54 protein-coding genes (2 of these 54 running past the window's edge) are annotated in these 55,116 nt (G+C 69.3%); 24 read left to right on the forward strand and 30 right to left on the reverse strand.

The window, feature by feature from the left end:
* Positions 1 to 337, reverse strand: the beginning of a protein-coding gene (locus H587_RS0107090) for a nucleotide sugar dehydrogenase (RefSeq protein ID WP_034608765.1). The gene continues 977 nt to the left of window position 1, outside the view; the window shows 337 of its 1,314 coding nt (coding positions 1–337); the start codon lies at positions 335 to 337; the stop codon falls past the left edge of the window.
* Positions 338 to 406: 69 nt separating this feature from the next.
* On the opposite strand from H587_RS0107090, the gene H587_RS0107095 reads away from it, so the two are divergent.
* A complete protein-coding gene (locus H587_RS0107095) occupies positions 407 to 607 on the forward strand; it encodes a DUF2065 domain-containing protein (protein WP_027175679.1) in 201 nt (66 codons plus the stop codon).
* On the opposite strand, the gene H587_RS0107100 is transcribed toward H587_RS0107095, so the two are convergent.
* The 8 genes from H587_RS0107100 to ahbB form a co-directional block, all read right to left on the reverse strand.
* Positions 604 to 1,323: a ubiquinone/menaquinone biosynthesis methyltransferase gene (locus H587_RS0107100; RefSeq protein ID WP_027175680.1), complete on the reverse strand. Its 720-nt coding sequence runs from the start codon at positions 1,321 to 1,323 to the stop codon at positions 604 to 606. The genes H587_RS0107095 and H587_RS0107100 overlap by 4 nt on opposite strands.
* Positions 1,320 to 1,496 carry a hypothetical protein gene (locus tag H587_RS20815; RefSeq protein ID WP_169432755.1) on the reverse strand — a complete coding sequence of 59 codons (177 nt, stop codon included), beginning with the start codon at positions 1,494 to 1,496 and terminating at the stop codon, positions 1,320 to 1,322. The genes H587_RS0107100 and H587_RS20815 overlap by 4 nt, the downstream gene beginning before the upstream one ends.
* A 290-nt stretch (positions 1,497 to 1,786) precedes the next feature.
* Positions 1,787 to 3,367, reverse strand: a complete 1,581-nt coding sequence (locus H587_RS0107110; RefSeq protein WP_027175681.1) for a hypothetical protein — start codon at positions 3,365 to 3,367, stop codon at positions 1,787 to 1,789.
* A 65-nt stretch (positions 3,368 to 3,432) separates the two neighbouring features.
* Positions 3,433 to 3,810 (reverse strand): cytochrome c3 family protein, encoded by a 378-nt coding sequence (locus H587_RS0107115; protein WP_027175682.1) that lies wholly within the window; start codon positions 3,808 to 3,810, stop codon positions 3,433 to 3,435.
* A 115-nt stretch (positions 3,811 to 3,925) separates the two neighbouring features.
* Positions 3,926 to 4,717, reverse strand: coding sequence for a precorrin-3B C(17)-methyltransferase (cobJ, locus tag H587_RS17645; RefSeq protein WP_051202515.1), 792 nt, complete (start codon positions 4,715 to 4,717; stop codon positions 3,926 to 3,928).
* Between the two features lie 2 nt (positions 4,718 to 4,719).
* Positions 4,720 to 5,715, reverse strand: coding sequence for a cobalt-precorrin 5A hydrolase (locus H587_RS0107125; protein ID WP_027175683.1), 996 nt, complete (start codon positions 5,713 to 5,715; stop codon positions 4,720 to 4,722).
* A 28-nt stretch (positions 5,716 to 5,743) separates the two neighbouring features.
* Entirely contained in the window at positions 5,744 to 7,012 is a 1,269-nt protein-coding gene (hemL, locus tag H587_RS0107130) for a glutamate-1-semialdehyde 2,1-aminomutase (protein ID WP_027175684.1), read from the reverse strand.
* Positions 7,009 to 7,506 (reverse strand): siroheme decarboxylase subunit beta, encoded by a 498-nt coding sequence (ahbB, locus tag H587_RS0107135; protein WP_027175685.1) that lies wholly within the window; start codon positions 7,504 to 7,506, stop codon positions 7,009 to 7,011. The genes hemL and ahbB overlap by 4 nt, the downstream gene beginning before the upstream one ends.
* 155 nt (positions 7,507 to 7,661) lie before the next feature.
* Between ahbB and H587_RS0107140 the strand changes: the two genes are divergently transcribed.
* The 5 genes from H587_RS0107140 to cbiD are packed head-to-tail and all read left to right on the forward strand — an operon-like array spanning position 7,662 to position 12,992.
* Entirely contained in the window at positions 7,662 to 8,669 is a 1,008-nt protein-coding gene (locus H587_RS0107140; protein WP_027175686.1) for an NAD(P)H-dependent glycerol-3-phosphate dehydrogenase, read from the forward strand.
* Complete coding sequence (locus H587_RS0107145) at positions 8,666 to 8,890, forward strand: hypothetical protein (protein WP_027175687.1); 225 nt, start codon at positions 8,666 to 8,668, stop codon at positions 8,888 to 8,890. Before H587_RS0107140 ends, H587_RS0107145 begins: the two co-directional genes overlap by 4 nt.
* 1 nt (position 8,891) lies before the next feature.
* Entirely contained in the window at positions 8,892 to 10,385 is a 1,494-nt protein-coding gene (locus tag H587_RS17650; RefSeq protein ID WP_245560836.1) for an SDR family oxidoreductase, read from the forward strand.
* A 22-nt stretch (positions 10,386 to 10,407) separates the two neighbouring features.
* Positions 10,408 to 11,904 carry an SDR family oxidoreductase gene (locus tag H587_RS0107155; protein ID WP_027175688.1) on the forward strand — a complete coding sequence of 499 codons (1,497 nt, stop codon included), beginning with the start codon at positions 10,408 to 10,410 and terminating at the stop codon, positions 11,902 to 11,904.
* Positions 11,901 to 12,992: a cobalt-precorrin-5B (C(1))-methyltransferase CbiD gene (cbiD, locus tag H587_RS0107160; protein WP_027175689.1), complete on the forward strand. Its 1,092-nt coding sequence runs from the start codon at positions 11,901 to 11,903 to the stop codon at positions 12,990 to 12,992. Before H587_RS0107155 ends, cbiD begins: the two co-directional genes overlap by 4 nt.
* On the opposite strand, the gene H587_RS0107165 is transcribed toward cbiD, so the two are convergent.
* The gene (locus H587_RS0107165; RefSeq protein ID WP_169432756.1) at positions 12,989 to 13,996 is read right to left on the reverse strand and encodes a polysaccharide deacetylase family protein; all 1,008 of its coding nucleotides are present in this window, start codon (positions 13,994 to 13,996) and stop codon (positions 12,989 to 12,991) included. The two genes, cbiD and H587_RS0107165, sit on opposite strands and share 4 nt — an antisense overlap.
* A gap of 111 nt (positions 13,997 to 14,107) precedes the next feature.
* On the opposite strand from H587_RS0107165, the gene H587_RS0107170 reads away from it, so the two are divergent.
* Complete coding sequence (locus H587_RS0107170) at positions 14,108 to 15,340, forward strand: bifunctional cobalt-precorrin-7 (C(5))-methyltransferase/cobalt-precorrin-6B (C(15))-methyltransferase (RefSeq protein ID WP_034608771.1); 1,233 nt, start codon at positions 14,108 to 14,110, stop codon at positions 15,338 to 15,340.
* Positions 15,341 to 15,347: 7 nt separating this feature from the next.
* Here the strand turns inward: H587_RS0107170 and H587_RS0107175 are convergent, their stop codons facing one another.
* The 3 genes from H587_RS0107175 to H587_RS0107185 are packed head-to-tail and all read right to left on the reverse strand — an operon-like array spanning position 15,348 to position 17,864.
* On the reverse strand, positions 15,348 to 16,097 hold the full coding sequence (locus H587_RS0107175) for a methyltransferase domain-containing protein (RefSeq protein ID WP_027175692.1): 750 nt from the start codon (positions 16,095 to 16,097) through the stop codon (positions 15,348 to 15,350).
* Positions 16,090 to 16,689, reverse strand: a complete 600-nt coding sequence (locus tag H587_RS20820; protein WP_027175693.1) for a hypothetical protein — start codon at positions 16,687 to 16,689, stop codon at positions 16,090 to 16,092. The genes H587_RS0107175 and H587_RS20820 overlap by 8 nt, the downstream gene beginning before the upstream one ends.
* On the reverse strand, positions 16,680 to 17,864 hold the full coding sequence (locus H587_RS0107185; RefSeq protein WP_027175694.1) for an aminotransferase class I/II-fold pyridoxal phosphate-dependent enzyme: 1,185 nt from the start codon (positions 17,862 to 17,864) through the stop codon (positions 16,680 to 16,682). Before H587_RS0107185 ends, H587_RS20820 begins: the two co-directional genes overlap by 10 nt.
* Before the next feature lie 70 nt (positions 17,865 to 17,934).
* Here H587_RS0107185 and bioA point away from each other — a divergent pair, with 70 nt between their 5' ends.
* The 4 genes from bioA to H587_RS0107205 are packed head-to-tail and all read left to right on the forward strand — an operon-like array spanning position 17,935 to position 21,101.
* Positions 17,935 to 19,284, forward strand: a complete 1,350-nt coding sequence (gene bioA, locus H587_RS17655; protein ID WP_034608774.1) for an adenosylmethionine--8-amino-7-oxononanoate transaminase — start codon at positions 17,935 to 17,937, stop codon at positions 19,282 to 19,284.
* Positions 19,281 to 19,895: a dethiobiotin synthase gene (bioD, locus tag H587_RS0107195; protein WP_027175695.1), complete on the forward strand. Its 615-nt coding sequence runs from the start codon at positions 19,281 to 19,283 to the stop codon at positions 19,893 to 19,895. Before bioA ends, bioD begins: the two co-directional genes overlap by 4 nt.
* A gap of 52 nt (positions 19,896 to 19,947) precedes the next feature.
* A complete protein-coding gene (cobM, locus tag H587_RS0107200; RefSeq protein WP_027175696.1) occupies positions 19,948 to 20,700 on the forward strand; it encodes a precorrin-4 C(11)-methyltransferase in 753 nt (250 codons plus the stop codon).
* A gap of 2 nt (positions 20,701 to 20,702) precedes the next feature.
* A complete protein-coding gene (locus H587_RS0107205) occupies positions 20,703 to 21,101 on the forward strand; it encodes a secondary thiamine-phosphate synthase enzyme YjbQ (RefSeq protein ID WP_027175697.1) in 399 nt (132 codons plus the stop codon).
* On the opposite strand, the gene H587_RS0107210 is transcribed toward H587_RS0107205, so the two are convergent.
* Entirely contained in the window at positions 21,102 to 21,359 is a 258-nt protein-coding gene (locus H587_RS0107210) for a hypothetical protein (protein ID WP_027175698.1), read from the reverse strand.
* A gap of 102 nt (positions 21,360 to 21,461) precedes the next feature.
* Between H587_RS0107210 and H587_RS0107215 the strand changes: the two genes are divergently transcribed.
* Positions 21,462 to 21,719: a cysteine-rich small domain-containing protein gene (locus H587_RS0107215; RefSeq protein ID WP_027175699.1), complete on the forward strand. Its 258-nt coding sequence runs from the start codon at positions 21,462 to 21,464 to the stop codon at positions 21,717 to 21,719.
* Positions 21,720 to 21,722: 3 nt separating this feature from the next.
* Here H587_RS0107215 and H587_RS0107220 read toward each other — a convergent pair whose 3' ends face one another.
* From H587_RS0107220 to purN, 4 genes are read right to left on the reverse strand one after another with little or no spacing between them, the layout of a single operon-like run.
* Complete coding sequence (locus tag H587_RS0107220; RefSeq protein WP_027175700.1) at positions 21,723 to 22,079, reverse strand: PilZ domain-containing protein; 357 nt, start codon at positions 22,077 to 22,079, stop codon at positions 21,723 to 21,725.
* A gap of 34 nt (positions 22,080 to 22,113) precedes the next feature.
* On the reverse strand, positions 22,114 to 22,674 hold the full coding sequence (gene amrA / locus H587_RS0107225) for an AmmeMemoRadiSam system protein A (RefSeq protein ID WP_027175701.1): 561 nt from the start codon (positions 22,672 to 22,674) through the stop codon (positions 22,114 to 22,116).
* A 29-nt stretch (positions 22,675 to 22,703) separates the two neighbouring features.
* Positions 22,704 to 24,005 carry an MFS transporter gene (locus tag H587_RS17660; protein ID WP_051202516.1) on the reverse strand — a complete coding sequence of 434 codons (1,302 nt, stop codon included), beginning with the start codon at positions 24,003 to 24,005 and terminating at the stop codon, positions 22,704 to 22,706.
* 9 nt (positions 24,006 to 24,014) lie between these two features.
* Positions 24,015 to 24,695, reverse strand: coding sequence for a phosphoribosylglycinamide formyltransferase (gene purN, locus H587_RS0107235; protein WP_027175702.1), 681 nt, complete (start codon positions 24,693 to 24,695; stop codon positions 24,015 to 24,017).
* A 138-nt stretch (positions 24,696 to 24,833) separates the two neighbouring features.
* Between purN and H587_RS17665 the strand changes: the two genes are divergently transcribed.
* Positions 24,834 to 26,327: an MltF family protein gene (locus tag H587_RS17665; protein WP_051202517.1), complete on the forward strand. Its 1,494-nt coding sequence runs from the start codon at positions 24,834 to 24,836 to the stop codon at positions 26,325 to 26,327.
* Here the strand turns inward: H587_RS17665 and H587_RS0107245 are convergent.
* The 3 genes from H587_RS0107245 to H587_RS0107255 form a co-directional block, all read right to left on the reverse strand.
* Entirely contained in the window at positions 26,324 to 27,319 is a 996-nt protein-coding gene (locus H587_RS0107245) for a methyltransferase (protein ID WP_034608777.1), read from the reverse strand. The two genes, H587_RS17665 and H587_RS0107245, sit on opposite strands and share 4 nt — an antisense overlap.
* Before the next feature lie 15 nt (positions 27,320 to 27,334).
* Positions 27,335 to 28,846 (reverse strand): uroporphyrinogen-III C-methyltransferase, encoded by a 1,512-nt coding sequence (cobA, locus tag H587_RS0107250; protein ID WP_027175704.1) that lies wholly within the window; start codon positions 28,844 to 28,846, stop codon positions 27,335 to 27,337.
* A gap of 149 nt (positions 28,847 to 28,995) precedes the next feature.
* Positions 28,996 to 31,653, reverse strand: coding sequence for a valine--tRNA ligase (locus H587_RS0107255; protein WP_027175705.1), 2,658 nt, complete (start codon positions 31,651 to 31,653; stop codon positions 28,996 to 28,998).
* 364 nt (positions 31,654 to 32,017) lie between these two features.
* Between H587_RS0107255 and H587_RS0107260 the strand changes: the two genes are divergently transcribed.
* The 3 genes from H587_RS0107260 (at position 32,018) to H587_RS0107270 (ending at position 37,154) form a co-directional block, all read left to right on the forward strand.
* A complete protein-coding gene (locus H587_RS0107260) occupies positions 32,018 to 33,751 on the forward strand; it encodes a dipeptidase (RefSeq protein WP_027175706.1) in 1,734 nt (577 codons plus the stop codon).
* 82 nt (positions 33,752 to 33,833) lie between these two features.
* On the forward strand, positions 33,834 to 35,078 hold the full coding sequence (locus tag H587_RS0107265; RefSeq protein ID WP_027175707.1) for a BPL-N domain-containing protein: 1,245 nt from the start codon (positions 33,834 to 33,836) through the stop codon (positions 35,076 to 35,078).
* A 120-nt stretch (positions 35,079 to 35,198) separates the two neighbouring features.
* Positions 35,199 to 37,154: a FapA family protein gene (locus H587_RS0107270; RefSeq protein ID WP_051202518.1), complete on the forward strand. Its 1,956-nt coding sequence runs from the start codon at positions 35,199 to 35,201 to the stop codon at positions 37,152 to 37,154.
* On the opposite strand, the gene H587_RS20550 is transcribed toward H587_RS0107270, so the two are convergent.
* The 9 genes from H587_RS20550 to H587_RS0107315 form a co-directional block, all read right to left on the reverse strand.
* Positions 37,151 to 37,321 (reverse strand): alpha-crystallin domain-containing protein, encoded by a 171-nt coding sequence (locus H587_RS20550; RefSeq protein ID WP_156904477.1) that lies wholly within the window; start codon positions 37,319 to 37,321, stop codon positions 37,151 to 37,153. The genes H587_RS0107270 and H587_RS20550 overlap by 4 nt on opposite strands.
* Before the next feature lie 78 nt (positions 37,322 to 37,399).
* The gene (locus H587_RS0107280; protein WP_027175709.1) at positions 37,400 to 38,716 is read right to left on the reverse strand and encodes a malic enzyme-like NAD(P)-binding protein; all 1,317 of its coding nucleotides are present in this window, start codon (positions 38,714 to 38,716) and stop codon (positions 37,400 to 37,402) included.
* Positions 38,717 to 38,780: 64 nt separating this feature from the next.
* Positions 38,781 to 39,893: an ATP-binding protein gene (locus H587_RS0107285; protein ID WP_027175710.1), complete on the reverse strand. Its 1,113-nt coding sequence runs from the start codon at positions 39,891 to 39,893 to the stop codon at positions 38,781 to 38,783.
* A 114-nt stretch (positions 39,894 to 40,007) separates the two neighbouring features.
* Positions 40,008 to 40,655: a CBS and ACT domain-containing protein gene (locus H587_RS0107290; protein WP_027175711.1), complete on the reverse strand. Its 648-nt coding sequence runs from the start codon at positions 40,653 to 40,655 to the stop codon at positions 40,008 to 40,010.
* A gap of 19 nt (positions 40,656 to 40,674) precedes the next feature.
* Positions 40,675 to 41,379, reverse strand: a complete 705-nt coding sequence (locus H587_RS0107295; protein WP_027175712.1) for an ABC transporter ATP-binding protein — start codon at positions 41,377 to 41,379, stop codon at positions 40,675 to 40,677.
* Entirely contained in the window at positions 41,372 to 42,094 is a 723-nt protein-coding gene (locus tag H587_RS0107300) for an ABC transporter ATP-binding protein (RefSeq protein WP_027175713.1), read from the reverse strand. Before H587_RS0107300 ends, H587_RS0107295 begins: the two co-directional genes overlap by 8 nt.
* Positions 42,094 to 43,032 carry a branched-chain amino acid ABC transporter permease gene (locus H587_RS0107305; protein WP_027175714.1) on the reverse strand — a complete coding sequence of 313 codons (939 nt, stop codon included), beginning with the start codon at positions 43,030 to 43,032 and terminating at the stop codon, positions 42,094 to 42,096. The genes H587_RS0107300 and H587_RS0107305 overlap by 1 nt, the downstream gene beginning before the upstream one ends.
* Positions 43,029 to 43,955, reverse strand: a complete 927-nt coding sequence (locus tag H587_RS0107310) for a branched-chain amino acid ABC transporter permease (RefSeq protein WP_027175715.1) — start codon at positions 43,953 to 43,955, stop codon at positions 43,029 to 43,031. Before H587_RS0107310 ends, H587_RS0107305 begins: the two co-directional genes overlap by 4 nt.
* A 39-nt stretch (positions 43,956 to 43,994) precedes the next feature.
* Positions 43,995 to 45,182 (reverse strand): ABC transporter substrate-binding protein, encoded by a 1,188-nt coding sequence (locus H587_RS0107315; RefSeq protein ID WP_027175716.1) that lies wholly within the window; start codon positions 45,180 to 45,182, stop codon positions 43,995 to 43,997.
* 156 nt (positions 45,183 to 45,338) lie between these two features.
* Between H587_RS0107315 and H587_RS0107320 the strand changes: the two genes are divergently transcribed.
* From H587_RS0107320 to dinB, 8 genes are all read left to right on the forward strand, one after another.
* Entirely contained in the window at positions 45,339 to 46,103 is a 765-nt protein-coding gene (locus H587_RS0107320; RefSeq protein WP_027175717.1) for an RNA methyltransferase, read from the forward strand.
* A 120-nt stretch (positions 46,104 to 46,223) separates the two neighbouring features.
* On the forward strand, positions 46,224 to 47,504 hold the full coding sequence (locus H587_RS0107325) for an ABC transporter substrate-binding protein (protein WP_027175718.1): 1,281 nt from the start codon (positions 46,224 to 46,226) through the stop codon (positions 47,502 to 47,504).
* On the forward strand, positions 47,501 to 50,458 hold the full coding sequence (locus H587_RS0107330) for an EAL domain-containing protein (RefSeq protein ID WP_027175719.1): 2,958 nt from the start codon (positions 47,501 to 47,503) through the stop codon (positions 50,456 to 50,458). Before H587_RS0107325 ends, H587_RS0107330 begins: the two co-directional genes overlap by 4 nt.
* An 80-nt stretch (positions 50,459 to 50,538) precedes the next feature.
* The gene (locus tag H587_RS0107335; protein ID WP_027175720.1) at positions 50,539 to 51,285 is read left to right on the forward strand and encodes a tetratricopeptide repeat protein; all 747 of its coding nucleotides are present in this window, start codon (positions 50,539 to 50,541) and stop codon (positions 51,283 to 51,285) included.
* A gap of 11 nt (positions 51,286 to 51,296) precedes the next feature.
* On the forward strand, positions 51,297 to 52,661 hold the full coding sequence (locus tag H587_RS0107340; RefSeq protein WP_027175721.1) for a cobyrinic acid a,c-diamide synthase CobB: 1,365 nt from the start codon (positions 51,297 to 51,299) through the stop codon (positions 52,659 to 52,661).
* Positions 52,662 to 52,766: 105 nt separating this feature from the next.
* Positions 52,767 to 53,183, forward strand: coding sequence for a PaaI family thioesterase (locus H587_RS0107345; protein ID WP_027175722.1), 417 nt, complete (start codon positions 52,767 to 52,769; stop codon positions 53,181 to 53,183).
* A 73-nt stretch (positions 53,184 to 53,256) separates the two neighbouring features.
* Positions 53,257 to 53,961, forward strand: a complete 705-nt coding sequence (locus H587_RS0107350; protein WP_027175723.1) for an MgtC/SapB family protein — start codon at positions 53,257 to 53,259, stop codon at positions 53,959 to 53,961.
* Between the two features lie 23 nt (positions 53,962 to 53,984).
* Positions 53,985 to 55,116: the 5' portion of a DNA polymerase IV gene (gene dinB / locus H587_RS0107355; RefSeq protein WP_245560837.1), read on the forward strand. 29 nt of this gene lie beyond the right edge of the window; 1,132 of the gene's 1,161 nt are visible here — the first part of the coding sequence; its start codon is at positions 53,985 to 53,987; its stop codon lies off the right edge, out of view.

Consider the following 55,116-nt stretch of genomic DNA (forward strand, 5'->3'; position numbering starts at 1 on the left):
GGCGGCCCACCGTGGCGCTGGCCCCGGTCACGGGGCGCACGTCGGGATTGCGGTGCTCGTCGATGGGCGTGGGCACGGCCACGATGATCACCCCGGCCCGGGACAGGCAGGCCGGGTCGGAGGAGAACTCGGCGGTGGTGGCGGCCAGATCGGCCGGGTCCACCTCGCCGGTGCGGTCGCTGCCGTCCTTCAGCTCCTCCACCCGCCGCGCGGAGATGTCGAACCCCAGAACATCGAAATGCCGGGCCAGGGCCACCGCCAGGGGCAGGCCCACATAGCCCAGGCCGACCACCGCCACCCGGGATTCGCGGTCGCGGATCGCCTCGAAAGTCACCATCTGCTCGTTCCCTCGGCCGCGATGCGCGGCGTCTGTGGACAACCCGGCTCCGCCGGGCTACCATGATTCATGGACTTCGACTGGACGCTCTTCTTCCTGGCCCTGGGACTGGCCTTCGTCATCGAGGGCCTGCCCTACTTCCTCTTCGCCGAACGCATGCCGCGGGTTCTGCTGACCCTGGCGGGGCAGCCGCCGCGCCATCTGCGCATCATGGGCCTCACGGCCATCATCCTGGGTGTGCTCCTGGTCTCCTTCGGCCGTTCGTTCTAGTCCGCCTTGCCCGCCACGTGCAGGAAGACGATGCCCGACAGCATCGGCAGATGGCAGACCTTGGCGAACCCGGCTTCCAGCAGCTCCCGGGCCAGGGCCCGTTCGTCCGGGAAGGCCCGGATGGTGTCGGCCAGGTAGCGGTAGGCCCCCTCATCGCGGGAGACCAGTCGCCCGATGGCGGGAAGCAGCTTGTCCAGGTAGAAATTGTACAGCCCCTTCCAGACCCGGCGGCTGCCCGTGCCGAACTCCAGGACGCAGAGCCGCCCTCCGGGTTTGAGCACGCGCAGGATCTCGGCGTAGGCCTCGGCGCGCGGCTTGATGTTGCGGATGCCGAAGGCGATGGTCACGGCGTCCACCGAGGCGTCGGGCAGGGGCAGGGCCCGGCCGTCGGCCTGGACCGGGAAGATCCGCTCGGCGCGGGCCCCCTTGAGCTTGCGCTCGCGGCCCACGGCCAGCATGGGCAGGGTGAAGTCCAGGGCCGCCACGCGCAGGTCCGGGTGCTGGCGCAGAAGTTCCACCGACACGTCCAGGGTTCCCGCGGCGAGGTCCAGGACCAGCCCGTCCGGCGGCGGGTTCACGGCCCGCACCAGTCGGTAGCGCCACCAGACGTCCTGCCCCAGGGACAAAAGCCGGTTGAGGAAGTCGTACCAGCGGGCGATGCGGCCGAACATGGCCGCCACCTTGTGGCCGTGGGCCTCGGCGGGAGCCTCCGTCACGCGTCGTCCCCGGATTCGGGCAGGCCGCCGCCGCTCTTCACGGCCCGCAGCACGTCCTGGTAGATGGCCTGAAAGACCTCGCCGAAGCCGTTGGGTGACACCCGGCCCACCTCGATGAACTTGATGACCACTTCCTTGGCCACCTGCAGGGCCTGCTTTTCCAGCTTATCCATATGCACCCCCATGTTCCCGGCCCGTCCGGGCCGGAAAAAACCCGCCCGGGGGGAAATGACCTCGACCCCCATGGTCGCGGACGCCGGGCGGGAAAAGAGAAGAACCGGAAAGCCCCCCTCTTTTTTCCCGCCCCCTTAGCACGAAGGTCACCGGCCGTCGAGTTCGGCGGCGGCCGGGAACACGGACGCCGGGCCGGAAACACCGAGCGGCGGGGACTCGCCGGGAAGGCTCCCGACGGCTCCCCACCGCTCGGCTCGGAGGTCTCCGGCGGACCGGAACCTCGAAAGAATCAGTCCTCTCCGGCGGCCAGTTCGCGGGTCAGGGCCGCGATCTCCTCGCGGATGATCCGCGCCGCCTCACGGGGCACGGCCTGCTCCACCAGAGTCTTGATCTCGGCGGCCAGCTCGGCGCGCAGGGTCTCCCTCAACTCGGCCGTGAGCACGCCCACGCGCTCCTCCACCAGGGTCAGGATGTGCTCCGGCGCGTCGGCTCCCGGCTCGGTCTCGGCGCCCACCAGGGCGGCGTGGATGTCCTCGTCGCCGATCTGGTCCAACAGGGCGTCCACGTCCACGGACTCGTCACCGGACTCGTCCAGGTCCAGGCCGAGCAGCGCGGCGTCGGCCGAGGGCTCGGCCGGCATCCCGCTCAGGTCAGGAACGGACGACAGGGACGCTTCCCCGCTCAGAAGCACTTCGCTGAGCACGGACTCTCCGGGCTCGTGCAGGGCCTCGGACTCGGCGGGAGACGGTTCGGGGGCGGACGCCGCCGGGGCGTACACGGGCATGTCCTCCGGCGAGACGTCGATCTCGTCCAGACCCCGACCCGATGCGTCGTCGGCAGCGATCTCGGCGTCGGTCATGCCCTCGGGCTCGGCGAGAAACGTTTCTGACGCGGACGCCGCCGGGGCGTACACGGGCATGTCATCCGGCGAGACGTCGATCTCGTCCAGACCCGGCCCGGAAGCATCGTCGGCAGCGATCTCGGCGTCGGTCATGCCCTCGGCCTCGATGGGCTCGGCCTCCGGCTCGGCCAGGGGTTCGGCGAGCACGCCGTCCAGGGAAATCTCCGCCTCGGCCAGGGGCTCCGGCTCGACCAAGACGTCGTCCAGGGAGATTTCCGCCTCGGCCAGGGGCTCCGGCTCGGTCAGGACATCGTCCAGGGATATCTCGGGTTCGACGTCCCGCTCCTCCAGGACATCGCCCAGGGCGATCTCCGGCTCCACCGCGGCGGCCTCGTCGAGCACGATCTCGGCCTCGGGCAGGTCCAAGGGGCCGTCCGCGGTCGAAGTCTCGACCGCCTCGGCGACCAGCGTGTCGTCCAGGGTCAGGGGCTCGTCCAGAGTCAGCGGCTCGTCCCCGGCCTCCTCGGCCACTAGGTCGTCCAGGCTGAGGATCGTCTCCTCTTCTTCGGCCGCGACCTCCGGGGCCGCCTCGGCAGCGAGGGAGTCCTCGTCCAGGATCAGGGCGTCGTCCAGGGAAATTTCGGGCTCGTCCGGCGCGGCCGCCTTGGCGGGACTCCCGGGGCCCAGGCCGTCGATGAGGTCGTCCAGCCCGGCGGAGTCCATGGCGCCCCCCGCCGCATCGTCCGGCGGATTCAGATCGATGTCCGGCAGGGCCGCGCCCGCGTCGTCGTCCTCCAGCAGAAGGGCGTCGTCGAAGGATCCGGCCTTCTCGGTCCGGGCCTGCGTCTTGGCGGGCTTGGTGTCCTCGCCCAGATCCTCGGCGAACAGATCCTCCAGCTCCTGCTCGAAGCTGGCGTCCAGGTCGTCGGGGTCCATGGGGTCGGCGGAGGTAGCGGACCCTTCATCCGCGATGTCGCTCAGATCGAGCAGGTCTTCATCGCGGGGGGCTTCCGGTTTGGCCGGACACATACGCGCACCTCGGGGATTTTGAAGACGCTGGGGGCCGCCGAGGCGGCCCCCAGGTCAACCGGTCATTACGACTTCTTCGCGTGGCACTTGTTGCAGGCGGTGGGGCCCTGCTTCATGCTCTTGTGGCAGCCCATGCAGCTGTGGTTGCTGGTGGGGGCGTGGAAGGCGGCGTAGTAGGAATTGTCGCCCTTCTTCGCCTTCAGGTCATTGTGGCAGGTGCCGCACTTGTAGTCCTTGGGATTTTCCTTGATCTTGTGGTGGCACTCCTCGCACTTCTGCTTGCCATGCTTGGCATGGCTGAGAGTGACGGTGCCCTGGGTGGCCGCGCCGGGGGACTTCATGACGATGTCCTGCTTGGGGGCGTCGGCGGCGAACAGGACCGGCAGGGCCACGAAGCCGACCAGGGCCGCGCAGACCACGCTGATGATGACGATGCGCTTCATTCTCCTCGTTCCTCCTTGTCTCCACTTTCCAATTGCCAGACAACTCGAAACCACTTCTCCATCCACTGCGCGAAAGCCGGTCTTCGCCCGGAACTCCCTTTGCGCATTTTGTCTTTTACGCTTTTGACCGCGTGTTGGCAAGTCTTTGCCGGACCTTGCGCGTTCCTCCGGCGAGATCGTACTTCCCGGCGTAGCCCCGGGGAGTGAGCATGCGCCCCCCCGCCGCGCGACTGGAGGAAGCGCCCACCACCACGATGGTCTGCATGTCCACGCCGCCGCAGTCCACGTCCGCCAGCCGGGCGATCTCCGCGCGCTGCCCCGGCCGAAAGGCCCGGCAGACCACACCCACCGGGGTGTCCGGTCCGCGGTGCCGCGCGATCACGGCCAGGGCCCGTTCCAGATGGTCGGCCCGGCGCTTGGAGCGCGGATTGTAGAGCACGAGGACGAAGTCCGCCCCGGCGGCCGCGTCCAGCCGCCGTTCGATGACCTCCCAGGGCGTCAGCAGGTCCGAGAGGCTCACGCAGGCGAAGTCGTGGGTCAAGGGCGCGCCGAGCAGGGCCGCGGCCGCCGCCAGGGCCGGAACCCCGGGCACCACCTCGCAGGGCACGCGCTCCAGCAGGCCGCGCTCCTCCAGAACCTCCAGCACCAGCCCGGCCATGGCGTAGATTCCGGCGTCGCCGCTGGAGACCACGGCCACGTCCCGCCCGGCCAGGGCCAGGTCCACGGCCCGGCCCGCGCGTTCCACCTCGCCGGTCATGCCGGTGGAGACCACCTCGCGGCCCTCCAGCACCTCCGGCTCCAGCAGATCCAGGTAGCCGGAATAGCCGACCACGGCCGATGCCGAGGCCAGGGCAGCCCGGGCCAAGGGACAGAGCAGCCCCGGGTCGCCCGGCCCCAGGCCGACCACGCTCAGCCGGCCAGGGCCACGGCCAGGGTCGCCCGCGTGGTCTTGCGCTTGGGCACGACCAGCGGTCCGTCGGCGGCCAGCATCGCCGCTGCCTCGCATACTCCCTCCAGACCCATGTGTTTGCGCACCAGCGCCGACGGCGTGGGCACCGCCACGCGGGAGAGTTCCTCCCGCGAAAAAAACCGCGCTTCGACGCCGAGTTCCCGCGCGGCTTCCAGCAGCCCGGGTTCGTCGGCCTTGTCCGCCACGCTGGCGATCCCGGCCAGACTCGCCGGGGCCAAGCCCTCCTCGGCGAAGACCCGCGTCAGCAGTTCCCTGATCTCGACCGCCGGGGTTCCCCTGCGGCAGCCCATCCCGGCCCAGAGCACACGCGGATGCAGGACCAGAATTTCGTCACCCGCGGCGGCCCGCCAGTCCACGCGCACCCGGCCGCCGGAGTCCACCCGGCGAAAATGCGCCGGGTCCAGGTCGCCCAACCGTCGGCCCGGATCCTCCACGGCCAGGACGCCGCCCTCCAGGAGCAGGGCGTTGGCCCGCTTCACGGCCGACAGGTTGCCGATGGCCAGCCCGCGCTCCACGGCCAGGAGGTCCAGCGAGGGCAGCCCGGCCGAGTCCGTGGCCGTGGTGACCACGGCCTGCCCGCCGGTGAGCCCGGCCACGCGCCGGGCCAGGGCGTTGGCCCCGCCCAGATGGCCGGAGAGCAGGCTGACGCAGAAGCGTCCCTCCTGGTCCAGGACGAGCACGGCCGGATCGCGGTCCTTGCCGCGCAGGCGCGGGGCGATCAGCCGGACCACGAGCCCGGCGGCGGCCACGAAGACATGCGCGGAGAAGCGGCCGAAGGTCTCGGCCAGACAGGCGGTCAGACTTTCGAAGCCCCGCTCACCCGGCCCGGCCAGGCGGGCCGGGGCGAAGACCTCGGCGTCCAGGCCGGGGGCCAGCCGCCGCGCCAGCTCCAGCCCGCCCGGGGTCAGGGCGTAGACCGCGATGGATTCCGGCATGCGCTCGGCCCTCCGGGGGCCTTCCGTCCTAGAACCGCACCCTCCGGGCGGCGTCCAGCGTGGCCGCGAAGTCCTCCTCGGTGTGGGCGAAGGAGGTGAAGGTGCATTCGTAGCCCGAGGGCGCGAGATTCACCCCGGCCTCCCGCATCTGGCGGAAGAACGTGGCGTAGGCTTCGGTGTCCATGGTCTTGGCCGTGTCGAAGTCCGTCACCGGCGTTTTGGTGAAGAAGAGCGTGAAGATCGAGGCCACATGGTTCATCTGCACGGGCAGACCCTTCTCCTCCAGCACGGATTTCAAGTCCCGGGCGAAGGCCAGGGTACGGCGCTCCAGGGCGTCGTAGTCGCAGGCCTCCAGGCGGCGCAGGGTGGCCAGTCCGGCGGCCATGGCCGCCGGGTTCCCGGAGAGCGTCCCTGCCTGGTAGACCGCGCCCACGGGGGCCACGTGCTCCATGATTTCCCGGCGTCCGCCGAAGCAGCCCACCGGGAAGCCGCCGCCGATGATCTTGCCCAGGGTGGTCAGGTCCGGCCGAACGCCGTAGCGGGCCTGGGCCCCGCCCAGGGACAGGCGGAAGCCGGTGATGACCTCGTCGAAGATGAGCAGCGCGCCGAAGCGGGTGCAAAGGGCGCGCAGACCTTCCAGGAAACCCGGCTCCGGGGGCACGAGGCCCATGTTTCCGGCCGCCGGCTCGACGATGACGCAGGCGATCTCGCGGCCGTGACGGTTGAAGAGGTCTTCCACGGCCTCCAGGTCGTTGTAGGGCGCGATGAGGGTGTGGGCCACCACGTCGGCGGGCACGCCGGGGGTGCCGGGAATGGACAGGGTGGCCAGGCCCGAACCCGCGCTGGCCAGGAAGGCGTCGCTGTGTCCGTGGTAGCAGCCGTCGAACTTGATGAGCTTGTCCCGGCCGGTGAAGCCCCGGGCCAGGCGCAGGGCGCTCATGGTGGCCTCGGTGCCCGAGGAGACCATGCGCATCATCTCCATGCCGGGCATGAGCCGCCGCACGGCCTCGGCCAGCTCCACCTCGCCCGGGCAGGGCGCGCCGTAGCTCGAGCCGCGCTCCACGGCCCGACGGGCGGCCTCGACCACCTCGGGGTCGCAATGGCCGAGGATCATCGGCCCCCAGCTCAACACGAAGTCGATGAGCTCCTGCCCGTCCACGGTGTGCATGCGGCTGCCCCGGGCGCTCTCGGTGAACAGGGGGTCGCAGCCCACGCCGCGGCAGGCCCGCACCGGGCTGTTCACACCGCCGGGCAGGACGTCCTGGGCCCGGCGGAACCAATCGGCGGAACTGGTCATTCCTCGTCCTCCTCGCGAAAATAGCGCATGGATGTCTTTTTCAATTCCCGCAGGCTGTTGAGCACGGCGTAGTCGGTGATGCCCGTGGCCCGGGACAGCTCCTCGGCCACCTTCAGGCTGTCGCCCGGGTTGCGGCCGTGGATCATGGTGTACAGGTTGTAGGGCCACTCCGGGTAGGTGCGGCGTTCGTAGGCGTGGCTGATCTCCGGCCGGGAGGCCAGGAGTTCGCCCACGCGGGCGGCCTCGGCCGGGTCATCCACGCGCCAAGCCACCATGGCGTTGTGGCCGTAGCCCGCCTTCTGGTGCCGCAGGGTGGCTCCGAAGCGCCGGATCACGCCGCGCTCCTTGAGCCCGCGCAGCAGGTCGAGCACCGTCTTCTCGTCCGTGCCCACGGCCTCGGCGATGTCCGCGAAGGGCGTCGCGGAGTCCGGCAGATCGCCTCCGGCCAGGGCCAGAATCCTCTCTTCCAGGGGGGTGAACACGATCTTTTCCATACCGGTCCATCTACCCGCAACGGCCCGGCCTTGCAACCGGAAGCGGCGACGGGTATTCTGAAAAGACATGTCCGGCGCGGGGGCGACCCCCGGCTCCGGACCGAAACGGACAGACAAGCGGACGGGGCGCCCCCCCGCCCGAAAAGGAGATCTTCATGCGCATCGCCGTGCTGGGCGCGGGAGCCTGGGGCACGACCCTGGCCGACATGCTCTGCCGCAAGGGTCTTCCCGTGCGGCTCTGGGCCCGCGAGGAAGACGTGGTCCGGGCCGTCAACGAGGACCACGAGAACCCGTCCTTCCTGCCGGGCGTGAAGCTCTGCCCGGAACTCACCGCCCACGGCGATCCGGCCGCGGCGCTCCAGGGGGCCGAGGCGGTCCTGGTGGTCATCCCCAGCCAATTCCTGCGCCGCTCCCTGGAAAGCCTGCGCGGCCACCTGCCCGAGCGGCCGGTGATCGTCTGCGCCAGCAAGGGCATCGAGATGGACACCCTGGAGCCCATGTCCGTGGTGGTGAAGGAGGCCCTGGCCGGGCTTTCCCCGCGCTACGCCGTGCTCTCGGGCCCGTCCTTCGCCTTCGAGGTGGCCCGGGGCATGCCCACCAGCGTGACGCTCGGCTGCGCGGATCGCGAACTGGGCCGCGAACTGCGCGAGGCCTTCTCCACCCCGTCCTTCCGGGTCTACACGAGCACGGACTACCGGGGCGTGGAGTTGGGCGGCGCGGTGAAGAACGTCATGGCCATCGCGGCGGGCATCGCCGACGGCCTGGGTTTCGGTCACGACGCCCGCGCCGCGCTCATCACCCGGGGACTGGCCGAGATGAGCCGCCTGGGCGTGGCCATGGGCGCGCGGGCCAAGACCTTCATGGGCCTCTCGGGCATGGGCGACCTCGTGCTCACCTGCACCGGCGATCTCTCGCGCAACCGCCAGGTGGGCCTCAAGCTGGGCCAGGGCATGAAGCTCTCCGAGATCATGGCCGGAACCCGCACCGTGGCCGAGGGCGTGAAGACCACCGAGGCCATGCACGCCCTGGCGAAGAAACTCGGCGTGGAGCTGCCCATCACCGAGCAGGTCCACCGCATCCTGCACGAGGACCGGCCCCCGGCTCAGGCCGTGAAGGAACTCATGACCCGCAGCCTGAAGGACGAACACGAGGAGGAGGAATGAGCCGAACCGCCGTCGCCGCCCTGCTGCTGGCCGCCCTGGCGCTCTCCGGCTGCGGCAAGGAATGGACGCATCCGAACATCGCGAGTCCCCGTGAGGAGGATCAGCGTTTCGAAACCGACTCGGCCACCTGCCGGGACGAGTCCGCGCACGCGCCGGAGGCCGACCGCCCGCGCGTCTTCGAGGACTGCCTGACCCTGCTCGGCTGGGAAAAGAAGGACTGACGTGGATCAGGACAACGCTCCCGTTCTGGTCATGGGCGCCACGGGCTACGTGGGCGGGCGTCTGACGCCCCTGCTGCTGGAGCGCGGCGTCCGGGTGCGCGCCGCCGTGCGCTCCATCCGCAAACTCCAGGGCCGCCCCTGGGGACGGCATCCGAACCTGGAGATCGTCCGGGCCGACGCGCTGGACACCGAGGCCCTGACCGAGGCCATGCGCGGTTGCCGGGCGCTCTACTACCTGGTGCATTCCATCAAGCCCGGGGCGGCCCATTACGCCTCCCTGGACCGCCGCCTAGCCTATTCCGCGGTACGCGCGGCCCTGGCCGCCAAGCTGCCCCGGATCATCTACTTCACCGGCCTGGGCGGCGACCCCGAGCATCTCTCCGAACAGCTGCGGTCGCGCTACGAGGTGGGCGAAATCCTCTCCCTGGCCGCGCCCCTGACCCAGCTGCGCACCCCCCTGGTGCTCGGCTCGGGCGGGGCCTCCTTCGAGATGATCCGCGCACTCTGCGAACATCTGCGCGTCCTGGTGGCCCCCCGCTGGGCCAACACCCTCTGCCAGCCCATCGCCATCGCGGACGTTCTGGAATACCTCGCCGGATGCCTGGAGAAGCCGGAGACCATCGGCCGGACCTACGAGATCGGCGGCCCGGACGTGCTCACCTACAAGGAACTCTTCCGGCTCTACGCCGAGGTGGCCGGTCTGCCGCGCCGCTTCATCCTGACCCTGCCGGTGCGCAGCACCAAACTCTCCATCTGGTGGATCAACCTCGTGACGCCCATGTCCGTGTCGCTCATCAAGCCCCTGGTGGAGCGCATGCGCACCCAGGTCATCTGCCACGACACGCGCATCCGCGAGATCCTGCCCATCCCGTTGCGCTCCTGCCGCGAGGCCGTCGCCGAGGCCCTGGACAACGTGCGCCGCCACGACGTGCCCTCGTCCTGCTTCGACGCCGGCTCCACCCGCCTGCCCCAGTGGGCCAAGGGTCAGGCCGCGCCCGGGGCCAAGGTCTTCCACGACACCTTTTCCGTGACCCTGGCCGGGCCTCCGGAAACCGCCTGGAACGTGGTCAAGCGCATCGGCGGGGACACGGGCTGGTACTTCGGGGACTTCCTCTGGCGGATGCGCGGCTTCGTGGACGAGCTGTGCGGGGGCCCGGGCCTGTGCCGGGGACGCCGCAGCCCGGACACCGTGGCCATGGGCGACTTCCTGGACTTCTGGCGGGTGGTCGAGGTGGACGAGCCGAGACGCCTGCTCCTGCGCGCCGAGATGCGGGCCCCGGGCGAGGCCCTGCTGGAGTTCAGCGTGAACCCCCTGCCCGACGGCGGCACCGAGCTGCGCATGACCCCGAGCTTCGAACCCCGGGGCTTGGCGGGAATGCTGTATTGGTGGTGCATCGCTCCCTCGCACCACCTGCTCTTCCGGCCCATGCTCAAACACATGGCCCGGGCGGCCGGGGCGCGCATCCTGCGCGGCCCGGTGAGTTCACCGGGCTGATCCCGACGCGAGGAGGTTCCGCATGGAACGGAGCGAAAGCCCCATCCTGGTCCTGGGCGCCACCGGCTACGTGGGCGGACGGCTGGTCCCCCTCCTGCTGGAGCGCGGCTTCCGGGTGCGCGCCGCCGGGCGTTCGGTGGAAAAAATCCGCTCCCGGCCCTGGGGACGGCATCCGAACCTGGAGCCGGTCGTGGCCGACGCCCTGGACGAGGCGTCCCTGACCGAGGCCATGCGCGGCTGCCGCGCGGCCTATTACCTCGTCCATTCCATGCGCCCCGAAGCCCGCGACTTCGCAGCCCTGGACCGCCGCGCGGCCTGCAACATGGTCCGGGCGGCAAAGGCCACGGGGCTGGCCAGGATCATCTACCTCTCGGGCCTGGGCGACGACTCCGCCGCCCTTTCCGAGCACCTGCGGTCACGCCACGAGGTGGGCGAACTCCTGGCCCTGGGCCCGGCCGCCGTGACCCAGCTGCGCGCGGCCATGATCCTCGGCTCGGGCAGCGCCTCCTTCGAAATCCTGCGCCACCTCTGTGAACGCCTGCCGTTCATGATCACCCCACGCTGGGTGAACACGAAATGCCAGCCCGTGGCCGTCAGCAACGTCCTGGAATACCTCGTCGGTTGCCTGCAGAACGAGGGGACGGCCGGACAGACCTACGAAATCGGCGGCCCGGACGTGCTCTCCTACCGGGAGCTGTTCCGGCTCTACGCCGAGGTGGCCGGGATCAGGCCGCGGCTCATCCTGGCCCTGCCCCTGCTCACGCCCCGGCTCTCGGCCTGGTGGGTGAACATGGTCACGCCGGTGCCCATGGCCCTGGTGCGGCCCCTGGTGGAAGGCCTGGCCAACGAAGTGGTCTGCCGCGACGAACGCATCCGCGAACTCGTCCCGCAGGAACTGCTCTCCTGCCGCGAGGCCATCGCCACGGCCCTGGACCGCACCCGCCAGAACGCCGTTCCCTCCTGCTGCTTCGACGCAGGATCGGCCTGCCTGCCTGAATGGGCGGCCTGCGGCGATGCCCCATACGCCGGGGGCACGATCTTCCGCACCACCTACTCCCTGACCCTGGCCGGAACTCCGGAAGAGGCCTGGGAGGTCGTGCGCCGCATCGGCGGCGACACCGGTTGGTATTTCGGCGACCTGCTCTGGAAGCTGCGGGCCTTCATGGACAAGCTGGCCGGGGGGCCGGGCTTCACCCGCGGCCGCCGCGCGGCCGAGACCCCGGCCGTGGGCGATCACCTGGACTTCTGGCGGGTGCTGGCCGTGGACCCGCCGCGCCGCCTCCTGCTCCTGGCCGAGATGAAACTCCCGGGCCAGGCCATGCTGGAGTTCCGCATCGACCGCCAGGAGGGCGGCCCCACGCGGCTGTCCATGACCCCGAGTTTCCTGCCCCGGGGTCTCTGGGGTCTGGCCTACTGGTGGACCTTCTACCCATCCCACGCCTACCTGTTCAAAAACATGCTCACGCACATGGCCCGGGCCGCCGGGCTGCGCGTACTCACCGGGCCGGAAGCCTCATGAGCGCGGACGGCGTCCGCCCTCTCCGCGAGGGATTCACCACCGGCACGGCGGCCGCCGCGGCGGCCAAGGCCGCGGCCTTGTTCCTGGCCACCTGGAGCGCGCCGGGGAGCGTGGACGTGCCCCTGCCCGGCGGCGGACGGCTCACGGTGCCCGTGGCCCGTTGCGGGGCCGAAGGAAGCGGGGCCCGGGCCGTGGTCATCAAGGACGCTGGAGATGACCCTGACGTGACAGATGGGGCTGAAATTCATGCCTTCGTGGAACAAAAATCCGGATTGAGGGATGGAGAAATCATTCTCGAAGGCGGGAAAGGGATCGGAAGAGTGACCTTGCCGGGTCTGCCCGTGCCGCCGGGGCAGCCCGCCATCAACCCGACCCCCAGGGAGCAGATCGCCCGGGCCGTGGCCGAGGCCCTGGAGGACTCCGGCCTGGGCGCGGGCGCGCGGGTGGTCATCGAGGTTCCGGCGGGCGAGAAACTGGCGAAAAAAACCATGAACGCCCGCCTGGGCATCCTGGGCGGCATCTCCATCCTGGGCACGGCCGGGATCGTCCGGCCCTACAGCCACGACTCCTGGCTGGCCTCCATCGCCGAGGCCCTGGACGTGGCCCGGGCCGCCGGGCTGGCGGAGATCGTGCTGACCACCGGGCGGCGCAGTGAGCGCCAGTGGCGCGAGGCCGCGCCCGGAACCCCGGAACTGGGCGTGGTCCAGGCCGCCGACTTCTTCGCCGAGGCCACCCGGCTGGCGGCGGAGAAGGGCTTCGCCCGAATCACCTGGGCGGTGTTCTTCGGCAAACTCGTCAAGCAGGCCCTGGGCCTGCCCAACACCCACGCCCACGAGGCGGACCTGGACTTCGGCCGGGTGGCGGGCTGGTGCGCGGAAGCGGGAATCGCGCCCAAGGGGGTGGAACGTGCGGCCAGGGTGAACACGGCCCGGGAGCTGCTCGACCTGCTGCGGCCGGACCCGGCCCTGGCCGCCCTGCTCCGGCTCCTGGCCGGACGCGCGGCCTCGGCCGCGCGCGGCTTCGCCGGGGCCAGGGCCCCGGACATCGCCTACGCGGTCTTCGACCTGGAGGGCGGCCGCCTGCTCTAGCGGCCCAGGCCCAGGAGCAGCGCGCCCTGACTCAGGGTCACCACGCTGACCCGATTCGCCCGCAGCCAGTCGGCCAGGGCCGCCAGCTTCTTCTCGCTGATGGGCTCGTAAGCGTCGGCCCCGATCCCATGCAGGCAGAGCACCACCCAGTCTTCCTCCACCATGGCGTGCTGACGGATGAGTTCCTGAAGTTCCTCCAGGCTGGCGCCCGCGCGCACGGAATAGCGTTCCAGGTTGTGGAGGTCGTAGGCCTCGTTGCGGCGGATCACGCCGGACCCGGCGGGCGCGGGCTCGTTGACCCCATCGCCCAGCGAGGCGGCCAGGGTGTAATAACGGGTGGAGAGGTTCCGGCTCTCAGGCGTCCACTGGCTGAACGGAGCCACGAAGGCGCTCACGTCCAGGCCATGGCCCCGCAGCTCGTCGCGGGAGTCGCGCAGCTCACGCTCGTAGGAGCCCACCTTCACGGTCAGGCTCCTGGCCCCGGGGTCGAAACGCGGCAGCACGGTCAAGGTCTTGGCCTGCTTGTCATGGAAGAAGGCCCCGCCGGTGGTCAGCATTTCCTGGATCGAGCCCATGGGGGCCAGGGGCAGGTCGTCCAGGAACACGGCCACGCAATCGGAATAGGCGTAGGGCGCGCGGTAGACCGTGACGCCCTGGACCTTCACCGGCTTGAGCGTCAGGGGCTCGTCCTCCAGGCGCAACGGGATCATCTTGGGCCCGATGTGGTGGATGCTGTGGGAGGCGATCTCCCAGCCCCGCTTCTGGAGGTCCAGGGCCTGCTCCTTGGTCATGTAGCCGCCGTGAGGCCAGCGCACGTTCTCGGCGATGAGCGCCGTGACCGCCGGCAGGCCGTTTTTCTCCAGGATGGGCAGGGCGTTGTCGTAGACCGAGGCCAGTCCGTCGTCGAAGACCAGCGTGACCATTCCCTGGGCCCGGGCCGGGCCCGCCGTCAGGCAGAGAAAGGCCGCCAGCAGGAGGGCGGCCGAAAACATCGTTTTTCGCATCGTGGGCACCTTTTCAGGGTCGTTTCGAGCCAGAACTAGAGGAAACCATTTCCCCTGGCAAGCGGATTCAGGCCTCTTCCCCCCGGGCGGCCTTCCCGTTATAACCCGCCCATGAACACGACCCCCGACCCCGTGCATGTGCTGGGCCTCGCGCCCGGCTCGTTGATTCCCCCGCCGGATTGCGCCGAGATCCTGGCCCGGGCCCGCGTCCTCGTCGGCGGCAAGCGTCTGCTGGAGGCCTGCGGCCGGGATCTGGCCCCCAGGGCCGAACGCCGCCTGCCCGTCAGCGGGCCCCTGGACGCCGTGCTGCGCGACATCGAAAGCGAGACGATGAACGGCGGCGTCGTCGTCCTGGCCGACGGCGACCCCCTGTTCTACGGCCTGGGCAAGCGCCTGCTGGAAGCCCTGGGCCCGGAGCGGGTGCTCTTCCACCCCAACGTGAGCACCCTCCAGCTGGCCGCCGCGCGCCTGAAGTTCCCCTGGCAGGAGGCGGCCACCGTGTCCCTCCACGGCCGCTCGGACTACGCCCCGCTCTTCTCGGCCCTGGTGCGCGCGGACCACGTGCTCGTCTTCACCGACGAGGAGAACACGCCCCAGGCCATCGCCCGGGCGCTGCTGGAACGCGGCACCGACGGATTCAGCATGTCCGTGCTGGAGAACCTCGGCGCGCCCGAGGAGCGCGTGCAGCAGGTGACCCTGGAGGAGGCCTGGGACCAGACCTTCGCCCCGCTCAACGTGGTGGTCTTCGAGCGCCAGTATCCGCCGGAGATCCCGCCCTGCCTGGGCACCCCGGACCACTATTTCTTCCACGAGAAGGAACTCATCACCAAGCTGGCCGTGCGCGCCGCCGGCCTGGCCCTGCTCTCCGTGGCGCCCCAGGCCCTGGTCTGGGATCTGGGCGCGGGCTGCGGTTCGGTGTCCATCGAGGCCTCGCACCTGGCCTCCCGGGGCCGGGTCTACGCCGTGGAGAAGAACCGCAACCGCGCGGCCATGATCCGCGAAAACGTGCGCCGCATGGGCGCCTGGGCCGTGGAGACCGTGCAGGGGGAGATGCCCGGCTGCCTGAAGGGCCTGCCGGACCCGGACCGCGTCTTCATCGGCGGCGGACTCGGCCAGGACAACGCCGTGCTGGAGGAGGCCTGCCGCAGGCTCAAGTCCGGCGGCCGCGTGGTCATCCACTGCATCCTCCTGGACACCCTGCACCGGGCCAAGGGGCATCTGGAGCAGCTCAACTGGCACTTCGGGGTCACGCAGCTCCAGGCCAGCACCTCGGACCGGCTGGCCGGGGATCTGCGCTTCAGGGCCCAGAATCCGGTGTTCATCCTCTGGGCCGAAAAGCCTTGAGGCCTTCTCAGCGCCCGAGCACGCCCCGAAAGAAGACCGCCCGGTAGGTCAGCGGCAGGCCGCGCTCTCCGCCGTAGCGTTCCTCGTAGGCCGACAGAAAGGCCCGATAGCGTCCCTTGTCCGGCCGGGGGCGGCCGCCGCCGAAGCCCGCGCCGCTGCGGCGCAGGGAGCGCATGGCCTCGCGCGCTGCGGGGAAATGCAGGGTGTACTCCCGCACCTCGGTCTGGAAGCGCACGCCGGGCATGGCCGCCAGCATGGATTCGTAGGCCCCGGCCGGACGCAGGGGCCAGAATGAGCCGAAACCGGAGACCCGGGCGGCCCAGGCCGGTTCGGCCAGGGTGCCCTCGGTGAACAGAGCCAGGACGAAGCCGCCGCCGGGCCGCAGCAGATCCAGGCAGGCGGGCAGCGCGACCTCGGGCCGGACGAACCACTGCATGGCCGAGGCGCTGGCCAGGAAGTCGAAGGAGCCGGGGCGCAGCGGCGGGGCCTCGCCGTCGGCGGCCAGGCGCAGCACGCCCGGAACCGGCAGCGCGCCGAGCATGGCCGGGGAAAGGTCCAGGGCCACGTAGGGCCCGGCAGTGCGCGGGGCCAGCAGTTCCGTGAGCAGGCCGCAACCCGCGCCGATCTCCAGCACCCGACCCAGGGGGCCGTCCCCCGCCAGCCGGGCGCACTCCACCGCCACCTCGGCCTGGACCCGGGCGGCCTCGCGGTAGGTGTCCCGGGCCCGGTCGAAGGCCCGGCGCACGCCCTTATCCACCAGCCGCCTCCAGCAAGACGGAAAGGGGCACGAAGTGTCCGCCCTCCAGGGCCAGGAAGCGCGCCCCGGGCAACGCCTCCAGGCAGCGCCGCACGGCCTCGGCCGGGACGATGGCGTCGTCCGCGCCGTGGAGCACGAGGACGTGGTCGGCCGGGACACGGGGCGCGGCGTCGGTGGCGGATTCGGCCAGAAAGGCCAGTCCCGCGTCCAGCTCCGCCGGGGCGACGTCCCCGGGAACAGGCACGGGAGCCGCCCCGCACTTTGCGTGGAAGGCCGCCACGGTCCCGGTCGGGTCGGTGGCCAGGGCCCGACGCATGAGCCGCAGCACGCGGGCCGGGGTGAAGCCGGTGAAGCTCAGGAACGGCGCGGCCAGAACCACGCGTTCGTAGCGCGGCAGGACCAGGGCGCGATGCTTGAGCACGAGGTGCGCGCCCGTGGACCAGGCCAGCAGCGCCTCCCCGCCACGTTCCAGGGCCGCCAGGACTCGAGCCTCGTCCAGCCCGGCGAAGGGCGCGAGAAAGCGGGCTCCCCCGGGGAAATTGGGAAAAAGGGCCGCAAATCCGGCCCAGCCGGAAACGAAGGTCAGGTCCATGCGCTCATGGCCTCGCGCAGGTCGGCCAGGGCCGCGCGGGTCAGCTCGAGGTCCGCGTCCGTGAGGTCCGCGCGCAGGGAGAGCCGCAGCCGGGCCGTGTGCGCGGGCACCGTGGGCGGCCGCACGGCCGGGGCCAGAATGCCGCGTCCGGCCAGGAAGTCGCGGGCGCGCAGTGCGGTCTCGTTGGGACCGAGAATTACGGGCACGATCTGGCAGGCCGAGGCCCCGGTGTCGAAATCCAGTCCGGCCAGGAAAGCACGCAGCCCAGCCGCCATGTCCAGGAGTCTCGAGCCCAGGGACGGATCGCGGATCACGGCCCGGACGCCCGCAAGGGCCGCGCCCACGGCCGCCGGAGGCAGGGCCGTGGAGAAGATGAAGCCTCGGCCGGTGTTGCGCAGGTAGTCCACGGCCTCCCGGCTCCCGGCGATGAAGGCCCCGTGCGCGCCCAGGGCCTTGCCCAGGGTGCCCATGAAGAGCACGTTCTCGCCCGCCACCCCGAGTTCGTAGCCCAGGCCCCGGCCCTGGCCGAAGACGCCCGTGGCGTGGGCCTCGTCCAGCACGAGCAGGGCGCCGTGCTCACGGCAGAGCGCGGCGATCTCCTTCAGGGGGGCCAGATCGCCGTCCATGCTGAAGACCGTGTCCGTGACCACGATCTTGCGTTCGCGGCCGCGATGACGCTCCAGGAGTTCGGCCAGATGCGCGGCGTCGGCATGGCGGTAGCGCTCCATGTCCGAGCCGGAGAGACGGATGCCGTCCACGATGCTGGCGTGGTTCAGACGATCGGAGAAGATCACCGCGTGGCGGCCGCCCAGGGCCTGGAGCAGGAGCACGTTGGCCGCGTAGCCCGAGCCCACCGCCAGAGCGTCCTGGGTCTCCTTCAGCGCGGCCGCCTCGCTCTCCAGCAGGTCCAACAGGGAATACTGGCCCGAGACGAGGCGCGAGGCCCCGGAGGAGGTTCCGTATTCGCGCACCGCGCAGACGGCGGCCTCCTTCATCTCCGGCGTACCGGCCAGGCCGAGATAGTTGTTGGAGGCCAGGTTGAGCAGCCGCCCGCCCCCGGCCGTGACGAAACGATCCGCGCCCCGGTCCAGATCCGGAACACGCCGAAGCAGCCCACGCTGTTCCAATCCAGCCAATTCGCGCCGGAAGAACTCCGGCCAGAACGATGCTCCCATGCCCGCCTTGAAAGCCTGTTGCGATTGATCTACCGTTCGGACCCCGGTCAACGGGAGAAAGGAGCAGAACATGTCCGCGAAACCCGGAACACTCTGGCATCCCTGCACCCAGATGAAGGACCACGAGGACTTCCCCGTGATCCGGGTGGCCAGGGGCCAAGGCATATATCTCTTCGACGAGGGCGGCAAGCGCTACCTGGACGCGGTCTCGTCCTGGTGGGTGAACCTCTTCGGCCACGCCAATCCGCGCATCGCCTCGGCCATCGCCCGCCAGGCCCAGATCTTGGAGCAGGTCATCCTGGCCGGGTTCAGCCACGCCCCGGCCGAGGAGCTGGCCGAGCGCCTGACCGCCCTGGCTCCGGCGGGCCTCGAACACGTCTTCTACGCCGACAACGGCTCCTCGGCCGTGGAAGTGGCGCTGAAGATGGCCCACGGCTTCTTCCGCAACCAGGGCCGCGCCGGGAAGTTCCGCTTCACCTACCTGGACAACGGCTACCACGGCGAGACCCTGGGCGCGCTGGCGGTCTGCGGCGAGGATCTGTATTCCGAGCAGTTCGGGGCCATCATGCCCCAAGGCAACCTGCGCGTGGCCGGGCCGGACTGCTTCCGCTGCCCTTTGGGGCTCGCGCGCGAGGGCTGCGACGCGCCCTGCTTCCAGGCCATGGGCGAAACCCTGGAACGCCATGCAAACGAGATCGCGGCGGTCATCGTGGAGCCCCTGCTCCAGTGCGCGGGCGGGTTCCGCATCTATCCCCCGGCCTACCTGCGCCGCCTGCGTCAGGCCACGCGCGAGGCCGGCGTCCTGCTCATCCTGGACGAGATCGCCACGGGCTTCGGCCGCACGGGCACCCTCTTCGCCTGCGAGCAGGCCGGGATCAGCCCGGACCTCATGTGCGTGTCCAAGGGCGTCACCGGCGGCTTCCTGCCCCTGTCCGCCGTGCTGGCCACGGACGAGATCTACGCGGCCTTCTACGCCGATTGGGCCGAACGCAAGGCCTTCCTGCACAGCCACAGCTACACCGGCAACCCCCTGGCCTGCGCCGCCGCCCTGGAGACGCTGGCCATCTTCCGCGACGAGGACGTCATCGCCCGCAACCGGCCCAAGGCCGCGCTCCTGGCCGAGCTGGTCCGCGAACGCTTCGGCGGGCATCCCAACGTGGGCGAGGTGCGTTCCCTGGGATTCGTCACGGCCGTGGAGCTGGTGGCCGACCGGGCCACGAAGGCCCCCCTGCCCGCCGCGAACCGCACGGGCCTCCACATCTCCCGCGCCGGGTTCAAGCGCGGCCTGCTCTGGCGCAACCTGGGCGACATCCTCTACTTCATGCCGCCCTACGTCATCACCGAGGAGGAGATCGACCGGCTGACCCGCGACGCCCGGGCCGCCCTGGGGGAGGTGCTGCCCGAAGGAGAGGCGAGATGATCCGCCTGTTCGTCTCCGGCACGGACACCGACGCGGGCAAGACCGTGCTGGCGGGCCTCCTGGCCAAACACTTGCTGGGCCTCGGCAAGAGCGTGCGCTACATCAAGCCCATGCAGACCGGACACCCGCCGGACGACGACGCGGCCACGGTGCGCCGCATCTCGGGCCTGGGCCCGGAGGCCGCGCGCCTGCTCTTCTCCGCGCCCGAGCCCGTGTCACCGAACTTCTGCTTCGACCCCTTCCCCTTCGAGGAGATCCTGGACGCCGTGGCGGCCGAGCCCCCCTCCGACGTGCTCCTGGTGGAGGGCGCGGGCGGCCTGCTGGCCCCGCTGGACGACGCCCGGGCCATGCACGACCTGGCCCGGGCCCTGAACATGCCGGTGGTCCTGGCCGCGCCCAACCGCGTGGGAGGGCTGAACCACCTCCTGCTCTCCCTGCACTTCATGCGCAGCACCGGCCTGCAGCTGGCCGCCGTGGGCCTGAACGAGCACTTCAGCGCCGACGCCCGCAAGGCCGCCCTGAACCGCGACTTCCTGCGCCGCACCATGCCCGGCCTGCCGCTGTTCACCTACGACGCCACGGGACTCACGAGCGAACCGCCGTTTTGTTGACACCCCGGCGCTTCCGGTCGTATTTCCTCGAGAAACCCGCCGGAGGCGCGACATGACGCAGGTCTTCTTCATCGGCGCGGGTCCGGGCGACCCGGAACTGCTCACGCTCAAGGCCGCGCGGCTCATCGGCATGGCCGACCTGGTGCTCTACGCGGGCTCCCTGGTGCCCCCGGCGACGGTGGCCGAGGCCAAGGACGGGGCCCGGGTCATGGACTCCGCCCCCCTGACCTTGGAGGAACAGCACGCCCTGGTCATGGACTGCGTTCGAGCCGGAGGACTGGTGGCCCGGGTGCATACCGGCGACCCCTCGCTCTACGGCGCGGTGCGCGAACAGACGGAACTCCTGGACCGCGAGGGCGTGGACTGGGAGGTGGTGCCCGGGGTCACGGCGGCCTTCGCCACGGCGGCCGCCGCGCGCGTGGCCTTCACCGTGCCGGACGGCACGCAGACCCTGATGGTCACGCGCCTGGCCGGGCGCACGCCCGTGCCCGAGGCCGAGGCCCTGCGCGAATTGGCCCGCCACGGCTCGGCCCTGGCGATCTATCTTTCGGCCGGGGACGTCGCGGGGGTGCGGCGAGAACTGCTGGCCGGGGGGTTGCCCCCGGACACGCCGGTGGTCATCGGCCACCGCGTGGGCTGGCCGGACGGCTCGGTGCGGGAGACCAGCCTGGACCAGCTGGCCGAGGCCGCCGACGAGGCCGGATTCACGCGCCAGGCCGTGTTCCTGGTCCTGCCGGGCAACGGCGCGCGCGGCGCGCGCTCGAAACTCTACGACGGCGGCTTCCGCCACATGTACCGGGGGTGAGCATGGAACGGCTGTCCCTGAAAAGCGCGGCGCGGGAAGATTTCCTGGACATCACTGGAGAACTGCGCGAACTCGTGCGGATGCGGGGCTGGATCAGCGGGGCCCTGGCCCTGTTCTGCCCGCACACCACGGGAGCGCTGACGGTCAACGAAGGCGCGGACCCGGACGTGGAGCGCGACGTGCTCGCCCGGCTGCGGACCCTGGCTCCGCGCGAGGGCGACTACCGCCACGCCGAGGGCAACAGCGACGCCCACGTGAAGACGAGCCTCCTGGGGCCCTCGCTGCTCGTCCTGGTGCAGGACGGAACGCTCATGCTCGGCACGTGGCAGAAGGTCTTCTTCTGCGAATTCGACGGGCCCAGGCGGCGCGAACTCTGGGCCCAGTGGCTGCCGGGAGCCTGATCAGAAGAGTCGGCGGACCTTGTCCCAGGCCTGCAACGGCGGCTCGACGCCCGGGCGGGACTGGGCCTGCTCCATGCGGCCGCGCAGGCCGTCCACCCAGGTCTTCAGGCGGAAGCACTCGGCGGTGTCCATGTCGCGTCCGGCCTCGGTGAGCAGATCACGGCCCGCGCGGCGCAGCGCCTCGCGGTAGCCCATGCCCTTGGCGGCGTAGCGGGCGGCCTTGTCTTCCATGCGGCGCTTGGCTATTCTCTCGTTCATGGTCGCATCCTCCCTGATGCCTGAGGTTCGCGACCTAAAAAGCAAATTCCGGGCCAGTCCCGGGCGACCGGCCGGGAATCCGCGCCACACGGACATTTCTCCATGCAGAACAGCCACAAGTTCTTCCGCAACGAGGCCTGCGCCTACTTCCCCTGCCATGAAACCGACGATCCCGGGAACTTCAACTGCCTGTTCTGCTACTGCCCGCTCTACTGCCTGGGCCCGGACTGCGGCGGCGACTTCCGGCTCACCCCGGCGGGCGTGAAGGACTGCACGCCCTGCATGCTGCCGCACCGGCCCGAAAACTACGGACGCATCGTGGAAAAACTCCGGCTGGTCTGCCGGAAGCGCGCGGACTAGGAACTACTGCTCGGAGAGGTAGGGCAGGAGGAGGTCCATCTCGGCCAGGATATCCACGAAGCGGATTCCGGCCAGGAAGCGGCCGCCCACCAGCCCGGTCCAGACGATCTCGCCGAAGCGCTCTTCCTCCAGGGCGTTCAGCCCGTTGCCCACGGCCAGCACGGTCACGGCCTGGCCCACGTCCACGCGGCCGTAGAGCGAGGCGTCCTCGGAGCGGACCTTCATGCCCGCGCGGGAGAGGTCGTCCACGGCGAAGCGGTGGCGTCCGCCCGCCAGGAGCAGGTCGCAGCGCAGGCGGCCGTCCGCGGGCAGACGCGGCTTGCGACGGCGCTCCGCGCGACGACCGCCGGACGTGCTCATGGGGCCTCCTCCCGGCCGGGGTCGCGCCCCGGAATCAGAAGACTTCCGCCTCGAACCAGAAGATGTCCGTGCCCTCGGCCTTCCAGGCGTCGGCCGGGAGCCCGGCCTTGAGGCAGGTCTGGCCCAGGAACTTCAGCCGGTCCCAGCCCCACTCCACCGGCACCTGGGGCAGGAGCAGCCCTGACTGGTAGCCCCGGCGCATGAGCAGGCCGTGGCGGCCCACTTCCACCAGTTCCGGGTCCGGGCAGGGCGTGAGGGGCGAGAGGATGGAGATCTCGACCTCCAGCCGGGCGAACTCCCCGGCGGTCAGCGGCGGAAAGCGCGGATCCTGGAAGGCCGCCGCCTGGGCCATGTCCCAGACCGTGCGGAACAGCGGGCCCGCGCCCTGGATGTGGCCGATGCAGCCGCGCAGCCGCCCGTCCAGGCTCAGGGTCACGAAGGCCCCCAGGCGCTCGCGCAGCTTGTCCGTGGGCGGCGCGGGCGGATCGTCTGGGCCGTGGCCCGGGGTCAGCCGGGAGGCGATGGACAGGCGCACCAGATCCTTGAGGTAAATCTTTTCCTCGTCCGTGAGGGTGAAGTGGAAGGCTTCGGTCATCACGGCCTCCTTGTGCCCATGTCTCTATTTTATCCGGCCCGGGAGGTCTTGGCAAAGTCCGCGCCGGGCGCGGCCGGGGGCACCGCGCGCAGGAGCAGAAGCCCGGCGGCGAAAAGCAGGATCACCGCGCCCAGGCCCACGCGCTGGGAGCCCGAGGCCAAGGTCAGCCAGCCCACCAGGAGCGGGCCGATGAAGGCCGTGATCTTGCCCGAGAGCGCGAAGAGCCCGAACATCTGGTTGCGGACCTCCTCCGGGGCCATGCGCGCCAGCCAGGTGCGACTGCTGGCCTGGGCCGGACCCACGAACAGGCCGAGGATCAGGCCGAAGACCCAGAACAGGGACTTGGAGGTGACCACGAGCATGAGCGCGCCGGGCAGCATGAGGCCCCAGAGGGACCAGACGATGACCTTCTTGGGCCCCAGACGGTCGTCCAGCACGGCGAAGGCCGCCGCGCCGAGCCCGGCGGTGACGTTCAGGCCGATGCCGTAGAGCAGGATCTCCTCCGGGCCCATGCCGAAGGTTCCGGCGGCGTAGATGCCGCCGAAGGCGAACATGGTCGTCAGGCCGTCGTTGTAGAGCATCCGCGCCAGAAGGAAGCGGCCGATGTCGCGGTAGCGCCGGGCCTGGCGCAGGGAGTCGCGGATCTGGGCCAGCCCGGCCAGCACGGCGCGCCCCAGGGGCATGCCGGTGTCCGGCTCGTCGCGGGCCAGGAGAAAGAGCGGCAGAGAGAACAGGCCGAACCAAAGCGCGGTGAGCAGGGCCGTGGCCCGGACATGCTCGGCCTCCCCGCGCGGCAGGGGCAGCCAGGGATCGGCCGTGACCAGGCCGTAGAGCCCGATGGCGAGGCAGAGCAGGCCACCCACGTAGCCCACGGCCCAGCCCCAGCCGGACCAGCGGCCCAGGCGTTCCGGCGGGCAGAGCGAAGGCAGCATGGCGTTGGCGAAGACCACCCCGCACTCCATGCCCACGGTGGCCAGGCCCACCAGGATGAGCGCGGCCGGGACGCAGGCCGGGTCGGGCTTGATGAACCAGAGCAGGGCCGTGCAGACCACGGCCAGGAGCGTGAAGGCTCCGATCCAGGGTTTGCGGCGGCCCCGGTGGTCGGCCACCGCGCCCAGGAGCGGCCCGCCCAGGCCGATGACCAGCCCGGACACGGCCAGCATCTCGCCCCACTGGGCCGTGCCCAGGGTCTCGTTCTCGGCCACGGAGCGGGCGAAGTAGGCCGCGAAGACGAAGGTCTCGATGAGCGTGGAGAAGGCGCTGTTGGCCCAGTCGTAGAAGGCCCAGGCCAGGAGCCCGGCCAGCGGACGGACGGGGCGCGCCGCGCTCACGGGAGGCCCCTAGAAGCCCTGCTCCAGGGGCGGATTCACGAGGCAGACCCCCAGATCCGAGAGGTCCGCCGGGGGCCGCTTGGCGGGGGTCAGCCGCACGTGGCGATCCTCCGTGATCAGGCGTCCCTCGGCCAGCCACTGCACGGCCTGGGGAAAGATGCGGTGTTCCAGCTTCAGGATGCGCGCGGCCAGGGCGTCGCCGCCCTCGCCCGGCTCGGCTGGAACGGCGGCCTGGATGACCACCGGGCCGTGGTCCATGATCTCGTCCACGAAATGCACGGTGCAGCCGGAGATGCGCACGCCGTAGTCAGCGGCGTCGCGCTGGCCGTGAGCCCCGGGAAAGCTCGGCAGAAGCGCGGGGTGGATGTTCAGCATGCGGCGATGAAAGGCCTGCACGAAGCCCGGGGAGAGGATGCGCATGAACCCGGCCAGGATCACGGCCTCGGCCTGATGCGCCTCGATGGCCCGCAGAACCTCGCGGTCGAAGTCCCCGCGCGAGGGAAAGTCCGAGTGGACCACGACCTTGGTGGGGATGCCGTTCTTGCGCGCCCGGATCAGGCCGTAGGCGTCGGGCTTGTTGGCGACCACCAGCTTGATCTCGGCGTCCAGGACGCCCTGCTCGATGCGGTCGATGAGGGCCTGCAGGTTGGAGCCGCCTCCGGAGACGAGCACGGCGAGGGACAGGGGCATGGGGACTCCTTGAAGCGCGGGCTGCGCAAGAAATGCTGGAATTCAGGCGACTTGAAAATAATAGCCCGGAATCCGGCCCGCGTCAAGAAAGCGAAAGGGATTGGCAGGGGCGGGAACGGTGCGATAAGGTGCCGCACCATGCCGACGCCGCTCCGCCTCCTCGTCCTCCTGATCCTGGCCGCCCTGGGAACAGTCGCGCCCAGCATCGCGGCCCAGCCCGGCGACGACGGCCGGGACGCGCGCATGGAGCACGCCCGGGCCCAGAGCCTCCTGGACATCTGGACCGGCGACCTGCCGGAGATGCTGGACAACCACCGCGTGCGCGCCCTGGTCATCAGCGACCGGGCCAACTTCTTCATCGACGCCACGGGCCAGCCCCGGGGTTTCATGTACGAGCTGGGCCAAATATACCGCAAGAAGCTCAACGTCGGGCGCAAAAAACGTGAGCTGCGGGTGGACGTGACCTACGTCCCCGTGCTCCTGGACGACGCCATTCCGGCCCTGCTGGCCGGACGCGGCGACGTCATCGCCCACACCCTGACCGTGACCCCGGAAAGGGAGAAGCTGGTGGCCTTCACCGCGCCCCTGCTCACCGACGTGCGCGAGGTTCTGGTCACGCGCAAGGGCGCGCCGCGCCTGACGCGCATGGAGGACTTCGGCGGCCGCGAGGTCCACGTGGTGAGCGGTTCGAGCCACGTGGAGCACCTCCGGGCCCTGAACCTCCTGTTCTCGCGCCACGGCGTCCCGCCCGTGAAGATCGTGGAGGCCGAACATACCCTGGGCTCGGCCAACCTCCTGGAGATGCTCTCCGCCGGGATCATCGACAGCGTGGTCTGCGACGACCACCAGGCCGCGCTCTGGTCCCGGATCCTGCCCGGGCTGGTGATCAACGAGGCCTTTCCCCTGACCGCCGGGGGCAAGGCCGCCTGGGCCGTGCGCAAGACCAATCCCCTGCTCCTGGCGAGCCTGAACGCGGCCATCGCGGACATGCTTCGCGACCGGAAGGCGCTCGAATCCCGATTCGCGGCCTACCACCAAGACACGCGCTGGTTGTCCAACCCCTTCGTGGGCCGCGAGGGCCGCGCCTTCATGAAGCACTTCCAGGCCTACGCCCGGACCTACGGCTTCGACTGGCTCCAGGCCCTGGCCCAGGCATTCCAGGAGTCGCGCCTGGACAACACGGCGGTCAGCCCCTCGGGCGCGGTGGGGATCATGCAGCTTTTGCCCTCCACGGGCCGGGGCCTGGGCTTCGACGACATCCGCCCGGCGGAGAACAACATCCACGCGGGCATCAAGTACATGAACCTGCTGCGCGGCCAGTTCGACGACGAGGCCATGACCCCGGAAAACCGCTTCCACTTCGCCCTGGCGGCTTACAACGCCGGGCCGAACCGGGTGAAGCGGCTGCGCGAGATGGCCGCCGAGGACGGGCTCGACCCCAACGTCTGGTTCGGGAGCGTGGAGCGCGAGGCCTTGCGCGTGGTGGGGCTGGAGACCGTGAACTACGTGCGCAACATCAACAACTACTTCATCGCCTACCGGCTCTCGGCCGAGATCATCACACGCCGTGACGAAACCATGAAGAGCAAGGAGCGGACGACGCCATCGGCCGGGGGCGCGATCCGTTCCTAGCGCTCCGCCAGCCGCCCCACCACCAGGGAGGCCTTGTCCCGGCCGTCCAGGCGCAACACGTCCGTGAGCCCGGCGTCCTCCATCCAGCCCCGCACCTCGGATTCCGTGTAGGTGTCCCCGCGCTCGGTGTTCACGAGCATGTTCAGGGCGAACAGGGCCCCGTGCAGCGGCGTGGTGCGGTCGTCGTCCATGATGAAGTCCTGCACGGCCACCCGGCCGCCCGGATTCAGGGCCCGGGCCGCGCGGGCCACCAGACGCTTATTTTCCGCGGCGGAATTGATGTGCGCGATGGCCGAGAGGAAGACCAGGTCGTAGCCTTGGCCGAAATCGGCGTCGTGGTAGTCGCCGTTCTGGGTGCCGATGCGCTCGGAGAGTCCCTCGGCCGCCACGTAGCGCCGCGTGAGCGGGGTCACATGGGGCAGGTCCAGGACCACGGCCGTGAGCCCGGGCTCGGCCCGGCAGAAGGCCATGCTGTAGGCCCCGGAGCCGCCGCCCAGGTCCAGGACGCGGCGCACCCCGGAGAGGTCCAGGAGCGCGGCCAGGGCCCCGGCGTCATCCTTGGCCCGGCGGTGCATGGCCTCGATGAAGGAGCGGGTGTCGGCCGAATCGGCCGAGGGCCGCTCGGTGACGCGGCCGCCGCGGCGCACGGCGTCGGTGAGCGTGGCCCAGCTCTTGTAGACGTTGGCGGTGTGCGCCAGACCCGAAAGGTAGCGCGGGCTCCTGGCGTTGAGGAAGGTCTCGGCGGCCTCGGTGTTGCGGAACAGTCCGCCGTCCTTGCGCACGAAGCCCAGGGCGGCCAGGGCGTTCAGCAGGCGGTCCAGGCCGCGCGGGTCCGCGCCCAGGCGCTCGGCCGCCTCCTCCGAGCCCAGCCCCTCCAGGCCCAGGGCCGTGAAGACTCCCAGTTCGAAGGCCGAGAGCAGCACCCGGCTCTCCTGGAAGGCCTTGGCGATCTCCTGGATATCCCTCTCGCCGCCAATCTCGGGCCTGGACATGATCTCCTCCTTGCTCTACCGGCGCGCGTCCTCCACAAGGGCCGCCACCAGCGCGGGAATGGTGTAGTCGGCGGGCTGCACGGCGGGCGCGAAGCCGTATTTCTCCAGCGTCCGGGCCGTCACCGGGCCGATGCAGGCGAAGCGCACCGAGGAATGTTTCCTCATCTCCTCGGCGGGCATCAGGGCGAAGAAGTTGTCCACCGTGGAGGAGCTGGCGAAGGTCACGTAGTGGATGCGGCCCTCGTCCAGGGCCGCGCGCAGTTCCGAGGCGTCGGACTGGGCGGGCCGGGTCTCGTAGACCGGCAGCACGTCCACGTGGCAGCCCGCCTTGCGCAGATCCTCGGGCAGCACCTCGCGGGCCTCGCGAGCCCGGGGGATGAGGACGCGCTTGCCCGCCGCGCCTTTCTCCAGCAGTCCGGCCACCACCTGTTCGGCCACGAACTTCCCGGGCACGAAGTCCGCGCGGATGCCGCGTTCGGCCAGGGCGGCCGCCGTGGCCGGGCCGATGGCCCCCACCTCCACGCCCGCGAAGACGCGCGCGTCCAGGCCGAACTCGGCCAGGTGGTCCCAGAAGCACTTCACGCCGTTCACCGAGGTGAACACGGCCCAGTCGTAGGACGGCAGGGCCACCACGGCCTTCTCCACGGCCTCGTCGTCGGCCGCCGGGGTCACGGCGATGGTCGGGAACTCCAGGACGCAGGCCCCGTCCTCGCGCAGCAGGGCCGAGAGGTCGCTGGCCTGCTCGCGGGAGCGCGTGACCACCACGCCCTTGCCCAAAAGCGGCTTCTTCTCGAACCAGGCCAGCTTGTCGTGCAGGCCGCAGACCCCGCCCACGATGATGATGCTCGGGGCCTTGAACTTCCGGCGCTCGGCCTCTGCGGCCACGTGTTCAAGCGTGGAGACGAAGGACTGCTGGTCGCAGCGCGTGCCCCAGCGGACCAACGCCACCGGGGTCTCCGGAGCGCGGCCGTTGTTCATCAGGTTGCCCGCGATCATGGGCAGGTTCTTCACGCCCATGTAGAAAACCAGGGTGGAGCTGCTCCGCCCGTAGACTTCCCAGTTGTGGCCGGACTCCTCCTTGGTGGGGTCCTCGTGGCCGGTGATGAAGCAGACGCTCGTGGTGTGGTCGCGGTGCGTCACCGGAATCCCGGCGTAGGCCGCGGCGGCCACCCCGGACGTGACGCCCGGGACCACCTCGAATTCGACGCCCGCCTCCACCAGCTCCTCGGCCTCCTCGCCGCCACGCCCAAAGACATAGGGATCACCGCCCTTGAGCCGGGCCACGCTCTTGCCCTCGCGGGCCTTGGCGATGATCAGGGCGTTGATCTGGTCCTGAGGCAGGGTGTGGTCCCCGCCCTTCTTGCCCACGTAGAGCACTTCCGCGTCCTCGCGGCAGAACTTCAGGAGGTCCGGGTGGGCCAGGTAGTCGTAGATGACCACGTCGGCCGTCTCCAGAATCTGCTTGCCCTTGAGGGTGAACAGGCCGAGATCGCCCGGGCCCGCGCCGATGAGATAGACCTTGGACATGTTGCCTCCGGCGGCCAGGGGAAGCCCCTTTCTGGAGAAAGGGGCTTCCCCTGGACCCCTTCCCCAAAGACTTTCAACGGCGCGCCCTCGCGGGCGCGCGGCTCATGACACTCGTTTCGGCCGCGCCGGGGCGGGCCCGCCTTGCATCCTCAGCCCGCCACGCTGCGCAGCCGGGCCTCCAGGGCCGAGAGCTTGTCCTTCTCCTCGGCCAAAAGCGTCAGCTTCTCGCGCTCCTTCTCCACGACCTCGGCCGGAGCCTTGGCCACGAAGCCCTGGTTGGCGAGCTTCTTTTCCACGATGGACACCTGTTGGGCCAGTTTGTCCAGCTGCTTGCCCACGCGGATCAGCTCGGCCTCGAAGTCCACCACGCCCTCCAGGGGCACGAAGACCTCGTTGCCGCGCACCACGGCCGTGCCCGAGGCGCGGGGGCCCTTGACCTCCGGTCCGGCCTGGAAGTTCTCCAGCCGGGCCAGGGAGAGCAGCAGGGGCCGCACGGATTCGAGCAGCGCGGCGTCCTCGGCCGAGGGCGTGCGCACGAGCAGGTCGAGCTTCTTCGCCGGGTCCACGCCCAGTTCGGCGCGGATGTTGCGCACTGCGGTGACCACGCCCTGGAACAGCTCCATCCTGGCGGCCACGGCCTCGTCGCGCAGTTCGGGACGGGCGGCCGGGGAAGGCTCCAGGGCGATGTCCTTGCGGTTTTCCGGGATGCCCGGCAGCGCGGCCCATATCTCCTGGGTCACGAAGGGCATGATCGGGTGGAGCAGGACCAGGGTCTCGGAGAGCACGGTCCAGAGCACCACCTGGGCGCGGGCCTTGGCCGTCTCGTCCTGGCCGTAGAGGTCGCCCTTGGCCATCTCCAGGTACCAGTCGCAGAACTCGCTCCAGATGAAGCGGTAGAGCCCCTGGGCCATGTCGTTGAAGCGGTACTCCACGACGGCCAGGCGCACCTCCTCCTTGACCTCCTCCAGGCGGCGCAGAATCCAGGTGTTGGCCAGTCCGCCGCAGTCCTTCAGCTCCGCCCGGGGCATGGCCTCGGGCAGGTTCATGAGCGCGAAGCGGGCCGCGTTCCAGATCTTGTTCACGAAGTGGCGGTAGCCCTCGATGCGCTTCTCCGAGAGCTTGATGTCCCGGCCCATGGCCGCGAAGGCCGTGAGGGTGAAGCGCAGGGAGTCGGTGCCGTATTTCTCGATCATCGCCAGCGGGTCGATGACGTTGCCCGTGGACTTGCTCATCTTCTTACCCTGCTCGTCGCGCACCAGGGCGTGGATGTACACGTGTCCGAAGGGCACGCGGTCCATGAAGTGCAGGCCCATCATCATCATCCGGGCGACCCAGAAGAAGAGGATGTCGAAGCCGGTGACGAGCACGGAGGTGGGATAGAAGGCCGCCAGCTCCGGGGTCTTGTCCGGCCAGCCCAGGGTCGAGAAGGGCCAGAGCGCGGAGGAGAACCAGGTGTCCAGCACGTCCTCGTCCTGAACCAGGCGCGTCTCGCCGCACTTGGGGCAGCGGTCGGGGTCCTTGGCCGCCACGATGAGTTCGCCGCAAGCCTCGCAAGTCCAGGCCGGGATGCGGTGGCCCCACCAAATCTGGCGGCTGATGCACCAGTCGCGGATGTTGTCCAGCCAGTCGTAGTAGACCTTCTCCCACTGCTTGGGGAAAATCTCGGTGTCGGCGGGCACGGCGGCGCGGGCGCGCTCGGCCAGGGGCTTGACCTTCACGAACCACTGGGTGGAGACGTGCGGCTCGATGACGCTCTTGCAACGGTAGCACTCGCCCACGCTGTGCTCGTGGTCCGCCACCTCCAGGAGCAGGCCCTCGGCCTGAAGGTCTGCCACCACGGCCTCGCGGCACTCCTCCTTGGTCATGCCGCGATACTTCTCGGGCGCGTTCTCGTTCATGCGCCCGTCCTCGTCGATGACCTGCATCACCTCCAGGCCGTGCTTGCGGCCCAGTTCCCAGTCGTTCATGTCGTGGGCCGGGGTGACCTTCAGGCAGCCGGTGCCGAACTCGCGGTCCACGTAGTTGTCGCCGATGACCGGGAGCTTGCGGCCCACCAGGGGCAGCACCGCGTACTCGCCGATGTGCTCGTTGTAGCGCTCATCCTCGGGATGCACGGCCACGGCCGTGTCGCCGAGCAGCGTCTCCGGCCGGGTGGTGGCGATCACGAGCGAACCGCCCTTCATGAGCGGATACTTGATGTGCCAGAGGTGGCCCTTCCTCGGGGCGTGCTCCACCTCGTCGTCGGCCAGGGCCGTGTGGCAGCGGTTGCACCAGTTGACGATGTACTTGCCCTTGTAGATGAGTCCCTCGTGGAAGAGCCGGGCGAAGACCTCGCGCACGGCCCGGGACAGGCCCTCGTCCAGGGTGAAGCGCTCCCGGGTCCAGTCAACGGACGCGCCCAGGCGGCGGATCTGGTTCAGGATGCGGTCGCCGTACTGCTTGCGCCACTCCCAGACCCGGGCGATGAAGGCCTCGCGCCCCAGGTCATGGCGGCCCTTGCCTTCCTTCTTCAACTGGCGCTCGACCACGTTCTGGGTGGCGATGCCCGCGTGGTCCGTGCCCGGAACCCAGAGGACCTTGCGGCCCTGCTGGCGGTGGAAGCGGCAGAGGATGTCCTGAAGCGTCAGGTTCAGGGCGTGGCCCATGTGCAGGGCGCCGGTGACGTTGGGCGGCGGGATGACGATGGAATACGGCTTGCCCGGCCCGGCCGGGTCGGGGCTGAAGGCCCGGGTCTCTTCCCAGTGCTTGGCCCACTTTTCCTCAATGCCCCAAGGCTCGTAACCCTTGGGGAGGGATGCTTCGGACATCGACTGACTCCTTTGGAAAGATGACGGGAGCGGGTCATGGCCCGGTCCCGTCCGCGCTGAATCGAAAGACCTACCCAAAAATCGTCCAAGAGGAAAGACCCGGCTTCGCCGCCGACTTCGTCGGACTATAGAAAGGCAGAGAGGCTCTCGGCTCTTTGTCTCTTTGAAACGGGCCGAAGGCCCCCGGCTTCGTCGGATGAGAGAAAACGGAGAGGCTCTTCCTTGCTTTCCGAGATCAGGCGAAGCCTGCCGCTCCGCCGGATTATAATGCGGCCCTCCTTGCCACCCAGCATGGATTCTGCGATAGAAAAAATGCGATTCGTAAGTTCTTCAACGGGTTGCCCCTGACAACAGAGGAGGAGAGATGAAAGGGATTCTGCGCGTGTTGGTGTTCCTGTGCTGCCTGGGCGCCGCCGGAACGGCCCTGGCCTGCACCACGATCCTCGTGGGCAAGGACGCCTCCACCGACGGTTCGGTGCTCGTTTCGCATTCCGACGACGGCCTGGGCGACGCCCGGCTCATCTCTGTCCCGGCCATGGACCACAAGCCCGGAAGCATGCGCGCGGTGTACTACTCCCACTGCGCCCTGGACTTCAAGCCCCAATGGGGCGGCAGCGAGTCCCAGCGCATGATGACCACCGAGCGCGGCCCGGGCTACAACACCCCCGGCGTGCCCAAGAGCGTGCCCCTGGGCTTCATCCCCCAGGTGGCCCATACCTACGCCTACTTCGACGCCAACTACGGGATCATGAACGAGCACCAGCTGTCCATCGGCGAATGCACGGACAAGGCCAAGGTCCACCCCGAGCCCGAGGCGGGCAAGCGCATCTTCTACTCCGCCGAGCTGTCCCGCGTGGCCCTGGAGCGCTGCACGACCGCCCGCGAGGCCATCCAGCTCATGGGCGAACTCATCGCCAAGTACGGCTACTACGGCACCGGCGAGACCCTCCTCGTGGCCGATCCCAAGGAAGGCTGGGTCTTCGAGATGTGCGGCTACGACATGAACGGCACGGACGGCGTCTGGGTGGCCCAGCGCGTGCCCGACGACGCCTTCTTCGCGGCCGCCAACCAGTTCCGCATCCGCGAGGTCCGGGAGAACGCCCCGGACATGATGTACTCCAAGAACATCTTCGACGTGGCCAAGGCCAAGGGCTGGTGGAAGCCCGAGAGCGGTCCCCTGGACTGGACCGCCGTGTACGGCGACGGCGAGTTCCACCACCCCTACTACTCCCTGCGCCGGGTCTGGCGGGCCATGACAATGGTGGCCCCGTCGCTGAAGCTCTCCCCCTGGGTCGAGGGCCCCTTCACCAAGGCCTATCCCTTCACCATCAAGCCGGACAACAAGCTCAACCCCAAGGACATCTTCGCCATCCACCGCGATAATTACGAAGGCACCGAGTTCGATTTGACCCAGGGGCTGGCCGCCGGGCCCTTCAACGACCCGAACCGCTTCGAGGGCCAGGCCGAGGGCATGGCCGACAAGGAAGGCCGCCTGACCCCGCTCGACGGGGCCTTCGAGCGGCCGCTGAACATATACCGCTGCGTCTACGCCTACGTGAACCAGTCGCGCTCGTGGCTGCCCGACGCCATCGGCGGGCTCACCTGGTACGGCCCGGACCGTCCGGCCACGGCCGTGCTCCTGCCCTTCCACGCGGGCGTCATCGACCTGCCCGCGCCGATCCAGAAGGGCGACGCGCTCAAGCTCGAACGCGGCAGCCTCTGGACCGCCTTCAACTACGTGGCCAACTACGCCATGCTCAAATACTCGTTCATGATCCAGGACATCGTGAAGGTGCGCGAGCGATACGAGTCCACCGCCTTCGGCGAGCAGCCCGCCCTGGAGGACAAGGCCCTGGCGCTCTGGAAGAAGGGCGACCAGAAGGGGGCGCGCAAGCTGCTCACCGCCGACGCCGACACCCGGGCCAAGGCCCTGCTCAAGGACTGGTGGAATCTCTCGGATCAGCTCTACATCAAGTACAACGACGGTTTCCTGAACACCAAGGAAGGCCTGGCCCAGGAAGTCTTCTACCCGGCCTGGTGGCTCAAGGCCGTGGGCTACGAAAGCGGCCCGAGCACGTACGAAAAGCCGAAGAAGTAACCGAACGCCCGGCGGGACGCCCTCTTCCTCGGGGAGGGGGCGTCCCTTGCCGAATCCCGCCCGCCTCTGCTACTGCCCTTTCATGTCCGCCCCATCCCCCTCCGCCCTGCACGTCTACTGGGACGAGTCCCACATCTGGGGTCTGCTGGTGGTCCGCGCCCTGCGCGCCTGGGGCCTGCCCCATCGACTGGTGAGCGGCGCGGAGATCGCCCGGGGCGTCCTGGCCGAGGACCGGCCTGCGGCCCTGCTCGTGCCCGGCGGCCGGGCCAGGGGCAAGGCCGAGGCCCTGGGGTCCGTCGGGGTGACCGCCGTGCGCGGATACGTGAACGACGGCGGAACCTACATCGGTTTCTGCGGCGGCGCGGGGCTGGGCCTCTCCGGCCGTGACGGCCTGGACATCTGCCCCTGGGAACGCGGCGGCTTCTCCGACCGCTTCCAGCATTTCCTGAGCGGGCATGTGCATGTGGAGCTGGCCCGGGACCATCCCCTGGTGCCCGAGGGATTGGGCCCGTCCATCCTGGCCCCGGTCTGGTGGCCCGCGCGGTTCGCGCCCCAGGGCGACGAGGCCGAGACCCTGGCCCGCTACCGGGAACCGGGCCCGGACTTCTGGGTCGCGGATCTGAGCCTTTCCGCCCTGCCGCCCCAGATCCTGGAGGACTGGGAAAACCTCCACGGCATCCGCCTCCGACCCGAGAACCTCATCGGCCGCCCCGCCGTTGTTTCCGGCAGGCTGGGCCGGGGCCGCTACCTGCTCTCCTACCCCCACCTGGAAACCCCGGCCTCGCGGCAGGCCAACGCCTGGTTCTCGCACATCCTGAACGCGGTCCTCGGGGACTCCACCGCGCGGCCGCCCCTGCCCGCCTGGGATCTCGCCTCCCTGCCCGTGACCTGGGCCGACCCGGTGCTCCTGCGCGCCCGAGACATCATGGAGGAGATCATCCGCACGGGCAGCGAACATTTCCTGCTCTTCTGGCGCAATCCCTGGCTCCTTGGCTGGCGGCGCGGCATCCCGGGCGCGGCCCTGGGCAGCCTCTACGCCCTGGTGCGCGAATGCCTGGCCCGCCCGGAGACCGAGGCCGCCCGTGACTACTGGCGGGAAAAGGCCGCGGAATTCGGCCGGCTGGCCGAGCTGTTCCACCAGGGCGTCACCGGCTACCTGCTCTCCGAGCGGCTGGCCATGACCGTGCTGCACTCCGCGCCCGAGGCCCTCTATCCGCGCGGGCTCCGGGGCCAGCGCGAAGCCCTGTTCGGGCCGCCGCCCTCCTCCGGCGGCCTCTACGCCGACCTCTCGCGCATCCTCGAGGAGCTGTGCCGTCGCCAGGATTGATCGAATACATGATATTGTTTGTCAGGTTATAATTCGATTTGTTGATTGCCGCCTCCGCTTCACGTATGCCCGTAAACAAGGGGAGCGCCCGGGTCCGCAGCCCACCCGGGCCGGAGAAGCATGGCAAGCGAGGATTCGCGGGACAAGCCCCAGACCTGCGCCGACATTCCCGACGGCGGCGGATCACCCGGCGGCGCGGACGCCCGGGTGCGCTTCTGTCTCTCCGAGGACGGGCTCAAACTCGGCATCAGCCGCTACACCCCGCCCGGCCCCGGCGGCGCGCCCCTGACCAGGGCGCGCATCCGCGAATCCCTGGCCCGGGCCGGAATCTCCCAGCCGCCCAGCGAGGCGGCCCTGGACAAGATCCTGCGCAACATCGCCGAAGACAAGCCGGTCACGGGCATCACCCTCGTGCGCGGCAAACCCGCCGTGGAATCCCGGGACGCCTTCCTGGAGCCCATGGGCGACCACGGCCGCCCCGTGTTCCACGGCGACATCGTGGCCCTCAAGCACGCCCCGGAAAAACCCGAGGACGGCCTGACCCTCGACGGCCGCGTTCTCACCCCGGCCAACCGGGCCCCGGCCAAGGATCTGGAGGTGCCCCGCGCGGACAACGTGGCCCTGAATCCGGCCGACGACACCGTGCGGGCACAGGTCTACGGCCTGGCCGAAGTCACCCCCCAGCGGGCCGTGGTGCGCCCGCTCATCACCCTGAACGAGAACAAGACCGAGGCCAGGGCCGTGATCATGGCCACGGACTCCCTGGACAGGCCCGTGACCGCCGAGCGGCTGGCCCGGGCCCTCAAGGTTCTGCGCATCTCGCGGCCGCTCCTGCGGGAAAATGCGGAACAGGCCCTGGCCCTGGCCCGGGAGACCGGCCAGCCCCAACAGGACGTGGTCCTGGCCCTGGGCGCGCCCCCCAAGCCCGGCAAGGACGGCTGGCTGGAGCTCCTGATCCGCAGCCGCGACCTGGTGGGCACCGAGGCCCAAGGCGGCCGCCTGGACTATCGCGAACGCGGCAGCCATCCCTCGGTGGAAAAGGGCCGCCAGTTCGCCCGCCTGCATCCCCCGGCTTCGGGGGAGGAGGGTCTGGACCTGTTCGACCAACCCATCGCCGCGTCCTCGGGGCAATCTCTGGAGATCACCGCGGGCGAGGGGGTCACGGCCTTGGAGGGCGGCGCGTTGTTCCAGGCCGAGGTGGACGGCATGGTGGTCGTCCAGGGGCAGGTGCTGTCCATCACCGACAGCGTGGTGGTCCCGGGCGACGTGAGTCTGTCCTCGGGAAACATCCGCGTGGACAAGGGCTCGGTGGAGGTCCAGGGCAGCGTGCGCGACGGCTTCGAGGTCCACTCGGCCGGGCACGTGGTGGTGCGCGAGGTGGTTGAAAGCGCCCGCGTCGAGGCCCAGGGCAACGTGGAGGTGGGCGGCGGCATCCTCATGTCCAAAGGCGGCCTGATCCGGGCCGGGGGCCACGTCACGGCCCAGTTCGCCACCAACGCGCGCATTCAGGCCGAGGGCGACGTGGTCATCGGCAACGAGATCACCCACTGCGCCATCCGCACCCAGGGGCAAATCCTGGCGGTGAAGGGCAAAGGCATCGTCCAGGGTGGAACCCTGGTCTGCGGCAAGGGCCTGGAGTGCAACGAGCTGGGTTCGCCCCTGGGAGTGGCCACGGTGGTGGGCGTGAGCATCCAGGCTGATGGAGACCAGGCCGTGCTGGAGGAACGGGGAGCCATCAAGAAGGAACTGGAGCGCATCGACGCGAGCCTGGGCTGCGCCGATCCCCGCGTGATCCTGGAGCGCACCCCGCCGGAGAAGCGAGAGGCCGTGCTCCGGCTTCTGCGCTACCGCATGAAGCGCTGGGAGCGCTTCCGGGAGATCACCCAGATTCTGGCCGAGGCCCTGCGCAAGCGGCGGCAGGAATTCGCCCTGGCGAAAATCCGGGTCCGGCGGGTGGCCCATCCGGGCGTGAGCATCAAAATCGCGGGCCGCACCCTGACGCTCACCGCGCCCGTGGAGCGCAGCAGTTTCCACTACGACGACCAGACCCGCGAGATCGTAGTCGGCAACCTCTAGTCCGCCGCGCCGTCCTGTCCCATGAGCCCGGCCGCCAGTTCGGCCAGCAGGCCTTCCAGGTCGCCGGGCAGGCTTCCATCCGCGCCCAGGGCGGCCAGCACGGCCTCGGGGTCCAGGCCCCGCTCCAGGGCCAAGCGCCGCAGCACTTCGCGTTCCGTATCGTCCATGCCCCTCCCTGCCCGAAAAAGGGCCGGGCGGCAACGGGTTCCCCCGCCGCCGCCCAGCAAGCAAACGGACGTATCGGCTTAGAAGCCGTAGCCGAAGGAGTCCACGGCCATCTTGGTCCGGGCGCGCATGGAGGCCATGCGGGCTTCCAGGGCCGCCGGATAGGAAGCCAAGTCCAGGGGCTGGGTCGCCACGCCGGAGTCCATGGCCGCCTTGGCCACGGCCGGAGCCACCCAGGTGAGCACGCGCGGGTCCAGCGGCTTGGGGATGACGTAGTCCATGCCGAACTTCAATTCCTTGACCCCGAACAGGGCGCAGACCTCGGCCGGGACCGGCTCCTTGGCCAGGTCGGCCAGGGCCCGGGCGGCGGCCAGCTTCATCTCCTCGTTGATGATCCGGGCCCGCACGTCGAGCGCGCCCCGGAAGATGTAGGGGAAGCCGAGCACGTTGTTGATCTGGTTCGGGAAGTCCGATCTGCCGGTGGCCATGATCAGGTCCGCGCGAGCCTCCTTGGCCACGGCGTAGGGGATCTCCGGGTCCGGGTTGGCGCAGGCGAAGATCACCGGGTGCTCGGCCATGCTCCTGACCATGTCGGCGTTCAGGATGTCCTTGGTGGACAGGCCCAGGAACAAGTCCGCGCCGTTCATGGCCTCGGCCAGGGTGCAGGCCTTGGACTGGGCGAACTCCCGCTTCTCCTTGTTCAGGCCCTCGCGGCCGGTGTGGATCAGACCCTTGGAGTCGAACATGAAGATCTGTTCGCGGGACAGGCCCATGCTGATGTAGAAACGGCAGGTGGAGACGGCCGCGGCGCCCGCGCCGGAGACCACGACCTTGATGTCGCCGATCTTCTTGCCGCTGATCTCCAGGGCGTTGAGCAGGCCCGCGCCGGAGATGATGGCCGTGCCGTGCTGGTCGTCGTGGAAGACCGGAATGCCCATCTCCTTGATGAGCGTCTGCTCGATCTGGAAGCACTCCGGGGACTTGATGTCCTCGAGGTTGATGCCGCCGAAGGTGGGTTCGAGCATCTTGCAGAACTCGATGACCTTGAGCGGGTCCAGCTGGCGGATGTTCAGGTCGTAGACGTCGATGTCCGCGAAGATCTTGAAGAGCACGCCCTTGCCTTCCATGACCGGCTTGCCCGCCTCGGGCCCGATGTTGCCCAGGCCGAGCACGGCCGTGCCGTTGGAGACCACGGCCACGAGGTTGCCCTTGTTGGTGTACTCGTAGACCTTCTCGGTGTCGGCGTGGATGGCGCGGCAGGCCTCGGCCACGCCCGGGCTGTAGGCCATGGTCAGATGTTTCTGGGTCGCGCAGGGCTTGATGGAGAAGACTTCCAGCTTGCCCCGGCGCTTGTCGGAATGGTACGCGAGCGCCTCTTCCTTGGTGTACAGTGCCATGGGTCCGCCTCCAGAAAAAATAGATGAAATTACCGGGTTTGATTATTGAATCAACCGGGCCGGGTCAAGGAGAAAAGCGGCCGTTCCCGGCCGTCCGGCGCGGCAGCACGAGCCGCACCAGGCAGCCGCCACGGGGCCCGGGGCCCAGGCTGATTCCCCCGCCGTGCTCGTGGGCGATGCGCTGGGCCGCGGTCAGGCCCATGCCCACGGACAGGGGCCGGGTGCTGTAGAAGGGATCGAAGACATAGGGCAGATGCTCCTCGGCCACGCCCGGGCCGTCGTCCAGCAGCGACAACTCCCAGAGATCCTCGAACGGCTCCAGGGACAGGCGCAGCCTGCACGGGCCGTCGGCGGCCTCCAGGCTGTTGCGCAGGAGCGCCGCCAGGGCCCGGCGCAGCAGGTCCGCGTCGGCGGCCACGGTTCCGCCGTCCCCGGCGATGTCCAGGGAATGCCCGTCCGCGCGGACCAACCCGGCCAAGGCCAGGTCCAGGGCCTCGCGGGCCAGCGGGGCCAGGGCGCAGGGCGCGACCTCGCCCAGACGGATGGCCGCGAAGGAGGACACGGCCTCGACCACGGCCTCCAGCCGCCGGGCGCTGTCCAGGATGGGCCGCACCAGCTCGGTCTCGGGCGCGGCCTCGGGCAGGCGGCGCAGGAGCAGGTCGCTGAAGCCGCCCACGGTCATGAGCGGGTTGCGGATCTGGTGGGCCACGGCCATGGAGAGCTTCTGCAGGCCTTGGGCGCGGTGACGCTGGAGCAGACGGTTCTCCTCCAGCATGGCCTTCTCGCGCTCGTGCAGGGCGATGATGTCGCTCATGTCCGCGATCTGCACGGTGATGCCGAAGAGCTTGCCGAAGTCCACCAGAAGCGAACGTGAAAGCGAGAGACGCAAAGTCCCGCCGTCGGGGTGGAGATAGTCGAAGTCCGTGGGCGGCAGTTCCCGGGGCCGGTTCAGGGGACCGGCGGCCTCCAGGTATTCCCCGAGATCCTCGTTGAGCCCGAGCCTCAGGAAGAAGGCGTCCCAGGTGGTCCGGGCCAGATCCGCATGGGACAAACCCAGGAGCCGGGGCAGGGCCGCGTTCACGGCATAAGCCCGGCCCGCGTCGTTGAAGAGGATGACGCCGGTCTGGAAGCTGTCCAGCAGCCCCTGGAAATAGGACGAACGGATGAAGGCCAGCATGAAGCCCCCCCGGAAGCGGACGGGTTCTCCCTGCATCAGGCGTAGCCGGAGCCGGGGTCCGCGTCAAGGCGCGGCCGGCGTCCCGGGGACGCGGGCTTTCCGGCCTCGCGCCCGTCAGCCCTTGCGCACGCGCACGTTGATCCCGTAGGTTTCCTTCATCTCCTGGCGCATGGCCTCGTAGTCGCCCTCGCCGCGCGTGCGGAGGACCACGTAGCGCTGGCCCGGCCCGGCCTTCTCGTTCGTGGACATGATGCTCTGGAGCCGATAGCCGTGCTTGCGCAGCACGTCGGCGGCCTCCTTGATGGAGCCGGGCCTGTCGTCCAGGGCCAAGCTCACCCGCGAACCGCCCCGCCGCGCGCCGGTGATCTCCACCAGGACGCGGTACATGTCGCGGTCGGAGATGATGCCCACCAGCTTGCCGCCGTCCACCACGGGCAGGCAGCCGATGCGCTGGTCGAAGAGCATCATGGCCGCCTCCTCCACGGGCACGTCCGGGCCGATGGTCACGGCCGGACGGCGCATGACCTGGCGCACCGCGGTCTTGGCCAGGAGATAGTTCAGCTCGTAGATATCCAGGGAGGTGCCCTTGGAGGGGGCGTATTCCTTGATGTCGCGGTCGGAGAGCACGCCCACGACCAAGCCGTTCTCGACCACGGGCAGGTGGCGGATGTTCTTCTCCTTGAGCAGCAGCACGGCGTCGTTGATGGGGTCGTCCGGCCCGACGGTGTGCACGTAGGTCGTCATCCAGTCCTTGACCAGCATGAATCTTCCTCCTGCTTTATCAGACGCCGAGATAGGCGGCCTTGACGTGGGGGTCGTTGAGCATGACCCGGCCCTCGCCCTCCATGACCAGCTTGCCGGTCTCCAGGACGTAGGCGCGGTCGGCGATGGCCAGGGTCTGGCGCACGTTCTGCTCCACGATGAGCACGGTGCGGCCCTCGGCGCGGATCTTGCCGATGATCTCGAAGATGTCGCGCACGAGGATCGGGGCCAGGCCCAGCGAGGGCTCGTCGAACATGACGAGTTTCGGGTGGGACATGAGCGCCCGGCCGATGGCCAGCATCTGCTGCTCCCCGCCGGAGAGCGTGCCGGACTGCTGGTGGCGGCGTTCCTTGAGCCGGGGGAACAGGCCGTAGACCATCTCCTTGGTGGCGGCGCGGTTCTTCTTGGCCTCCCCGCGCAAAGCTCCCATGTCCAGGTTCTCCTCCACGCTCATCTCCACGAACAGGCGGCGGGCCTCCGGGCAGTGCGCCAGCCCCAGGTCGATGAGCCGGTAGGGTTCCATGGTGTGGATGGGCGCCGTATCGAAGAGGATCTCGCCCGAGGCCGGGCGCAGAAGCCCGGAGATGGTTCGCAGGATCGTGGACTTACCCGCGCCGTTGGCCCCGATGAGGGCCACGATCTCGCCCTCGCAGATATTGAAGGAGACGTCCCAGATGACCTGGACGTCGCCGTAGAAGACGTTGATGTTCCTGATATCAAGCACCTTCAGCCTCCCCGAGGTAAGCCTCGACCACGAGAGGGTTGGCGCTGATCTCGGCCGGGGTCCCCTCGGCGATCTTCTGGCCGTAGTTGAGCACGACGATGCGGTCGGAGATGGACATGATCACCTTCATGTGGTGCTCGATGATCATGATGGTGACGCCCTTCTTCTTGATGCCCTTGATGATCTCGATGGAGACGTCCAACTCGGCCGGGTTCAGGCCCGCGAAGGATTCGTCCAGGAGAATGAACTCCGGCTCCGTGGCCAGGGCGCGGGCGATCTCCAGGCGCTTGCGCTTGCCCAGAGGCAGGCCCTTGGAGATCACGTCCCGGTCCTCCATGAGCCCGGTGAACTCAAGGACCTCCAGCGCCCGCCGCTCGGCCCCGGCCTTGGTCCTGGAGCGCAGGAAGGCCGAGGCGATGACGTTGTCCAGCACGCTCATGCGCTGGAGCGGCTTGACCACCTGAAAGGTGCGCGCCACGCCGAGGCGGCAGATCTGGTGCGGTTTGAGCCCGGAGACCGTGCGGTCCTTGAAGCGGACCTCGCCCCGTGAGGGTTTGTAGAAGCCGTTGACCACGTTGAAGAGCGTGGTCTTGCCCGCGCCGTTCGGTCCGATGAGCGCCAGTATCTCGCCCCGCTCCACGGAAAAGGAGATGTTGGAGAGGGCGGCCAGGCCGCCGAAGAACATCGAGACCTTGTCCACCGTGAGGAGTGCCATCAGACCGCCGCTCCTTTCTTCTTGAAGAGTCGGGCGAGCGTCTGACGGTCGCCCACCAGGCCGTTGGGCAGGTAGATGATGATGACGATGAGCAGCACGCCGAAGAGGGTCTGGTAGGCCGTGCCCACGTAGGGCAGGGAACGGATGACCTCGGCCAGCAGGACCATGATCACCGCGCCCACCACCGGGCCCCAGTAGGTGGCCACGCCGCCGACCATGACCACCATGATGGTCAGGATCGAGATGTCCCCCAGCGAGAAGACCACCTGTGGGTCGATGTAGCCCATGTAGTTCATGTAGAACGCGCCGGAGAAGCCGGTGATGACCGCGCTCACGGTGAGCGCGATGGTCTTGTACAGGGTGGCGTTGATGCCCAGGCTCTCGGCCGCGTCCTGGTCCTCGCGGATGGCCACGAAGTAGTAGCCCCATCGGCTCTCGGCCAGGAGCTTGACCACCCAAAAGGTCAGCGCGGCCACGGCCAGAATCACGTAGTAGTAGCCGGTCTTCTCCACCCAGGTGCGCTGGATCATGATCCCCAGGTTGCCCTGGGTCAGATCGGTGAGGTTCTCGGCCGTGATGCGCATGATCTCGCCCAGGGCCAGGGTGGCCAAGACGAAGTAGGGTCCGCGCAGCCGGAGCACGATCAGGCCCATGACCAGGGCGGTCGCGGCCACGAACGGGATGGATAGCGGGAAGCCGTACCAGGCCGAGATGTTCAAGTGAAAGCTGGCCAGGCCCGCGCAGTACGCGCCCAGGCCGAAGAAGGCCGCGTGGCCGAAGGAGACCTGGCCGGTGTAGCCGCCGAGCAGGTTCCAGGCCATGCCCGAGACGGACCACATGATGACCAGGATGAGCAGATGCATGACGTAGCTGGACAGGCCCAGGAGGGGCAGAACGGCCATGGCCGCGAGCACGATGAGGGGGGCGAAACGTTTCATTTCGTCACCGCCTTGCGCTTGAGCAGCGAGGCCACGCCTCCGGGCAGGAAGACCAGGGCGGCCACGAAGATGGCGAAGCGGCCCACCGGGGCCCAGCCCATGCCCACGTAGGTGGCGGTCATGGACTCGAAGATCCCCAGGATGAGCCCTCCCAGGATCGCGCCCATGGTCGACCCCAGGCCGCCCAGAATGGTGATGACGAAGGCGATGAGCGTGAACTGCGACCCCAGCGACGGGAAGAGGTAGTAGATCGGGATGAACAGGCAGCCCGCCGCTCCCACCAGGGCCGAGCCCAGGCCGAAGGTGATGACCCGCATGAGGCCCACGTTCACGCCCATGAGCGCGGCGGCGTCGCGGTCCTGGGCCGTGGCCCGGATGGACTTGCCCGTGTCGGTCTTGGCCAGGAAGAACCAGAGCGCCGTGGTGATGCCCACGGCCAGGAGGAAGGACACGGTCCAGGGATAGGAGAGCGAGAGCTCGAAGGGCGCGTCCTTCCAGTAGTCGGACAGGTACCAGGCGTCGGTGGCGTAATCCACCGGCGTGGACTTGTAGTCCGAGGTGAAGAAGATGGTCGCCAGGTTCTGGAGAACCATGCCGATGCCCACGGTCAGGATGACCTGGTTGTGGGGCAGGATGGACTCCACCCGCAGCACGGGATTGATGAGCGTCTTCTGCAGGAACATGCCCAGCAGGAACAGCAGCGGCGGGGCGATGAGCAGGGAGACGTACGGGTCGATGTGGAACAGCGTGAACAGCCAGTAGGCCACGTACATGGCCACCATCATGAGCTGGCCGTGCGTCAGGTTGATGATCTTCATGACGCCGAGGATGAGCGTCATGCCCAAGCCGATAAGCGCATAGAGTCCTCCCAGCAGCACGCCCGATATGAGCGTCTGCAGGAAGACCTCAAGCTGTACCCACATCGACCCGTCTCCCTTTTGTGCTGTCGGTTCCCGGAGCTGTTACTTGCGGTCGCGCCATTTCGGAATGGGGAACACGTACTTGGCTCCGGCATACTTCTCGGGCCAGATGGTCTGGTGCTTGCCGTCGATGACCTGGAGCACCAGGGTCTCCATGAAGTTCTGGTTCTGATAGCCGTCCTTGTCCTGGAACTTGGCCGGACCGAAGGCGGTCATCATGTCCGTGGCCTTGAGGGCGTCACGGATGTCGTCCTGCTTCATGGACTTGGACCGGGAGAGGGCGTCGGCGACGACGTACAGGGAAGAGTACGCCAGGGCCCCGTGATAGGAAGGCTCGGCGCCGTACTTGGACTTGTATTTCTCGAAGTATTCCTTGGCCCCGGGGAAGGGCACCTGGGGCGACCAGAGGGTGGCCGTGACCACGTACTCGGCGGCGTCCTTGGCGTTGCCCACGAACTCGGGGATGGCGAAACCCGCCGCGCCGCCCGCGAAGAGTCCGGCGTCGATGCGCAGTTCCTTGATCTGGCGCATGAGCAAGGCTGCGTCCATGACGTAGGAGACCATGTAGATCACGTCCGGCCGGGCGGCCTTGACCTTGGACAGGATGGGCTTGAAGTCCACCGCGCCCTTCTCGTACTTCTCCTTGAGCAGCACCTTCATGCCCGCCTTCTCGGCGCTCTTGGCCATCTCCTCGGCGCCGGAGGTGCCGAAGTCGGAGCTTTCATAGAGGATGGCGATGCTCTTGGGCTTGACCACGTCGGCCATGAAGCTCAGCAGGCCCGAGGCGTAGTAGGCGTTGCTCGGGTTGAGGCGGAAGACGTACTTGTAGTTCTGCTGGGTGATCTCGTCGGCGGCGCTGGCGACGACCAGATAGGGAGTCTTGCGCTCCTCGGCCACGGCGGCCACGGCCTTGGCGCAGGCCGAGGTGTACTCCGCGAAGACCACGGGCTGCTTGTCCACGTCGATGAGCTTCTCGACGATGGAGCGGGAGATCTCGGGTTTGCCCTGGGAGTCCTCGAAATTGAGCACCAGCTTGTCGCCCTTGACGCCGCCCTTGGCGTTGATCTCCTCCTGGGCGATTTCATAGGACTTCTTGATGATCTCCCCGAACTTCGCCTGGGCTCCGGTGAGCGGCAGGGGCACGCCGAGGACGATGTCCTTGGCCTGGACCTGTCCGGCCCACGCGAGCGTCAGGAGAAGGGCCAAGAAAAGCGCGACAGTCCTCCTCATGTGCAAACCTCGCAATGGTAAAAAGGTGTTAGGAAAAAGCGGAATGAGTGGATATCGGCATATCTCAATCCGGCATCTTCAGTAAAGGGGGTCCGGCCGTTTTTTTGATTTCTCGATCACCTTGCAGCACGCGCCGCCTTGCGATACCCCTTGCCCATGCTCGACGGATTGCGCCTCGTCCTGGTCCACACCCGCTTCCCCGAAAACATCGGCTCCGCGGCACGGGCCTGCCTGAACATGGGCTGCCGGGATCTGGTCCTGGTGGCTCCCGAGCGCCTGGACCTGGAGCGGGCCCTGCCCCTGGCCACGGTCCACGCCAAGGACATTCTCACCTCGGCCCGCGTGGTCGACGACCTGCCCGAGGCCCTGGCCGACTGCGCCGCGGCCTACGGCACCACGGCCCGCCTCGGCGGCTGGCGACAGGCCGTGTCCACGCCCCGGACCCTGGCGGCCCAGCTGGCTCCCCGCCTGGAGAGCGGCGAACGCCTGGCCCTGGTCTTCGGGCCGGAGGACCAAGGTCTGACCAACGAGGAGACCATGATCCTCGACGGGCTCTGCTCCATTCCCACTGCCGTCGAGGGCACGTCCCTGAATCTGGCCCAGGCGGTCATGGTCCTGCTCTACGAGTGCTTCGAGGCCCGCAGGCGGGCCTCCCAGCCCGCATCCCCGGCCCACTCGCGCCACGGCCTGGACCACCAGGAGCGCGAAGCCCTGGCCGCCGCCCTGCGCGAGGCCCTGCTGGCCATCGGCTACCTCAAGGAGCAGAACACGGACTACTGGCTCCTGCCCGTGCGTCGCACCCTCTCGCGCCTGGATCCCACTCGGGCCGAATTCAACATGCTCATGGGCGTCTGCCGACAGATCCTCTGGCTCGCGGGGAAAACCGGCAAGCCGATACGGGACACGCGGGAGACGTTATAATCGTCCCGCCTTTTCGATATTCCGGCCCGGGAGAACCTTGATTTCCGCTCGTTAAATTGGCAGAAACGGCCCAGACTCCGGCGAAAAGGGTTTTCCCGGAGACGCCAAGGGAGGGGAGCCATGCTTCAAGGGAAGAGCCGCCCGGCGACGGTCCTCCGTCCGATCCTGGCCGCGGCCGTCCTTGCGGCGTGTCTCCTCGCGCTCCTCGCCCCCGCCTCGGCCGCCCAGCCGGAATCCGCCCCCCCGCTGGTGTTCGGCATGTCGGCTCCCTTCCGGGGCTCCAATCGGGGCCTGGGAATCGAATTCTACCGCGGGGCCACGGCCTACCTCTCGCACATCAACGCCCAGGGCGGCGTGAACGGCCGGCGCATCGAGATCCTCCCCCTGGACGACGGCTACGACCCGGAACGGGCCGTACGCAACACCATCACCCTGGTGCGCGAGCATCAGGTCTTCGCCCTCTTCTCATACGTGGGCACGCCCACGGCCACCCGCGTCCTGCCCCTGCTCAAGCGCTTCGAGGCCGATGACGTCCTCCTGCTCTTCCCTCTCACCGGAGCCCACAACCTCCGCGAACCTCCCTATGGCCGCTTCGTCTACAACCTGCGCGAATCTTACAGGACCGAGGCCCAGGGGCTGGTTGACCACCTCGTGGCCGTGGGCCGCACCCGGGTGGCCGTGTTCTATCAGGAGGACGCCTACGGCCGCAGCGGCTGGGACGGCGTGCGCCGGGCCCTCAAGGGCTATGGCCTGAGCATGGCGGGCGAGGCCTCCTACCGGCGCGGGGCCGAAGATCAGGGAGAGTTCGAGGGGCAGGTCCGGCTCATCCTCCAGGCCCGGCCCCAGGCGGTGATCACCGTGGGCACCTACGGGGCCTGCGCGGCCTTCATCCGCCAAGCCCGCGACGCGGGCCTGGACGCGCCCATCGCCGGGGTCTCCTTCGCCGACGCCGACAACATGCTGAAGATCCTTCAGGACGATTCGGCGCGCGCGGGCCGCGACTACACCCGCGATCTCATCTTCGCCCAGGTGGTGCCGAGCTACGAGGATCTGACGCTGCCCGCCGTGGGCCTCTACCGCAGGCTCATGGACAGCCGGGCCCAGATGCCGCCCGACGGGCTGGCCGAGGCATACACTCCCAACCGTTTCAGCTTCGTGAGCTTCGAGGGCTTCCTGAACGCCATGCTCCTGGCGGAGGCCGTGCGCCGCATGCCGCCCGAACCCAGGCGCTCGGACCTGGCCTCCGCGCTGGAAAGCATCTGGGACTTCGACCTGGGCATCGGTGAGCCGGTGAGCTTCGGCCGGAACCGCCGACAGGGGCTCTCCAGGGTCTACTTCGTCACCGTCCGCGACGGGCTCCTGGTGCCCATCCGGGACTGGAACGCGTGGTGGCTGCGATGAAGCGCTCCCGGCTCTTCCGCAAGACCCTGCTGTTCATGATCCTGGGCTTCGCGGGCATCGCCGCGGTCATGTCCCTGGTCTTCGCCCACCTCGTGAACCGCAACCTCACGGCCGAGTATACGGACAAAGCCAAAGCCCTGGCCCGCACCGTGGCCGAGTCCGACCTCTCGCTCATCCTGGAGCGCGACGCCGCGGGCGTGCAGTCGCGCATCGACCAGTACCTGCACATCAAGGGCGTGGCCTACGTGGTGGTGGCCGACGAGCAGGGCGAAATCCTGGCCCACACCTTCGTGCCCGCCGTGCCGCCGGAGGTTCTGGCCCGGGTGCGGGCCTCCGCCGGGCTCCGCAGCCCGGAGCGGACATCGCTCGCCGAGGTGCGCACCGGCGAAGGCCACGACTATCTGCACATCGCCACTCCCATGCTCGAAGGTTTGGCCGGGAGCATCCACATCGGCATGGACCGGGGGGAAATCCGGGGCTACATCCGCCGGGCTCTCGTCCAGCAACTCTCCATCACCCTGCTGCTCTTCGCCGTCTGCACCATCGCGGCGGCCCTGTTCATCCGCAACATCTCTCAGCCCCTGGTCCAGCTCACGGAATACGCGGGCAAGGTGGCGGCCCACGACTTCAGCGCCGACGTGAGCATCTCCTCCAAGGACGAGGTGGGCGATCTGGCCCGGAGCATGCGCTCCATGGCCCGCGACGTCTCCGGCATGGTCACCGGCCTGGAGGCCGCCGTGGTCAACGCCACCGCCGATCTCAAGGAGGCCCTCTCCTCGCTCTCGGCCGTGCTCAACAACATGGCCGAAGGGCTCCTGGTCATCGACTCCGAGGGCCGCGTGGTGCGCCACAACCCGGCCCTGGCCCGTCTCTTCCGCCTGGAGGGCGCGACCATCAACGGCCGGCTGGTGAGCGATCTACTGGGCCCCGAGACGGCGAATCTGGTCTGCCCCCGGACCATGGACGCCCCGGCCCCGGACCGCGTGTTGGAAACCCTGGCCCAGCGGGCCGACGGCAGCTTTTTCCCGGTGGAGGTTTCCTCCGCGCCGGTGGCCCTCAAGGACCAGACCGGCACGGTGAGCATCCTGCGCGACGTGACCGAGCGCAAACGCCACGAGGAGGCCCTGCGCCAGGCCCACGACGACCTGGAGCAGAAGGTCGAGGAGCGGACCCGCGAATTGTCGCGGGCCAACATCCAGCTCAAGATCGAGGTGGCCGAGCGCAAGGTGGTGGCCGAGGCCTTGCGCAAGGCCGAAAGCAAGTACCGCTCCATCTTCGAGAACGCCGTGGAGGGCATCTACCAGGTCTCGGCGGACGGGCACTACATCAGCGCCAATCCTGCCCTGGCCCGCATCCTGGGCTACGCCGACGTGGACTCCCTGCTGACCGAGCTGCGGGACGGCGCGGGCACCCGCTATGTGGACCCGGGCAAATGGAGGGAGCTGCTGGCCCTGATCCTGGACAAAGGCGAGGTCAAGGGCTTCGAGGCCCAGCTCCGCCGCCGCTCGGGCCGCGTCATCTGGATCTCCGAGAACGCCCGGCTGGTCCGCGACTCCCGGGGCAATCCCCTGCACGTCGAGGGCTCGGTGGAGGACATCACCCTGCGCAAGGAGTATGAGGCCCAGCTCCTGCACCAGGCCTTCCACGATCCGCTCACGCTTCTGCCCAACCGGGCCCTCTTCCTGGACCACCTGAAGATGGCCATGGAGCGCCGCAAGCGCCAGGACCGCTTCCGCTTCGCGGTGCTCTACCTGGACCTGGACCGCTTCAAGGTCATCAACGACTCCCTGGGGCACGCGGCGGGCGACGATCTGCTCCGCTCGGTGGCCCAGACCCTGACCCGTTGCGCCCGGAGCATGGACACCGTGGCCCGCTTCGGCGGCGACGAGTTCGCCGTCCTCCTGGAGGACATCACCGCGCCCCGCGACGCCATCCGCATCGCCCGACGCATCCTGGAGGACATGGGGCGGCCCTTCGACCTGCGCGGGCACGAGGTCTTCACCTCGGCCAGCATCGGCATCGTCCTGCACACCGAGTCCTACGAACAGCCGGACGCCCTGCTGCGCGACGCCGACACGGCCATGTATCGGGCCAAGGAGCAGGGCAAGTCGCGCTTCAAGGTCTTCAACCACCGCATGCACGTGGCCGCCCTGCGGCTCATGGAACTGGAGACCGACCTGCGCCACGCCGTGGACGCCCGCGACCTGCGGCTCGTCTACCAGCCCATCGTGCGCCTGCGCGACCGGCGGGTGGTGGGCTTCGAGGCCCTGCTGCGCTGGACCCACCCGACCCACGGGCCGGTGAACCCCACGGAGTTCATCACCCTGGCGGAGGACGCCGGACTCATCTACCCCATCGACTACGGCGTGCTGCATCAGGTCTGCCGCGATCTCAGCTCCTGGATGAACGGGCGGGGCCCCGGGGCTTCGGCCCGCTCCCTGAACGTGCATGTGAACGTCTCGGGCAAGCACTTCCGCAACCCCTTCCTCGTGGGCGAGGTGGAGGCCGCGCTCCTGGACTCCGGCCTGCCCCCGGCCTGCCTGACCCTGGAGATCACCGAGAGCGCCTTCGTGGACAACCTGTCCACCGCCGCCGACGTGCTCGGCAAGCTCAAGAACCTGGGCGTCAGGCTGTGCATCGACGACTTCGGCACGGGATACTCCTCCCTGGGCTACCTCCAGCGCTACCCCATCGACGTGATCAAGGTGGACAAGAGCTTCGTGGCCGCGGTGAACAGCGACGGCGACACCCGGGCCATCGCCACGAGCATCATCTCCCTGGGCAACTCCCTGGGGCTCTCGGTGGTGGCCGAGGGAGTGGAGACGCCGGAGCAGCTCGAATTCCTGCGCCGGACCGGCTGCGGTCTGGCCCAGGGCTTCCTCTTCCATCGGCCCGTGGCCGAGGAGGAAGCCCTGGCCCTGCTCCACGCCCAGGCCGCCCGCGCGCAAGGCTGAGGGCTCCCGCCCGCTTCCCCGCAGGCATCTTTCCGTGTATGTTGAACCCGCGCCTGAAACCAAGCGGCGCGGAGCGCGACATGAGCGAGGGCACGGCCCCCAAGGAACACTTCGCGGGCGTCTTCTCCCTGCAGAAGACCATCAAGATCGGAGCGGGCGCCACCAGCCGCAGGGTGGCCCAGAGTTCCTTCTTCTTCGTCTCGGAGAACGAGGAGGGACAGCTCATCATGCAGGCCCTGGGGCCGCTCGGCCTGCCCGTGGGAACCAAGACGCCCATCACCCGCGAGGATCTGCTCAAGTCCTACCTGCCCGAGCCCGGCATGTACCAGCAAACCGTACTGCCCAAGATGCGCGAGGTGCAGGTCTCGGTGGCCCGGGGCGAGAAGTTCCGCAAGCGCGGCGAGACCTTCACCGCCGAGTTCGAGTTCAACAAGGCCCTGGCCCTGGACGAGGAGAACGTTCGCGCCAACTTCGGCATCGGCCTGTGCTACCTCTCCCGGGGCGAAAAACAGAAGGCCGACGAGGTGTTCCGCCGCGTGGTCTCCATCGAGGCCGCCTACGAGCCCGAGCACAAGCACCTGTTCAATGAGTTCGGCATCAACCTGCGCAAGTCCGGCATGCATGAGCAGGCCCTGGAGTACTATCAGAAGGGCCTGAACATCTCCCCGAACGACGAGCATCTGCGCTACAACGCGGCCCGGGCCGCCTTCGAGAAGGGCGACCACGAAACCGCCGCCGCGCACCTGGGCAAGGCCCTGGAGATCAATCCCGGCTTCGACGAGGCCCGGACCTTCCTGGAGCATCTCAAGAAAAAGGGTCTAGCCTGACCCGCGCCGCCATGCCCGCGCCCAAAGCCTGCGTCATCGCCGGAACCCACAGCGGCTGCGGCAAGACCTCCGTGACCCTGGGGCTCATGACCGCCTTCGCCCGGCGCGGACTGCGCGTGGCGCCGTTCAAGGCCGGGCCGGACTTCATCGACCCCGGCCTGCACGCCCGGGCCGCCGGGCGCCACTCGCACAACCTGGATTCCTGGATGCTGCCCCCGAAGGCCGTGCGCGACCTCTTCGCCCGCCATGCCGGGGAGGCGGACCTGGCCCTGGTCGAAGGGGTCATGGGCCTCTTCGACGGCCTCTCGCCCACGGAGAACACCGGCTCCACCGCCGAACTGGCCGCGCTCCTGGACCTGCCCGTGATCCTGGTGGCCGACGCCCGCTCCCTGGCCCGCTCCGCGGCCGCCCTGGTGCAGGGCTACGTTCGTTTCGACCCCGCGCTGCGCTTCGCCGGGGTGATCCTCGACCGGGTGGGTTCGACCTCCCACGCCGACACCCTGCGCAAGGCCCTGGAGGCCCACCTGCCGGGGCCGCCCCTGCTGGGTTGCCTGCCGCGCGACGACTCCCTGGCCCTGCCCGCGCGGCATCTGGGCCTGGTCACGGCCGAGGACGCCGCCGGTCTCGACGAACTGCTCGGCCGTCTGGCCGACGCCTGCGAACGGCACCTGGACCTGGACGCCCTGCTGGCCGCCCTGCCCGCCGTCGCACCCGCGGCCCCGGACGATCCGCCCCCGCCCGGAACGCGCGCGCGCATCGGGCTGGCCCGGGACCGGGCCTTCTGTTTCGTCTACGAGGAGAACCTCCGCCTGCTGCGCGACGCCGGGGCCGAGATCGCGCCCTTCTCGCCGCTGGCGGACAAGCATCTGCCCCCGGACCTGGACGGGCTCTACCTGCCCGGCGGCTACCCCGAGCTGGCGGCCTTCGACCTGGCCCAGAACGCCTCCCTGCGCAAGGAGATCCTGGCCTTCTCCCGCTCCGGGCGGCCGGTCTACGCCGAATGCGGCGGGCTGCTCTACCTCCTGGACCGGATCAGCGTGGAGGGCCGGACCTTCCCCATGTGCGGCGCCTTCCCCTTCCGGGCCGAATTGAAGCCCCGGCTCGCCGCCCTGGGCTACCGCCAGGTGACCACCACCCGGCCCACCCTCCTGGGCCCGGCGGGGACGACCCTGCGCGGCCACGAATTCCACTACACCGCCCTGGAGCCCGCGCCCGGAACCCCGGACACGGCCTACGCGGTGAGCGGCCGCGACGGCCCGCGTCCGGCCGAGGGCTTCTGCCACGAAAACACCCTGGCCTCCTATATCCATCTGCATTTCGGCTCTTGCCCCGAAGCCGCGCGGGCCTTCGTGGAGGCCTGCGCCGCGCGGCGCTGAAATCCCCCGGCGGAGCTTGCGGCCCGGCCCGCATCCGGCTAGGCTCGACGCGCCGGACGGCCGCGCGCCGGACGGCCGCGCGCCGGGCGGCAAGGAGCGGAACGCATGGACTTCAAGCTGTTGGCCGACATCGCGGAGAACGCCCTGCCCTTCCACAAGATGCTCGGCATCCAGGTGGTGGAGCTGAGCGAGGGCCTGGCCCGGCTGCGCATCCCCTTCCGGCCCGAACTCGTGGGCGATCCCCGGCGGCCGGCCCTGCACGGCGGGGTCATCTCCACCCTGGTGGACGTCTGCGGCGGTTTCGCGGTCTGGACCCGCTGCCGCCCGGAGGACCGCATCGCCACCATCGACATCGGTGTGGACTACCTCCGTCCGGCCCCCGCGGCGGACCTCCTGGCCGAGGGCCGGGTCCGGCTGCTGGGCAACCGGGTGGGCAACGCCGAGGTGGTGGTCTGGTCCGAGGGCAACCCGGACGAACACCTGGCCGCGGGACGGGCCGTCTACAACATCCGGCGCGGATAGGGCGTTTCCGGCTGTTGCGGGCCGCGCGGGTTCGGGCTAGGGTTGATGCGCCGAACAACCCGGCGAGGTCCGCATGGAGATCACCTCCCCTCATCTGCTCGCGACGGCGAAACTGCTGCTGGCGGCGCTGCTGGGCGGGCTCATCGGTTTTGAACGCGAGACCCACGGCCAGTCCGCCGGATTCCGCACCATGCTTCTGGTGGGCCTGGGGGCCTGCCTGATGATGATGCTCTCGGTGCACCTCCAGGACATGTTCGCCCACCTCTCCTCCGACTCCTCGGTGCGCCTGGACCCGGGACGCATCGCCTCCTACGCCATCGCCAGCATGGGCTTTCTCGGCGGCGGCGCGATCCTCAAAGGCAAGGGCTCGGTGCGCGGCCTGACCACGGCCGCCGGGCTCTGGCTCGTCACGGGCATCGGGCTCTGCGTGGGCGCGGGGCTCTACCTGCCGGCCGTGATCACGACCGCCATCAGCCTGGTGGTGCTCTACAACTTCCGGCACGTCAAACATCTCGTGCCTCGCCACGAATTCACTCTGCTCACCGTGACCTGCTGCTGCGACAACAAACCGCTCAAGCAGATCAAGGACATCCTGGCCGAGCACGAACACGTGCAGATCCTGTTCACCAACTTCCACCAGAACATGGTCTCGCGCCAGACGACCTACTCCCTGCGCCTGAGCACGCGCCACAACACGCCCTGGGGCAAGATCGTCTCCCGGCTCCAGGAACTGTCGGGAGTGGAAGAGGTGGCCTGGACCGAGGCCGAAGTGCCCTGAGACCGCCCCGGGCGGGAGCGGACATGCAGACCTGGATCATGCACATCGACATGGACGCCTTCTTCGCGTCCGTGGAAATCCTGGACAACCCCGAACTGGCCGGGCTGCCCGTGGCCGTGGGCGGCCAGAGCGACCGGGGCGTGGTTTCGGCCGCCTCCTATGAAATCCGCAAGTACGGCGTGCGCTCGGCCATGTCCGTGGTCAAGGCCCGCAAGCTCTGCCCCCAGGCCGTGTTCGTGCGGCCGCGCTTCCGCCGCTACTCCGAAATCTCCCGCATGGTCATGAACATACTCGGCCGCTTCTCGCCCCTGGTGGAGCAGGCCTCCATCGACGAGGCCTACCTCGACGCCACGGGTCTGGAGCACCTCTTCGGCCCGGCCCCGGGCATGGCCCGGAGCATCAAGGAGGCCGTGCGCGCGGAGACCGGCCTGACCTGCTCCGTGGGCTTGGCCCCGGTGCGCTTCCTGGCCAAGATCGCCTCGGACCTGGACAAGCCCGACGGGCTCTCGGTCATCGAGCCGGAGCGCGTGCGCGAGTTCCTGCGCACCCTGCCGGTGGGCAAGATCCCCGGCGTGGGCGGCCGGACCCTGGATATGCTGCGCGGCCTGGGCGTGCGCGAGGCCGGGGACATGCTGCGCTTCGGCCCGGAGTTCTGGGAGGCCCGGCTGGGCAAGTGGGGGCCGATCCTCTGGGAGCGGGCCCAGGGCATCGACCCGCGCGGGGTGGAGCCCGGCGGGGAGGCCAAGTCCAGCGGCGCGGAGAACACCTTCGAGGAGGACACCCTGGACCGCGACGTGCTCCGGCGCTGGCTCCTGATCCAGAGCGAACGCGTGGGCGCGGACCTGCGGCGCATGGGGGTCAGGGCCCGCACCGTGACCGTGAAGATCAAGTACGCCGACTTCCGCCAAATCACCCGTTCGCGCACCCTGCCTTCTTCCACGGACCAGACCCTGGCCATCTACCGCGCGGCCCGCGACATCCTGGCCGGGGTGGACCTGCCCATGCGGGTGCGGCTCATCGGGGTCACGGCCTCGCACTTCGGCGACGGCCCGACCCAGCTTTCGCTCCTGGAGCCCGCGCCCCCGCGCCGGCAGAGCGCCCTGGACCGGGCCGTGGACCAGGTGCGCGAGAAGTTCGGCAGGGACGCCGTGCGGC

The organism is Desulfovibrio aminophilus DSM 12254, from assembly GCF_000422565.1.
In the GTDB taxonomy this organism is placed as follows: Bacteria; Desulfobacterota; Desulfovibrionia; order Desulfovibrionales; family Desulfovibrionaceae; genus Aminidesulfovibrio; species Aminidesulfovibrio aminophilus.

Bases quoted from the DNA above. Each gene is read 5' to 3' on its own strand.
- H587_RS0107095 (WP_027175679.1), top strand. From the start codon at position 407: ATGGACTTCGACTGGACGCTCTTCTTCCTGGCCCTGGGACTGGCCTTC.
- H587_RS20815 (WP_169432755.1), bottom strand. From the start codon at position 1,496: ATGGATAAGCTGGAAAAGCAGGCCCTGCAGGTGGCCAAGGAAGTGGTC.
- H587_RS0107110 (WP_027175681.1), bottom strand. From the start codon at position 3,367: ATGTGTCCGGCCAAACCGGAAGCCCCCCGCGATGAAGACCTGCTCGAT.
- H587_RS0107115 (WP_027175682.1), bottom strand. From the start codon at position 3,810: ATGAAGCGCATCGTCATCATCAGCGTGGTCTGCGCGGCCCTGGTCGGC.
- H587_RS0107125 (WP_027175683.1), bottom strand. From the start codon at position 5,715: ATGCCGGAATCCATCGCGGTCTACGCCCTGACCCCGGGCGGGCTGGAG.
- hemL (WP_027175684.1), bottom strand. From the start codon at position 7,012: ATGACCAGTTCCGCCGATTGGTTCCGCCGGGCCCAGGACGTCCTGCCC.
- ahbB (WP_027175685.1), bottom strand. From the start codon at position 7,506: ATGGAAAAGATCGTGTTCACCCCCCTGGAAGAGAGGATTCTGGCCCTG.
- H587_RS0107140 (WP_027175686.1), top strand. From the start codon at position 7,662: ATGCGCATCGCCGTGCTGGGCGCGGGAGCCTGGGGCACGACCCTGGCC.
- H587_RS0107145 (WP_027175687.1), top strand. From the start codon at position 8,666: ATGAGCCGAACCGCCGTCGCCGCCCTGCTGCTGGCCGCCCTGGCGCTC.
- H587_RS0107155 (WP_027175688.1), top strand. From the start codon at position 10,408: ATGGAACGGAGCGAAAGCCCCATCCTGGTCCTGGGCGCCACCGGCTAC.
- cbiD (WP_027175689.1), top strand. From the start codon at position 11,901: ATGAGCGCGGACGGCGTCCGCCCTCTCCGCGAGGGATTCACCACCGGC.
- H587_RS0107165 (WP_169432756.1), bottom strand. From the start codon at position 13,996: ATGCGAAAAACGATGTTTTCGGCCGCCCTCCTGCTGGCGGCCTTTCTC.
- H587_RS0107170 (WP_034608771.1), top strand. From the start codon at position 14,108: ATGAACACGACCCCCGACCCCGTGCATGTGCTGGGCCTCGCGCCCGGC.
- H587_RS20820 (WP_027175693.1), bottom strand. From the start codon at position 16,689: ATGGACCTGACCTTCGTTTCCGGCTGGGCCGGATTTGCGGCCCTTTTT.
- H587_RS0107185 (WP_027175694.1), bottom strand. From the start codon at position 17,864: ATGGGAGCATCGTTCTGGCCGGAGTTCTTCCGGCGCGAATTGGCTGGA.
- bioA (WP_034608774.1), top strand. From the start codon at position 17,935: ATGTCCGCGAAACCCGGAACACTCTGGCATCCCTGCACCCAGATGAAG.
- bioD (WP_027175695.1), top strand. From the start codon at position 19,281: ATGATCCGCCTGTTCGTCTCCGGCACGGACACCGACGCGGGCAAGACC.
- cobM (WP_027175696.1), top strand. From the start codon at position 19,948: ATGACGCAGGTCTTCTTCATCGGCGCGGGTCCGGGCGACCCGGAACTG.
- H587_RS0107205 (WP_027175697.1), top strand. From the start codon at position 20,703: ATGGAACGGCTGTCCCTGAAAAGCGCGGCGCGGGAAGATTTCCTGGAC.
- H587_RS0107210 (WP_027175698.1), bottom strand. From the start codon at position 21,359: ATGAACGAGAGAATAGCCAAGCGCCGCATGGAAGACAAGGCCGCCCGC.
- H587_RS0107215 (WP_027175699.1), top strand. From the start codon at position 21,462: ATGCAGAACAGCCACAAGTTCTTCCGCAACGAGGCCTGCGCCTACTTC.
- H587_RS0107220 (WP_027175700.1), bottom strand. From the start codon at position 22,079: ATGAGCACGTCCGGCGGTCGTCGCGCGGAGCGCCGTCGCAAGCCGCGT.
- amrA (WP_027175701.1), bottom strand. From the start codon at position 22,674: ATGACCGAAGCCTTCCACTTCACCCTCACGGACGAGGAAAAGATTTAC.
- purN (WP_027175702.1), bottom strand. From the start codon at position 24,695: ATGCCCCTGTCCCTCGCCGTGCTCGTCTCCGGAGGCGGCTCCAACCTG.
- H587_RS17665 (WP_051202517.1), top strand. From the start codon at position 24,834: ATGCCGACGCCGCTCCGCCTCCTCGTCCTCCTGATCCTGGCCGCCCTG.
- H587_RS0107245 (WP_034608777.1), bottom strand. From the start codon at position 27,319: ATGTCCAGGCCCGAGATTGGCGGCGAGAGGGATATCCAGGAGATCGCC.
- cobA (WP_027175704.1), bottom strand. From the start codon at position 28,846: ATGTCCAAGGTCTATCTCATCGGCGCGGGCCCGGGCGATCTCGGCCTG.
- H587_RS0107255 (WP_027175705.1), bottom strand. From the start codon at position 31,653: ATGTCCGAAGCATCCCTCCCCAAGGGTTACGAGCCTTGGGGCATTGAG.
- H587_RS0107260 (WP_027175706.1), top strand. From the start codon at position 32,018: ATGAAAGGGATTCTGCGCGTGTTGGTGTTCCTGTGCTGCCTGGGCGCC.
- H587_RS0107265 (WP_027175707.1), top strand. From the start codon at position 33,834: ATGTCCGCCCCATCCCCCTCCGCCCTGCACGTCTACTGGGACGAGTCC.
- H587_RS0107270 (WP_051202518.1), top strand. From the start codon at position 35,199: ATGGCAAGCGAGGATTCGCGGGACAAGCCCCAGACCTGCGCCGACATT.
- H587_RS20550 (WP_156904477.1), bottom strand. From the start codon at position 37,321: ATGGACGATACGGAACGCGAAGTGCTGCGGCGCTTGGCCCTGGAGCGG.
- H587_RS0107280 (WP_027175709.1), bottom strand. From the start codon at position 38,716: ATGGCACTGTACACCAAGGAAGAGGCGCTCGCGTACCATTCCGACAAG.
- H587_RS0107285 (WP_027175710.1), bottom strand. From the start codon at position 39,893: ATGCTGGCCTTCATCCGTTCGTCCTATTTCCAGGGGCTGCTGGACAGC.
- H587_RS0107290 (WP_027175711.1), bottom strand. From the start codon at position 40,655: ATGCTGGTCAAGGACTGGATGACGACCTACGTGCACACCGTCGGGCCG.
- H587_RS0107300 (WP_027175713.1), bottom strand. From the start codon at position 42,094: ATGGCACTCCTCACGGTGGACAAGGTCTCGATGTTCTTCGGCGGCCTG.
- H587_RS0107305 (WP_027175714.1), bottom strand. From the start codon at position 43,032: ATGAAACGTTTCGCCCCCCTCATCGTGCTCGCGGCCATGGCCGTTCTG.
- H587_RS0107310 (WP_027175715.1), bottom strand. From the start codon at position 43,955: ATGTGGGTACAGCTTGAGGTCTTCCTGCAGACGCTCATATCGGGCGTG.
- H587_RS0107315 (WP_027175716.1), bottom strand. From the start codon at position 45,182: ATGAGGAGGACTGTCGCGCTTTTCTTGGCCCTTCTCCTGACGCTCGCG.
- H587_RS0107320 (WP_027175717.1), top strand. From the start codon at position 45,339: ATGCTCGACGGATTGCGCCTCGTCCTGGTCCACACCCGCTTCCCCGAA.
- H587_RS0107325 (WP_027175718.1), top strand. From the start codon at position 46,224: ATGCTTCAAGGGAAGAGCCGCCCGGCGACGGTCCTCCGTCCGATCCTG.
- H587_RS0107330 (WP_027175719.1), top strand. From the start codon at position 47,501: ATGAAGCGCTCCCGGCTCTTCCGCAAGACCCTGCTGTTCATGATCCTG.
- H587_RS0107335 (WP_027175720.1), top strand. From the start codon at position 50,539: ATGAGCGAGGGCACGGCCCCCAAGGAACACTTCGCGGGCGTCTTCTCC.
- H587_RS0107340 (WP_027175721.1), top strand. From the start codon at position 51,297: ATGCCCGCGCCCAAAGCCTGCGTCATCGCCGGAACCCACAGCGGCTGC.
- H587_RS0107345 (WP_027175722.1), top strand. From the start codon at position 52,767: ATGGACTTCAAGCTGTTGGCCGACATCGCGGAGAACGCCCTGCCCTTC.
- H587_RS0107350 (WP_027175723.1), top strand. From the start codon at position 53,257: ATGGAGATCACCTCCCCTCATCTGCTCGCGACGGCGAAACTGCTGCTG.